The organism is Pseudomonas sp. RIT-562, assembly GCF_026241895.1.
GTDB lineage: Bacteria > Pseudomonadota > Gammaproteobacteria > Pseudomonadales > Pseudomonadaceae > Aquipseudomonas > Aquipseudomonas mandelii_F.
This window is the reverse complement of record NZ_JAPJIV010000025.1, coordinates 56,172-107,217: the sequence shown is the minus strand read 5'-3', so window position 1 is coordinate 107,217 and position 51,046 is coordinate 56,172. Positions and strand designations below refer to the sequence as shown.

Annotated in this window: 49 protein-coding genes, 4 tRNA genes and 1 pseudogene (1 of these 54 running past the window's edge); 41 read left to right on the top strand and 13 right to left on the bottom strand. The window is 60.3% G+C overall.

The features are described 5' to 3' along the window. Positions 1-711, bottom strand: a 711-nt coding sequence (locus ORL50_RS24720) for a HAMP domain-containing protein (protein WP_266018878.1), incomplete at its 3' end; no start/stop codon positions are given. 215 nt (positions 712-926) lie between these two features. Between ORL50_RS24720 and ORL50_RS24715 the strand changes: the two genes are divergently transcribed. The 8 genes from ORL50_RS24715 to ORL50_RS24680 all read left to right on the top strand — a co-directional run bounded on the left by ORL50_RS24715 (position 927) and on the right by ORL50_RS24680 (position 10,407). Beyond that, complete coding sequence (locus tag ORL50_RS24715) at positions 927-1,649, top strand: response regulator transcription factor (protein WP_266018877.1); 723 nt, start codon at positions 927-929, stop codon at positions 1,647-1,649. Beyond that, a complete protein-coding gene (locus ORL50_RS24710; protein ID WP_266018876.1) occupies positions 1,636-3,045 on the top strand; it encodes a sensor histidine kinase in 1,410 nt (469 codons plus the stop codon). Before ORL50_RS24715 ends, ORL50_RS24710 begins: the two co-directional genes overlap by 14 nt. Positions 3,046-3,079: 34 nt before the next feature. Beyond that, a complete protein-coding gene (cysM, locus tag ORL50_RS24705; protein WP_266018875.1) occupies positions 3,080-3,982 on the top strand; it encodes a cysteine synthase CysM in 903 nt (300 codons plus the stop codon). Then, a complete protein-coding gene (gene rlmD / locus ORL50_RS24700) occupies positions 3,982-5,382 on the top strand; it encodes a 23S rRNA (uracil(1939)-C(5))-methyltransferase RlmD (protein WP_266018874.1) in 1,401 nt (466 codons plus the stop codon). The genes cysM and rlmD overlap by 1 nt, the downstream gene beginning before the upstream one ends. A 74-nt stretch (positions 5,383-5,456) precedes the next feature. Then, the gene (relA, locus tag ORL50_RS24695; protein ID WP_266018872.1) at positions 5,457-7,700 is read left to right on the top strand and encodes a GTP diphosphokinase; all 2,244 of its coding nucleotides are present in this window, start codon (positions 5,457-5,459) and stop codon (positions 7,698-7,700) included. A 123-nt stretch (positions 7,701-7,823) separates the two neighbouring features. Continuing rightward, entirely contained in the window at positions 7,824-8,657 is an 834-nt protein-coding gene (gene mazG, locus ORL50_RS24690) for a nucleoside triphosphate pyrophosphohydrolase (RefSeq protein WP_266018871.1), read from the top strand. A gap of 28 nt (positions 8,658-8,685) precedes the next feature. Further along, positions 8,686-9,228 (top strand): DUF2058 domain-containing protein, encoded by a 543-nt coding sequence (locus ORL50_RS24685; protein WP_266018870.1) that lies wholly within the window; start codon positions 8,686-8,688, stop codon positions 9,226-9,228. A gap of 228 nt (positions 9,229-9,456) precedes the next feature. After that, a complete protein-coding gene (locus tag ORL50_RS24680; RefSeq protein WP_266018869.1) occupies positions 9,457-10,407 on the top strand; it encodes a hypothetical protein in 951 nt (316 codons plus the stop codon). A 56-nt stretch (positions 10,408-10,463) separates the two neighbouring features. On the opposite strand, the gene ORL50_RS24675 is transcribed toward ORL50_RS24680, so the two are convergent. From ORL50_RS24675 to ORL50_RS24650, 6 genes are all read right to left on the bottom strand, one after another. Then, a complete protein-coding gene (locus ORL50_RS24675) occupies positions 10,464-10,661 on the bottom strand; it encodes a hypothetical protein (RefSeq protein ID WP_266018868.1) in 198 nt (65 codons plus the stop codon). A 289-nt stretch (positions 10,662-10,950) separates the two neighbouring features. After that, positions 10,951-12,171: a beta-ketoacyl-ACP synthase I gene (gene fabB, locus ORL50_RS24670; protein ID WP_266018867.1), complete on the bottom strand. Its 1,221-nt coding sequence runs from the start codon at positions 12,169-12,171 to the stop codon at positions 10,951-10,953. An 11-nt stretch (positions 12,172-12,182) separates the two neighbouring features. Beyond that, entirely contained in the window at positions 12,183-12,698 is a 516-nt protein-coding gene (gene fabA, locus ORL50_RS24665; RefSeq protein WP_010211704.1) for a 3-hydroxyacyl-[acyl-carrier-protein] dehydratase FabA, read from the bottom strand. 248 nt (positions 12,699-12,946) lie between these two features. Continuing rightward, positions 12,947-14,848: an ATP-binding protein gene (locus tag ORL50_RS24660; RefSeq protein WP_266018865.1), complete on the bottom strand. Its 1,902-nt coding sequence runs from the start codon at positions 14,846-14,848 to the stop codon at positions 12,947-12,949. Next, the gene (locus ORL50_RS24655) at positions 14,845-15,777 is read right to left on the bottom strand and encodes an ABC transporter substrate-binding protein (RefSeq protein WP_266018864.1); all 933 of its coding nucleotides are present in this window, start codon (positions 15,775-15,777) and stop codon (positions 14,845-14,847) included. Before ORL50_RS24655 ends, ORL50_RS24660 begins: the two co-directional genes overlap by 4 nt. A 1-nt stretch (position 15,778) precedes the next feature. After that, the gene (locus ORL50_RS24650) at positions 15,779-17,902 is read right to left on the bottom strand and encodes a TonB-dependent receptor plug domain-containing protein (protein WP_266018863.1); all 2,124 of its coding nucleotides are present in this window, start codon (positions 17,900-17,902) and stop codon (positions 15,779-15,781) included. Between the two features lie 194 nt (positions 17,903-18,096). On the opposite strand from ORL50_RS24650, the gene ORL50_RS24645 reads away from it, so the two are divergent. From ORL50_RS24645 to pyrF, 10 genes are all read left to right on the top strand, one after another. After that, on the top strand, positions 18,097-19,122 hold the full coding sequence (locus ORL50_RS24645; RefSeq protein ID WP_266018862.1) for an NAD(P)H-dependent glycerol-3-phosphate dehydrogenase: 1,026 nt from the start codon (positions 18,097-18,099) through the stop codon (positions 19,120-19,122). 43 nt (positions 19,123-19,165) lie between these two features. Then, positions 19,166-19,513, top strand: a complete 348-nt coding sequence (locus ORL50_RS24640; protein ID WP_266018861.1) for a DUF4389 domain-containing protein — start codon at positions 19,166-19,168, stop codon at positions 19,511-19,513. Then, positions 19,510-19,962: a phosphohistidine phosphatase SixA gene (gene sixA, locus ORL50_RS24635; protein ID WP_266018860.1), complete on the top strand. Its 453-nt coding sequence runs from the start codon at positions 19,510-19,512 to the stop codon at positions 19,960-19,962. The genes ORL50_RS24640 and sixA overlap by 4 nt, the downstream gene beginning before the upstream one ends. Positions 19,963-20,054: 92 nt before the next feature. Further along, a complete protein-coding gene (locus ORL50_RS24630) occupies positions 20,055-21,722 on the top strand; it encodes an AMP-binding protein (protein ID WP_266018859.1) in 1,668 nt (555 codons plus the stop codon). Between the two features lie 32 nt (positions 21,723-21,754). Continuing rightward, positions 21,755-22,198, top strand: coding sequence for a hotdog fold thioesterase (locus ORL50_RS24625; RefSeq protein WP_266018858.1), 444 nt, complete (start codon positions 21,755-21,757; stop codon positions 22,196-22,198). 156 nt (positions 22,199-22,354) lie between these two features. Then, the gene (locus ORL50_RS24620) at positions 22,355-23,161 is read left to right on the top strand and encodes an alpha/beta fold hydrolase (RefSeq protein ID WP_266018856.1); all 807 of its coding nucleotides are present in this window, start codon (positions 22,355-22,357) and stop codon (positions 23,159-23,161) included. After that, on the top strand, positions 23,158-24,012 hold the full coding sequence (locus ORL50_RS24615) for an alpha/beta hydrolase (protein ID WP_266018854.1): 855 nt from the start codon (positions 23,158-23,160) through the stop codon (positions 24,010-24,012). Before ORL50_RS24620 ends, ORL50_RS24615 begins: the two co-directional genes overlap by 4 nt. A 124-nt stretch (positions 24,013-24,136) precedes the next feature. Continuing rightward, entirely contained in the window at positions 24,137-24,955 is an 819-nt protein-coding gene (locus tag ORL50_RS24610) for a DUF4892 domain-containing protein (protein ID WP_266018852.1), read from the top strand. 60 nt (positions 24,956-25,015) lie between these two features. Beyond that, entirely contained in the window at positions 25,016-26,068 is a 1,053-nt protein-coding gene (locus ORL50_RS24605; protein WP_266018850.1) for an AI-2E family transporter, read from the top strand. A 114-nt stretch (positions 26,069-26,182) separates the two neighbouring features. Then, entirely contained in the window at positions 26,183-26,881 is a 699-nt protein-coding gene (pyrF, locus tag ORL50_RS24600) for an orotidine-5'-phosphate decarboxylase (protein ID WP_266018849.1), read from the top strand. Positions 26,882-26,943: 62 nt separating this feature from the next. Here pyrF and ORL50_RS24595 read toward each other — a convergent pair whose 3' ends face one another. Next, positions 26,944-27,948, bottom strand: a complete 1,005-nt coding sequence (locus ORL50_RS24595; RefSeq protein ID WP_266018848.1) for an NADP-dependent oxidoreductase — start codon at positions 27,946-27,948, stop codon at positions 26,944-26,946. 232 nt (positions 27,949-28,180) lie between these two features. Here ORL50_RS24595 and ORL50_RS24590 point away from each other — a divergent pair, with 232 nt between their 5' ends. From ORL50_RS24590 to ORL50_RS29165, 4 genes and pseudogenes are all read left to right on the top strand, one after another. After that, positions 28,181-28,942 (top strand): SDR family oxidoreductase, encoded by a 762-nt coding sequence (locus ORL50_RS24590; protein ID WP_122839112.1) that lies wholly within the window; start codon positions 28,181-28,183, stop codon positions 28,940-28,942. Positions 28,943-29,158: 216 nt separating this feature from the next. Further along, the gene (locus ORL50_RS24585) at positions 29,159-30,547 is read left to right on the top strand and encodes an aminotransferase-like domain-containing protein (protein WP_266018846.1); all 1,389 of its coding nucleotides are present in this window, start codon (positions 29,159-29,161) and stop codon (positions 30,545-30,547) included. A 109-nt stretch (positions 30,548-30,656) separates the two neighbouring features. After that, positions 30,657-31,922, top strand: a pseudogene (locus ORL50_RS29170) (HAMP domain-containing methyl-accepting chemotaxis protein); the annotation flags it as partial. Further along, the gene (locus tag ORL50_RS29165; protein WP_416236044.1) at positions 31,908-32,621 is read left to right on the top strand and encodes a methyl-accepting chemotaxis protein; all 714 of its coding nucleotides are present in this window, start codon (positions 31,908-31,910) and stop codon (positions 32,619-32,621) included. The pseudogene ORL50_RS29170 and the gene ORL50_RS29165, both read left to right, overlap by 15 nt. Before the next feature lie 117 nt (positions 32,622-32,738). Here the strand turns inward: ORL50_RS29165 and ORL50_RS24575 are convergent, their stop codons facing one another. Continuing rightward, positions 32,739-33,497, bottom strand: coding sequence for a hypothetical protein (locus tag ORL50_RS24575; protein WP_266018842.1), 759 nt, complete (start codon positions 33,495-33,497; stop codon positions 32,739-32,741). A 394-nt stretch (positions 33,498-33,891) separates the two neighbouring features. Between ORL50_RS24575 and ORL50_RS24570 the strand changes: the two genes are divergently transcribed. The 4 genes from ORL50_RS24570 (at position 33,892) to ORL50_RS24555 (ending at position 34,304) form a co-directional block, all read left to right on the top strand. Next, a tRNA-Glu gene (locus tag ORL50_RS24570) sits at positions 33,892-33,967 on the top strand. Between the two features lie 2 nt (positions 33,968-33,969). After that, positions 33,970-34,045: transfer RNA gene (locus ORL50_RS24565), tRNA-Gly, on the top strand. Positions 34,046-34,149: 104 nt separating this feature from the next. Continuing rightward, positions 34,150-34,225: transfer RNA gene (locus ORL50_RS24560), tRNA-Glu, on the top strand. A 3-nt stretch (positions 34,226-34,228) separates the two neighbouring features. After that, positions 34,229-34,304 (top strand) — tRNA-Gly (locus tag ORL50_RS24555). Between the two features lie 141 nt (positions 34,305-34,445). On the opposite strand, the gene ORL50_RS24550 is transcribed toward ORL50_RS24555, so the two are convergent. Then, on the bottom strand, positions 34,446-35,072 hold the full coding sequence (locus ORL50_RS24550; protein WP_266018881.1) for an alanyl-tRNA editing protein: 627 nt from the start codon (positions 35,070-35,072) through the stop codon (positions 34,446-34,448). A gap of 89 nt (positions 35,073-35,161) precedes the next feature. On the opposite strand from ORL50_RS24550, the gene ORL50_RS24545 reads away from it, so the two are divergent. Beyond that, the gene (locus ORL50_RS24545) at positions 35,162-36,148 is read left to right on the top strand and encodes a LysR family transcriptional regulator (RefSeq protein ID WP_266018841.1); all 987 of its coding nucleotides are present in this window, start codon (positions 35,162-35,164) and stop codon (positions 36,146-36,148) included. 180 nt (positions 36,149-36,328) lie between these two features. Here ORL50_RS24545 and ORL50_RS24540 read toward each other — a convergent pair whose 3' ends face one another. Together ORL50_RS24540 and ORL50_RS24535 are read right to left on the bottom strand one after the other, a co-directional pair. Next, positions 36,329-36,736 (bottom strand): PA2817 family protein, encoded by a 408-nt coding sequence (locus ORL50_RS24540; RefSeq protein WP_225570854.1) that lies wholly within the window; start codon positions 36,734-36,736, stop codon positions 36,329-36,331. A gap of 74 nt (positions 36,737-36,810) precedes the next feature. Continuing rightward, a complete protein-coding gene (locus tag ORL50_RS24535) occupies positions 36,811-39,258 on the bottom strand; it encodes an acyl-CoA dehydrogenase (RefSeq protein ID WP_266018837.1) in 2,448 nt (815 codons plus the stop codon). Positions 39,259-39,502: 244 nt separating this feature from the next. On the opposite strand from ORL50_RS24535, the gene ORL50_RS24530 reads away from it, so the two are divergent. The 4 genes from ORL50_RS24530 (at position 39,503) to ORL50_RS24515 (ending at position 42,671) form a co-directional block, all read left to right on the top strand. Beyond that, a complete protein-coding gene (locus tag ORL50_RS24530; RefSeq protein ID WP_266018836.1) occupies positions 39,503-40,162 on the top strand; it encodes a transglutaminase-like domain-containing protein in 660 nt (219 codons plus the stop codon). A gap of 43 nt (positions 40,163-40,205) precedes the next feature. Continuing rightward, positions 40,206-40,829 (top strand): glutathione S-transferase family protein, encoded by a 624-nt coding sequence (locus ORL50_RS24525; RefSeq protein WP_266018835.1) that lies wholly within the window; start codon positions 40,206-40,208, stop codon positions 40,827-40,829. 133 nt (positions 40,830-40,962) lie between these two features. Beyond that, positions 40,963-41,895 (top strand): ABC transporter ATP-binding protein, encoded by a 933-nt coding sequence (locus tag ORL50_RS24520; protein ID WP_266018833.1) that lies wholly within the window; start codon positions 40,963-40,965, stop codon positions 41,893-41,895. After that, a complete protein-coding gene (locus ORL50_RS24515; protein ID WP_266018831.1) occupies positions 41,892-42,671 on the top strand; it encodes an ABC transporter permease in 780 nt (259 codons plus the stop codon). The genes ORL50_RS24520 and ORL50_RS24515 overlap by 4 nt, the downstream gene beginning before the upstream one ends. 68 nt (positions 42,672-42,739) lie before the next feature. Here the strand turns inward: ORL50_RS24515 and ORL50_RS24510 are convergent, their stop codons facing one another. Beyond that, positions 42,740-43,255, bottom strand: coding sequence for a DUF2062 domain-containing protein (locus tag ORL50_RS24510; RefSeq protein WP_266018830.1), 516 nt, complete (start codon positions 43,253-43,255; stop codon positions 42,740-42,742). Between the two features lie 134 nt (positions 43,256-43,389). Between ORL50_RS24510 and ORL50_RS24505 the strand changes: the two genes are divergently transcribed. The 10 genes from ORL50_RS24505 to ORL50_RS24460 form a co-directional block, all read left to right on the top strand. Further along, entirely contained in the window at positions 43,390-45,624 is a 2,235-nt protein-coding gene (locus ORL50_RS24505; protein ID WP_266018829.1) for a DNA internalization-related competence protein ComEC/Rec2, read from the top strand. 98 nt (positions 45,625-45,722) lie between these two features. Next, the gene (locus ORL50_RS24500; protein WP_266018827.1) at positions 45,723-46,358 is read left to right on the top strand and encodes a MotA/TolQ/ExbB proton channel family protein; all 636 of its coding nucleotides are present in this window, start codon (positions 45,723-45,725) and stop codon (positions 46,356-46,358) included. Further along, positions 46,355-46,786 (top strand): ExbD/TolR family protein, encoded by a 432-nt coding sequence (locus ORL50_RS24495; RefSeq protein WP_266018826.1) that lies wholly within the window; start codon positions 46,355-46,357, stop codon positions 46,784-46,786. The genes ORL50_RS24500 and ORL50_RS24495 overlap by 4 nt, the downstream gene beginning before the upstream one ends. Continuing rightward, a complete protein-coding gene (lpxK, locus tag ORL50_RS24490; protein WP_266018825.1) occupies positions 46,786-47,796 on the top strand; it encodes a tetraacyldisaccharide 4'-kinase in 1,011 nt (336 codons plus the stop codon). The genes ORL50_RS24495 and lpxK overlap by 1 nt, the downstream gene beginning before the upstream one ends. A gap of 37 nt (positions 47,797-47,833) precedes the next feature. Beyond that, entirely contained in the window at positions 47,834-48,019 is a 186-nt protein-coding gene (locus tag ORL50_RS24485; protein WP_007945752.1) for a Trm112 family protein, read from the top strand. Then, positions 48,016-48,780, top strand: coding sequence for a 3-deoxy-manno-octulosonate cytidylyltransferase (gene kdsB / locus ORL50_RS24480; protein WP_266018820.1), 765 nt, complete (start codon positions 48,016-48,018; stop codon positions 48,778-48,780). The genes ORL50_RS24485 and kdsB overlap by 4 nt, the downstream gene beginning before the upstream one ends. After that, entirely contained in the window at positions 48,780-49,244 is a 465-nt protein-coding gene (locus ORL50_RS24475) for a low molecular weight protein-tyrosine-phosphatase (RefSeq protein ID WP_266018818.1), read from the top strand. Before kdsB ends, ORL50_RS24475 begins: the two co-directional genes overlap by 1 nt. Further along, positions 49,241-50,260, top strand: a complete 1,020-nt coding sequence (murB, locus tag ORL50_RS24470) for a UDP-N-acetylmuramate dehydrogenase (RefSeq protein WP_266018816.1) — start codon at positions 49,241-49,243, stop codon at positions 50,258-50,260. The genes ORL50_RS24475 and murB overlap by 4 nt, the downstream gene beginning before the upstream one ends. Before the next feature lie 247 nt (positions 50,261-50,507). After that, complete coding sequence (locus tag ORL50_RS24465) at positions 50,508-50,978, top strand: (2Fe-2S)-binding protein (protein WP_266018814.1); 471 nt, start codon at positions 50,508-50,510, stop codon at positions 50,976-50,978. Then, positions 50,975-51,046, top strand: partial view of a xanthine dehydrogenase family protein molybdopterin-binding subunit gene (locus ORL50_RS24460; RefSeq protein ID WP_266018812.1) — the start only. It continues 2,250 nt past the right edge of the window; 72 of the gene's 2,322 nt are visible here — the first part of the coding sequence; its start codon is at positions 50,975-50,977; the stop codon falls past the right edge of the window. The genes ORL50_RS24465 and ORL50_RS24460 overlap by 4 nt, the downstream gene beginning before the upstream one ends.

Sequence of the window (51,046 nt, the reverse complement as noted above, 5' to 3'; positions counted from 1 at the left end):
CCCGGCCATGCGGTTGATGCCCGACGCCAGTTCGTCCAACTCCTGGCTGCCAAGCGGTGGCAGGCGGGTTTCGAGGTGCCCGTCCTTGAGTTGCGCCACGGCCTGCTTGATCTGGCCGATAGGGCGGTTGATCGTGCGCCCCATGCGCAAGGCCAGCAGCGCCGCGCCGGCCAGGCCCGCAGCGATCAGCAGCAAGCTGGCAAACAGGCTGCGATAACCGCGCAGCAACATCCCGTTGTGGGACAGTTCAAGTTCGACCCAGCCGAGCAGTCGCTCAGCCTCGTCGGGAATCAGGTCGCCAGCCAGGTTGCGGTGCTTGCCGAATACCGGCAGCAGGTAACGCGTGGCGTCATTGCCGCTGCGCCGCAGCAGTTGCGAGCCGTCGCCCTGGGGCGCTTGATTGAGCATGGTCGGGCCGGCATGGGCCAGCGGCGTGCGGTCGGGAGCGAGGAAGGAGACTGCACGCACGTCCTGTTGCTCCAGCGACTGGGTGGCGATGCGCTCCAGCAGCTCATTGTTGTGGTGACCCATCGCGGGGGCGACCAGTGGCGCCAGCTGCTCGGCGATCATTTCGCCGCGCTGCATCAGCTGGGTCTGCAGGTCGGACTGCTGCATCCAGGTGAAGTAGCCGCCCAGCACCAGTGCCATCAGGCTGGTGGGCAACAGCGTCAGCAGCAATACGCGGCCTTTGATTCCCAGTTTCTTGAGCACGCATCTCTCCTGCATCCAGCGATAGAATGACCTGCGCTTACGTCCGGTACGCGCCACCTGCGCAGTGTAGCGATTTGCTCGCGGCCAATCCGCGAAAAATTGTCCCGGTCATTCGTCGGCCTCTCCAGCCGATTCCGGTCCAGGGTGAACCTTGGGTTGCCCCAGGCGTGGCAATCTTGAATAATCAATCAACTGAGAATTATTTGCAGATACTCATGACTCCCATCTCTAGCGATCACCCGCGCATCCTCTCCATCGAAGACGACCTCGTACTCGGTGCCTATGTGCACGAGCATCTCGGGCGCAGCGGGTTCCAGGTGACCTGGTGCCAAAATGGCCAGGAAGGGCTGGACCTGGCGCGCGAGCAACGCTTCGACGTGGTCCTGATGGATATTCTGCTGCCGGGCCTGGATGGGCTCAAGGCGCTGACCCAGTTGCGCGAGAGCCATTCGACCCCGGTGCTGCTGATGTCGGCGCTTGGGGCAGAGGCCGATCGCATTAGCGGCTTTCGCCTAGGGGCGGATGACTACCTGCCCAAGCCGTTCAGCATGGCGGAGTTGCGGGTGCGTATCGAGGCGATATTGCGCCGGGTGGCACTCGACCGTCGGCCGGCCCCGGTCGCCCCCGCGCCATTGACCGACTGCCTGCGTTTCGACGACGGCTGTTTTGATGTGTTCTACCGGGACCGGGCCGCAGGGCTGACCCGCAGCGAGTACCGCCTGCTGGAAACCCTGAACCGCAACGGCGACGAAGTGTTGAGCAAGGCCTTCCTTTATCAGCAAGTCCTGCAACGCGGTTATGCAGCCCACGACCGCAGCCTGGACATGCACATCAGCCAGATTCGCCGCAAGCTCAAGGCTATCGACTATCTGGAGCGCGAAGTGCGTACCGTCTGGGGCAAAGGCTACGTACTGAGTGCCGCTGATGAAATGGTCTGACGTGCCGGGGCGGCATTCGCTGTTCTGGAAGCTGGCCTTTTTACTGGTGGCGTTCTGCCTGCTAATGATCTGGCTGAGCTGGTCCTGGGGCCGATACATGGAAGAGCGCAATCAGTTCCTCTCCGATGACGCCAGGGGCACCTTGTCGCGCTACGCTGCCGAGGCCGAGCGCGCTTGGCAGCAAGGCCAGCAGGCCGGCGTCGACAGCTGGTTGCAGGGCATGCGCCAGCGCGAAGCGGGTTGGGTCGGCGTCATCAGTGGTGACCTGCAGTCCTTGAGCAGCCAGGAGCTGACGGATCAGGAGATCCAGCACCTGACCTTTCTGCGCGGGCTCGACTGGCCCATTCACAAGAAAGGCCTGCCATGGCTGCGGGTGCCTTTTCCTGGCGACTCGTCCGCCGGCAGCCTGGTGATCGAACTGCCCCAGCGATTTGTGCCTGGCCAGTATCGGCTGTTCTGGCGAGTCATCACCAACGGGGTCATCCCCGGTCTCTTTACTCTGCTGCTATGCGTCGGGTTGTATCGCCTGCTGGTCGTACCGCTGAATAACCTGCGCGAACAGGCCAATGCCTGGCGTGCCGATCAACTGGGTGTGCGGCTGTCGAGCCGCACCATCAACCGCCAGGATGAACTGAGGGAGCTGGGCCGCGCCTTCGATCACATGTCCGAACGTTTGCAGGGTACCGTGGCCTTGCAGCAACAACTGCTGCGCGATCTTTCCCACGAATTGCGCACTCCGCTAAGTCGCCTGCGGGTGGCCAGTGACAGCGAGCAGGATCTGGCGCAATTGCGCGATCGCATCGGTCGGGAAGTCGATGGCATGCAGCGGCTGGTCGAAGACACCCTGCAACTGGCCTGGCTCGACACCGAGCGGGCGCCGTTGCCCGATGAAGCGATCCAGATCCAGGCGCTGTGGGAGATGCTCACGGAAAACGCCTGTTATGAGAGTTGCTGGCCTAGCGAGCAGTTGGTGTGCACCGTGGATGCGTCCTGCTGGGTGCGCGGCAATCTCAACACCCTGGCCCAGGCGGTAGAAAATATCCTGCGCAATGCCATTCGCCATTCGCCCCAGGGCGGGTTAGTCACCTTGGGCGGTCGGCGTGACGGCAACTTCTGGCATCTGTGGCTGGAGGATCAGGGGGGCGGAGTGGCGGAAGCCGATCTGGAGCGGATCTTTTCGCCGTTCACCCGGCTCGACGGCTCCCGCCCGGGCAACGGCGGATTCGGCCTGGGCCTGAGCATTGCGCGCAATGCGGTGCAGCGCCAGGGCGGGAGTATCTGGGCGCAGAATACCGGGACTGGTTTGCGCTTGAATATGCGGTTGGTGGCGCTTATTCCCATAAGCCATAAGCACCGCACTTTGCGTGATATGGCCTTGGCGGGTTTGCCGGTATGATGGGCGCCCCCGCAGTCTGGATTGCGAATACGCCATGACATTGCAGTACCCAACCATCGCCGATTGCGTCGGCAACACCCCGCTGGTTCGTTTGCAGCGCCTGCCTGGCGCCACCAGCAATACCCTCTTGCTCAAGCTTGAAGGGAACAACCCGGCGGGTTCGGTCAAGGACCGGCCTGCGCTGTCGATGATCACCCGTGCCGAATTGCGCGGGCAGATTCAGCCTGGCGATACGCTGATCGAAGCGACTTCGGGTAACACCGGGATTGCGCTGGCCATGGCCGCCGCGATCAAGGGTTACAAAATGATCCTGATCATGCCGGACAACTCCAGTGCCGAACGCAAGGCCGCGATGACCGCCTATGGTGCCGAACTCATCCTGGTGACCCAGGAAGAAGGCATGGAAGGCGCGCGCGATCTCGCCCAGCGCATGGAGGCCGAAGGCCGTGGCAAGGTGCTGGATCAGTTCGCCAACGGCGACAATCCTGAAGCGCACTACACCACCACCGGCCCGGAAATCTGGCGCCAAACCCAAGGGACCATTACCCATTTTGTCAGCTCCATGGGCACCACCGGCACCATCATGGGCGTTTCACGCTACTTGAAAGAGCAGAGTGACAGCGTGCAGATCGTCGGCCTGCAACCCATGGAAGGCTCGGCCATTCCGGGCATCCGCCGCTGGCCGCAGGAATACCTGCCGAAGATCTACCAGGCTGATCGCGTGGATCGCATCGTCGACATGGCGCAAGCCGAAGCCGAGGACGTGACCCGTCGTCTGGCTCGCGAAGAAGGCATCTTCTGCGGCGTGTCCTCGGGCGGTGCGGTGGCAGCGATGCTGCGCCTGTCCAGGGAAGTTGAAAACGCGGTGATCGTCGCGATCATCTGCGACCGTGGCGACCGTTATCTGTCGACCGGCATTTTCGACGCGCCCAACTGATGGCCAAGCACGAGAGAGGCCTGCGCTTCCAGCCAACAGGCGGCAGCAAGGCACCACAGATCCCGACCGGCAAGAAACAGCGCCTGACCATCGAGCGCCTGGCTAACGACGGCCGTGGCATTGCGTTTTTCGAAGGTCGCACCTGGTTTGTCCTGGGCGCGCTGGCGGGAGAGGAAATTGAAGCACGGGTATTGGGCACCCACGGCAAAGTAGTGGAGGCACGTACCGAACGGGTCTTCCAGGCCAGTGAACTGCGTCGTCCGGCGCCATGCCCGCACTTCGGCCGATGTGGTGGCTGCAGCGTGCAACACCTGCCTCACGATGAACAACTTGCGCTGAAACAACGCATGCTCGCCGAGCAATTATCCAAGGTCGCCGGTGTCGAACCTCAGGAGTGGGCAGCGCCGTTGAGCGGTCCGGAGTTCGGTTACCGCCGTCGCGCCCGAGTGGCGGTGCGTTGGGACATGAAAGCGAAGAAACTCGAAGTCGGTTTCCGTGCTGCCGGCAGCCAGGACATCGTCGCAATCAGCGAGTGCCCGGTGCTGGTACAGCCCTTGCAACCGATCATGACGCGTTTGCCGGAAATGCTCCGGCGCTTGAGCAAACCTCAGGCGCTGGGACATGTGGAACTGTTCAGTGGGTCTTCGCTGGCGGTCCTGCTGCGGCACATGGCGCCGTTGTCCGAAGCTGATATGTCCATCCTCGAAGAATTCTGCGCTTTCCATGGCGCCCAGTTGTGGCTGCAGGGGGAGGGCGAACCGCACCCGGTCAACGCGGAGCAATCGCTAGGTTATCGCCTGGAGCGCTGGGACCTGGAACTGGCCTACCGCCCAGGCGATTTTGTCCAGGTGAATGCCGGGGTCAATGAAGCCATGGTCGCCCAGGCGCTGGATTGGCTGAAACCGCAGCCGGATGATCGGGTACTTGATCTGTTCTGCGGCCTGGGCAACTTTGCCCTGCCATTGGCCAAGGTCGTACGCGAAGTGGTGGCGGTGGAAGGTGTGCAGGCCATGGTCGAGCGTGCAGCCGCCAACGCAGCTTGCAACAATCTGCATAACACTCAGTTTTTTCAGGCCGATTTATCCCAGCCTTTGACTGATGCCAAGTGGGCAGTCGAAGGCTTTTGTGCGGTACTCTTGGACCCACCGCGTGACGGTGCCTACGAGGTCGTGCGCAAGCTCAAGGCGCTGGGCGCCGAGCGCTTGGTGTATGTGTCGTGCAACCCGGCAACGCTGGCGCGCGACACGGTCGAATTGATCAAGCAGGGCTACCGGTTAAAACGTGCCGGGATTCTCGATATGTTTCCTCAGACGGCACATGTCGAGGCCATGGCGTTATTTGAAGCGAGCCAGGACGGCTCGTCTGGTCCGACTGACCCGCCCGTAAAGCGCTCGAATTAGCCCCGCGAGCGCATCCGGCAATAAAGGTCAGCGATTTGACGCATTGAATCTGCGTCGTAGGGAAGGTAAGCAAGATGGTACAGGTGAGAGCACACCAGCCGATCAACACCGACGGCAGTATCAATCTCGAGGCTTGGCTCGATCACGCGGTCAGTGTCGATCTGGCACTGGATCGCGAAGCCTTGAAGGAAGCGTGCGAGTTCGCCCGCACGTCTGAGCAACAGGCCAATGCGGCGAAGAACCTGTGGTCCGAAGGCACCTCGAGTTTTCGCACCGGCCTTGAGATCGCCGAGATCCTCGCCGACCTCAAGCTCGATCAGGATTCGCTGGTGGCGGCGGTTCTGTACCGCGGCGTGCGCGAAGGCCAGATCGAACTGCCGGCGGTCAGCCAGCGCTTCGGGCCGGTGGTCGCCAAGCTGATCGACGGCGTGCTGCGCATGGCCGCGATCAGCGCCAGCCTGAGCCCCCGTCAATCCCTGGTGCTGGGCACGCAGGGCCAGGTGGAAAACCTGCGCAAGATGCTCGTGGCGATGGTCGATGACGTCCGAGTGGCGCTGATCAAGCTCGCCGAGCGCACCTGCGCGATCCGTGCGGTAAAAACCGCAGACGACGAAAAGCGCAACCGGGTCGCCCGCGAGGTGTTCGACATCTATGCGCCGCTGGCTCACCGCCTGGGCATCGGCCATATCAAGTGGGAGCTGGAGGACTTGTCCTTCCGTTACCTGGAGCCGGATCAGTACAAGCAGATCGCCAAGTTGCTGCACGAGCGGCGGCTGGATCGCGAGCGGTTCATCGCCGACGTGATGAGCCAGCTCAAGGTCGAACTGCAGGCGACGGGCGTCGATGCCGACATCAGCGGCCGGGCCAAACACATCTATTCGATCTGGCGCAAAATGCAGCGCAAAGGCCTGGAGTTCAGCCAGATCTACGACGTGCGTGCGGTTCGAGTGCTGGTGCCGGAAATGCGCGACTGCTACACCGCGCTGGGCATCGTGCACACTCTGTGGCGGCACATCCCGAAAGAGTTCGACGACTACATCGCCAACCCCAAGGAAAACGGCTACCGCTCGCTGCACACCGCAGTGATAGGCCCCGAGGGCAAGGTGCTGGAAGTGCAGATTCGCACTCACTCGATGCACGAGGAAGCCGAGCTGGGGGTTTGCGCCCACTGGCGCTACAAGGGCACCGACGTCAAGTCCGGCTCAAACCACTACGAAGAGAAAATCTCCTGGCTGCGGCAGGTGCTCGAGTGGCATGAAGAACTCGGTGACATTGGCGGGCTCGCGGAACAGCTGCGCGTCGATATCGAACCGGATCGGGTCTACATCTTTACCCCCGACGGTCACGCCATCGACTTGCCCAAAGGCGCGACGCCGCTGGACTTTGCTTATCGCGTGCACACCGAGATCGGCCACAACTGCCGTGGTGCCAAGATCAACGGGCGCATCGTACCGCTCAACTACAGCCTGCAGACGGGTGAACAGGTCGAGATCATCACCAGCAAGCACGGCACGCCGAGCCGCGACTGGCTGAACCCGAACCTGGGTTACGTGACCACCTCGCGGGCGCGGGCGAAGATCGTCCACTGGTTCAAATTGCAGGCACGCGACCAGAACGTCGCGGCCGGCAAAACCTTGCTCGAGCGTGAACTTAATCGCCTCGGTCTGCCGGCGGTGGATTTCGACAAGCTGGCCGACAAGGCCAACATGAAGACTGCCGAGGACATGTACGCCGCCCTGGGTGCTGGCGACCTGCGCCTGGCGCAGTTGGTCAACCTGGCCCAGCAACTGGTCGAGCCGGAGCGCGGCAACGAGCAGCTGGAGCTGATTCCACGCAAGGCCACCGGCTACAAGCCGGGCAAGCGCGGCGATATCCAGATCCAGGGTGTCGGCAACCTCATGACTCAGATGGCCGGCTGCTGCCAGCCGTTGCCGGGCGATGCCATCGTCGGTTACATCACCCAGGGCCGCGGTGTCAGCATTCACCGCCAGGATTGTGCCTCAGTGCTGCAGCTGAGCGGGCGCGAGCCGGAGCGTATCATCCAAGTCAGCTGGGGCCCGGTGCCGGTGCTCACGTATCCGGTGGATATCATCATCCGCGCCTACGACCGTTCCGGTTTGCTGCGTGATGTGTCCCAGGTGCTGCTCAACGAGCGGATCAACGTGCTGGCGGTCAACACCCGCTCGAACAAGGAGGACAACACTGCGCTGATGTCCCTGACCATCGAGATTCCGGGGCTGGATGCACTGGGTCGGTTGCTGGGGCGGATTTCCCAGTTGCCGAACATCATCGAAACACGGCGTAACCGTACGCCTTGATGCTGGCGTTGTGCTGATACCTGGGGAGCAAACCCTGTGGGAGCAAAGCTTGCTCGCGATGACGGTTTACTCCGCCATCGCGAGCAAGCTTTGCTCCCACAGGTTCGTTGAGTGAGATGAGTAATGTATAAGCTTGAAGATCTGCTGCACCTGATGAACCGCCTGCGCGACCCGCAGTTTGGTTGCCCGTGGGATATCAAGCAAACCTACGCCAGCATCGTTGCGCACACGTTGGAAGAGGCCTACGAAGTGGCCGACGCCATTGAGCAGGGTGATTTCGATCACTTGCAGGGTGAGCTGGGGGATTTATTGTTCCAGGTGGTTTACTACAGCCAGCTGGCGCGGGAAGAAGGGCGCTTTGAATTTGCCGGCGTCATCGACAGCATCACCCGCAAGCTGATTCGCCGTCATCCCCACGTGTTTCCCACTGGCGATCTGTACGCGCCGTTGGATGTCCCGCGCTTGAGCGAGGAACAGGTCAAGCAGCGCTGGGAAGAGATCAAGGCCGAAGAGCGAGCCGAGAAGTCCTCGGCGCCGCTGCAGCTGTCATTGCTCGATGACGTGCCCACCGCTTTGCCGGCGTTGTCCCGTTCGGCCAAATTGCAGAAACGCGCAGCGCAAGTCGGTTTTGATTGGCCCGACGCATTGCCGGTGCTGGACAAGGTTCGCGAAGAACTTGATGAAGTGCTCCAGGCCATGGCTGACAACGATGCTGTTGCGGTGGCCGACGAGGTCGGCGACCTGCTGTTTTCCGTGGTCAATCTGGCGCGTCATCTCAAGGTTGATCCGGAAACCGCGCTGCGCGGCGCCAACGGCAAGTTCGAGCGACGCTTCCGATTTATCGAACAGGCATTGCGCGACACCTACCGTCCCATGGAAGATTGCACCCTCGAAGAGTTGGACGCCTTGTGGGGCGAAGCCAAACGCCAGGAAAAGAATATGCCCAGCTGCGGTTGAGCAGTTGCCTAAGTGAGTATTAAGCACCATGAGCATTTCCCTTCGCGACCAGTTGCTCAAAGCAGGGCTGGTCAACCAGAAGCAGGCCAAACAGGTCGGCAAAGAAAAGCAGAAGCAGCAACGCCTGGCCCATAAAGGCCAGATCGAACTGGATGACTCGCAGCAGAGGGCGGCTCAGGAAGCCAAGGCTGAGAAGGTCAAGCGCGACCAGGAGTTGAACCGCCTGCAGCAGGAAAAAGCCGAAGCCAAGGCGCGTGCGGCCCAGGTCAAGCAATTGATCGAAGCTTCGCGACTGCCGAAGTTGACGACTGAGGACTACTACAACTTTGTCGATGACAAGAAGGTCAAGCGGCTTAGCGTCAACACCTTGATGCGCAACAAGCTCAGCAATGGCTCTTTAGCGATCGTGCACCATGCCGGTGGCTATGAAGTGATCCCCCGTGAAGCGGCCCTGAAGATCCAGGAGCGCGATCCACAGCGCATCGTGCAGCTAAACGTGCAGACTGAAGAAGCGGCGGCTGAGGACGATCCGTACGCGGCCTATCAGATTCCTGATGATCTGATGTGGTAATTGAATAAGTTGAAGTACCTGGCGCTACACATGCGCAATTACTTCCAATGAAAAATCTAGTTGAGCCCGGGCGAGTGTGTAAGTACGCTTTCTCGGGCTCTTCTTCTTTTGTGCGTAATAAGTATTTCAATTAAGTTTGGCGTGTTTGCATTTTGAAGTTTGAATAATTGAAGTGTCTGATATTTCGTCGGAGTGAAGAACCATTAATTTAATTAATCGAGGTTCTTCATGTTTGTGACTATCGCTTCTCTGCAACAACCCACTTTCCATTCCGAGTTTTCCTGGCCTCGCAAGCCGGGGCAGTCCATGACTGCCTATGCCAGCCAGGAGCTTGATCGGCGGGTCCAGTTCGTCAGCGACAGGCTTGAAACAGCCGTTCAGGCCGCGCAGCAGCATTTTGGGCAAAGCAGTTGCCTGTTCTTCACCTTGCCTGAGTTCTTCTGGAATGTACCTTGGAATAGCGTGCGCAGTGAGCAGGAGCTTTTGGAACTCGGCTGGGCCTGCATGGACAGAATGCCAGAATCCATGGAGCGCTTGATGAGTTGGGCACGAGTCGAGAGTCACGGAAAAATAATACTGCTGGCCGGAACTTGCGCCACCTTGGTCAAGGTAGGTGAAGGGCAGGACGGACACTTTGATGTGATCAATTATCTACTTTCGGTAAACAACTTCAACTTCCGCAAAGAGGGTCTTCCAGAGTTGTCAATGTGGCCCAAACGTCATGTGTCTAGTATTGATTTTGGTCCATGTATTAACAGTGAAGCCGGTTATTGGTATTTTCAGATCTCCGAAGACATGATTATCAAGGTCAAGGATCTCAGCTCGGTGGTCGCAGAGCAAAATCTGGCAGCCAGTTATAATCCGGCTTTTTCCAATTCCCTGATTCCGGGCTGCACGTTCAGCCTCAATCTGTGTCTCGATTATGCTGTTCTGCAGGAAGGGGAGCGTGACCAAGAGCTGCGCGCGATCGGTTCGAATATCGATTTCCTGATCGCCTGCGGAATGGCCTTCCGTAAAGGTAAGAGTTATCCATCAAGCGTGCAGGTCGCCGTTAGAAACGACGGAATGGGGAAGGGCCGCTGCGAATTCGCGCGAGTAGAGGCCGGCTCGATTACCCAGGTGTTGCCTTCCATGATCATCGAGGACACCTTGCATCTGGCTTTAATCGAACTCGACTGACTGTCTGTTTCGATGAGGCTGCCTGCCGCAGTTCGTGGCTGGGCAGGCATTCGCGATTACGCCGGCTCAGCTATCGAGGTTTGCGCGTTCTGTTCCAGCTTTTCCAGTTCGGCCTTGTAGCTCTGGGCGTCGGATTCGCAATGGAACATGCCAACCAACAGGTCCTGCTGGTGTACGTCCCAGATACGAATGCCGGCGGCTACACCTTCATGGGACATGTGTGAATCGTCGCGTTCAGTTACTTTCACAGTCATCTGCTTGCTCCAATTTCAGTTACCTGCACCAAGGCATGTGCAGGTCTCCGTTATAAGTTTGGATAGCAGGCTAAGTAAATAGGCAGATTTACGAACGGTTTATTGTGAAAATCGGAACAGTTCTGCAGCCCTTTAAATCCGCGACATTCGGTCGCAGGGAGTTAGGTTTCATGACAAAAGCTTCATGTTGGAACCCATTTCCTACACCGCAAAGTTGGCGCTCAAACCAAAAAAAACGCCCCGAACCAGTCGGGGCGTTTTTATTGTGGCGCAGCAGAGGTGGGGCGTATTACTTGCCCGACCAGCGCTTCAGTACCAGCGTGGCATTGGTGCCACCGAAACCGAAGCTGTTGCTCATCACGGTATTGATGGTGGCGTCTTCGCGAGTCTTGGTCAGGATTGGCATGTCTGCCACTTCCGGATCCAGTTCGTCGATGTTGGCGGAGCCCGCCATGAAGTTGCCTTCCATCATCAGCATGCAGTAGATCGCTTCGTGAACGCCGGCGGCGCCCAGGGAGTGACCCGACAAGCTCTTGGTAGAGCTGATGGCCGGAGCCTTGTCGCCGAATACTTCACGCACACCTTTCATTTCCATGACGTCGCCGACTGGAGTCGAAGTGCCGTGGGTGTTCAGGTAGTCGATTGGTGCGTCAACGGTGGACATGGCCATCTGCATGCAGCGGATGGCGCCTTCGCCGCTTGGAGCGACCATGTCGTAGCCGTCGGAAGTCGCGCCGTAGCCAACGATTTCCGCGTAGATCTTAGCGCCGCGGGCCAGGGCGTGTTCCAGCTCTTCAACCACGACCATGCCGCCACCGCCAGCGATGACAAAACCGTCACGCTTGGCGTCGTAGGCACGGGAAGCCTTGTCCGGAGTTTCGTTGTACTGGCTGGACAGCGCGCCCATGGCGTCGAACAGGAACGACTGGCTCCAGTGTTCTTCTTCGCCGCCGCCAGCGAACACGATGTCCTGCTTGCCCATCTGGATCTGTTCCATGGCGGTACCGATGCAGTGAGCACTGGTGGCGCAGGCAGAAGCGATGGAGTAGTTCAGGCCCTTGATCTTGAACGGCGTGGCCAGGCAAGCGGAAACAGTGCTGCTCATGGTCCGGGTGACACGGTATGGGCCAACGCGTTTCACGCCTTTCTCGCGCAGGATGTCCAGCGCTTCCATCTGGTTCAGCGTGGAGGCGCCACCGGAACCGGCGATCAGGCCGGTACGCGGGTTGGAGACCTGCTCATCGGTCAGACCGGAGTCAGCGATGGCGTCTTTCATGGCCAGGTAGGCGTAGGCCGCCGCGTGGCCAACGAAGCGATAGATCTTGCGATCGATCAGTTCTTCGAGAGGAAGGTCAATGGAGCCGGAAACCTGGCTACGCAGACCCATTTCGGCATATTCCGGGTTGAACCGGATACCAGGGCGACTTGCACGCAGGTTAGCGGAGACGGTCTCTTTGTCATTGCCCAGGCACGAAACGATGCCCAGACCAGTGATAACGACGCGGCGCATGCGGATAACCCTTAGAAGTTGTCAGTGGAGGTAAAAACGCCGACCCGGAGGCCTTCGGCGGTGTAGATCTCGCGGCCGTCGACGCTGACCGAACCATCGGCGATGGCCAGGTTCAGCTTGCCTTTGAGCACACGCTTGATCTGAATGTTATACGTAACTTTCTTCGCGGTCGGCAGGACCTGACCAAAGAACTTCACTTCGCCCGAACCCAGGGCGCGACCGCGGCCCGGAAGGCCTTGCCAGCCAAGGAAGAAGCCGACCAGTTGCCACATGGCGTCAAGGCCCAGGCAGCCTGGCATCACCGGGTCACCTTCGAAGTGACAGGCGAAGAACCACAGGTCCGGAGTGATATCCAGCTCGGCGACCAATTCACCCTTGCCGTACTTGCCACCCTCTTCGCTGATGTGGGTGATGCGATCTACCATCAGCATGTTGGGGGCGGGCAGTTGCGCGTTACCTGGGCCGAACAGCTCACCGCGACTGCAGCGCAGCAGGTCTTCCCGAGTAAAGGCGTTTTGTTTGGTCATGCGAGCTCCTCAATAATCCGATGCGGCAGGTGGGGCAAATCTTCCCGGCCGATCGAAGCGTTTAATGCCTCGAGTCAGCAGCCTACTCATAGACTATTGCGTTGTGGTGAAAGTCACAGCACCAAGGACATGAAAGTACACTTGTGCACTGAAATTATTTTTCAAGCCCCTTTTCGGGCCTGTTCGGGTGCCTAAGACTGCCGCACTTTCGCCTTTCACGCCAGTCGCAGATGGTCGAAAGGCCTGCACTACTGCACCCAACGTTGCAGAATTTGCTGTAGGTCATTGCGTTTGAAGGGCTTGGCCAGGTAATCGTTCATTCCCGCGGTTAAACAGGCTTCGCGGTCACCCTGCAAGGCATTGGCGGTCAGGGCGATGATCGGCAAGTCATTGCAGCCCGGCAGTTTGCGGATCTCCCGGGTGGCCTCATAACCGTCCATGATCGGCAGCCGGCAATCCATCAGGATGGCCTCGAACACCAGGCTTTCGGCACTGCGTACCGCCTGGGCACCATCGACGGCGACGCTGACAGTAAAGCCCAGACTGCGCAACATTGCCTCGATGACGGTCTGATTGACCGGGTTGTCCTCCACCAACAGTACGTTGCGGCCACGACCGTCCCCGAGGTTGGCCGCCATGCGCGGCTCGATCACCGGCAGCGTTTGTTTATACAGCGCCAGTGGGATTTCCAGGGTGAACACCGAGCCCAGGCCTTCTTCACTCTTGGCGCGCAAGGTGCCGCCCATGCGTTCGGCCAGGGTGCGGGCAATCGGCAGGCCGAGCCCGGTGCCGCCGTAGCGTCTGGAAATGGAGCTGTCGGCTTGCTGGAACGCGTTGAACATCAACTCCAGGCTTTCGGCCGAAATGCCGATGCCGCTGTCGCGAACCGTGCAGGTGAACCACAGCAGCTCATGGTCCAGCGACTGCCATTGCGCTTCGATGCTGACGCGACCGTGCTCAGTAAACTTCAACGCATTACCGATCAGGTTCACCAGGATCTGGCGGATGCGCGTGGGGTCGCCTTGAACCTGTAGCGACTTCATGTCCTCGGGAATCGCCAGCGACAACTCGAGCCCGCGCTGCACTGCGCTGTGCTGGAAGGCCTGGGCGCAACTGCTGATCAGGTCCACGAGGCTGAACGGAATGTGCTCAAGCTCCAGCGCAGAACGCTCGATTCGCGAGAAGTCGAGGATGTCGTTGATCACCTTGAGCAGGTGTTCGGTGGACTCCGAGGCAAGCGCTGCGTACTCGACCTGTTCGTCGGTCATCTCGGTGGTTTCCAGCAGCTGCAGCATGCCCAGCACCCCATTCATCGGGGTCCGCAGTTCGTGGCTCATCATCGCCAGGAAGTCGGATTTAGCGTTGTTGGCCTTCTCCGCTTCCTCGCGGGTCTGGATCAACTGCTCCATCGCCTGGTGCTGTTCACGGCTGGCTTGTTCAAGGCCGCTGGCGAGGTTGTTGATGTGCTGGGACAGCGCGCCCAGTTCAGTGTCGTCGACAATGGGCAGGGGCGTCTTGTAATCACCGTCCTGGATGGCCTTGACCGCATTGCCGATGTCGCGGATCGGTTGCGACAGGCTGCCCGCCAGGCGCCGGGCGATCAGGAAGGTAAACAGCAGCGCGAACAACGCCAGGATTGCCGCCTTGAGCAGGATTTCCTGCTGGCGCTGGTTAAACGAGTCATTCGACAGGCCAACGATGACCCGGCCCAGGTAATCCTCGGTGGGGGCAAAGTTGGCGACCCGGCTGTTCTGGAAAAAATCATTGTTCAGCGCGATCCGTTGCAGGCGTACAGGCGCCTGGAACACTTCGACCTGTTGTGAACGATTGTGGGTTTCCGAAGGTTGCTCGACATACACCAAGATGCGGTTGGCGCTGTCCTGGACTTCGAGGAAGCGCACGTTGGGCGTGGCCAGGGTAGCCTTGAGCAAGCCTTCGAGTACCTCATTGTTGCCCGAGATGACCCCGTACTCAGCGGCGGGCGCCAGTTGGTTGGCAATCAGCTGGCCGGTGTGATTGAGCTCCTGACGCAAGTCCTGGATACGCACGAAGGTAAAAAAGCTGATCAACAGCAGCGTCAGCAACAGGGCAGGGCCGAGGCTGATCATTTGCGTGCGGGTGTTGATGTCCCAACGACGATGGAAGGTCACGGGCGGCTTACTCCTTCGGCCAACTGTGTTGCGACAGATGCTTCATCGATCTGTTCAATACCTAATGAACGAGCAACCTGCGGGTTATTCAGGACTTTGAACAAGTAGGGGTAGTGTGTACGCGGCCAGGTGACTGGCGAACGATCGAGCAACCGGTCGAGAACTGTTAGCCAGTCGTCCTGGTCGCTGTAGGTACTGGCAAGGCTGCCGGCCTTGACGAAGGCGGCATTGGGGCCGACCAGCGCCATTTGCCGCGCGTAGCTGCTAATCAGCAGGTTTTTTGCCGTCTTGGGGTTGTACAGGCCCGGGTCGTCGAGGCCCAGCAGTACATCGCTATTTTTCAGCAGGCTTTGCAGGGGGCGGCTGTCGTTGGTGTCGTCCCAGTGTTCGGCGACGATCTCCAGGTGCAGCGGGGCAGCCGCCTGGCGCAGTTCCTTGAGGAGAAATTCGCTGTGCTGGTCGTACAGTACGCCGATACGTCTGGCCTGGGGCAACAGGCTGCGGATCAGGCGCAACTGGCGATCAAGTGGCGGATCGCTCCACAGCAGACTCAGGTGCGGGGGCAGGGCTGCGCCCAGGCGTTGCCGCGCCTGCAGGCGGCTGATGCGCAGCACGAGTGTCGGCGGGCCCTGGGCGTCTTGCAGGCGCCAGTCGAGGCTCGCCGGGTCGAGCAGGATCAGCCGGGTGTTGCCTGGCAGTTGGCCCGGTGCTGGCAGATTGGCCAGGGGTTCGAAACGCACGCGGTCGCCCGGGCGCCGCTCGCTCAGCGCCGCCGTGAAGGCGCGCATGCCGGGGCTGTCATCGACGCCGGTGAGCAGAATGTCGGCCGCACTTAGCCGTGGCGGATTCAGCAGGCTGACTATCGCCAGGCACAAGCCGGCCAACAGGCGGCCAATGGTCGGCGTCTTCCCTGACAAACGGCGCAGCATTCTAGAACTCCAGCTCCGCACTGAAGTACATCACCCGGCGCTGGTCATATTGATTGTCGATGAACGTGGTGGGTTGATTGTCCAGGCGCTGCTGCAGCACACCGGCCAGCTCCAGGCTGGCCTTGCCCCAGTGGATGCGCTTGGCGATCCGGCTGTCGACACGTTCGAAGCGGTAGCCGTTGAGCGCATCGTCGCCGTAGTAGAACAGGGCGCTGTTCCAGCCATGTCCCCAATCCCGCAGCCAGCCAGCGGAGCCACTGTTGCGCGCAGTTTGCAGTTCGTCCTCCGGGTTACTGCCGTGCGCATCGACGTAGGCATAAGTCAGGCGCAGGCGATCGGCGTGATTGATGTTCCAGTCCAGCTGGGTTTCGGCGCCGGTGAAACGCGCCTTGTTGGAGTTACTGGCAATGTATTGATTGTTGCGTAATGGCTCGCTGATCATCCCGCTGATTTCGTCGTGGAACACTTTCACGTCCACCGCCAGCCCGAGCTCGATGAAATAGCCGTTGTAGCCGAGTTCCCGGGAGCGCATGTGCTCCTGTTCGAGGTCGCCGGGGCCGCGGGTCCTGACGAAATACCGCGCACTGGATTGCCCGTACGCGCTGGGATGCAGTTTGGTCACCCGGTAGCTCCAGTCGACGTTGTTCTCGAACATGTCCGGCGAGCGGATGGCTTCCGAGTACACCGCCCGCAGGCCATGGCGCGGATTGATCAGGTAGTTGACCGCCAGCCGCGGCGTCAGGGAGCTGCCAATCAACCGGGTGTCTTCGAACATGGCGCCGCCCTGCAGCAACCAGTGCTCGGTGGCGCGCCACTCCAGCTGGCCGAACGTGCGCCAGGTGGTGTCGTCGAGGGTGCCATTGAAGTAGGTCTCGGAATCGGCCCGGTCGTAACGATAGTTCAGGCCGCTGACCAGGCGCAGGTTGTCGGACAGGCTCAGGGTGTCCTGCAATTCCAGGTCGAAGCGCGATTCCCGGGTACTCTGGTCGATGTCGCCGCACAAGGTTCGGCGGGCGCCGTTGTTCCATTGCTCCAGCACCCGATTGCCGAGTTCGCGCTCTGTGGCCAGGCCCGGCGGCGCGCCGGTGGTGGTAAAGCGCTCAATATTGCGCGCCAGCCTTTCGGTGTAGTTGGGGTTGAGCTGCCACAGGCGAGTCAGTTCCGGGCTGAACGAGACTTCGGCATCGCAGGCGCGCCAGGTCTGCTGGCGGTCCCAGTGCTGGGCCGTGCCCTGGATATACAGACTGTGATCGGGGTCGATGTCGAAGTTCCAGCGCAGGGACCCCGCGTAGGTCTTGGCAACCACGTCGGAATCGTCCCCAGCATCGGTAATTCCCGAAAACACCGGTCTGTAGGTGTACGGGCGTTGGTTGCTGCCGTCTTTGGCATTGAGTTGCCAGTCAATGCTCTGTCGTTCGTCAAGCGTCTGGCTGACGGCGAGGTTGATGCGATTGAGGCGACGGCTGTCGTGGTAGTTGGCACCGTTGCGATCGGAGTCAAAACCATCGTCTTGCAACCCGGACAGCGATAGGCGCAGATCGCCGCCGTCCCAGCCCATGCCTTGGCTGGCGTAATAATCATTGATGCCGCGCTGGCCGCGGACAATCTTCATGCGGGTGCCATGGCTGTCGGCCGGGCGGCGGGTAATGATGTTGACCACCGCCATTAGCGCATTCGCGCCGTAGCTGACGGTGTTTGGCCCGCGAAACACCTCGATGCGCTCAATGTCGTCCATGGGCACCGGAATATCGCTCCAGTCCACCGTGGACAAGCCTGCGCGATAGACTGAGCGACCATCGATCAGCACCTGCATGCGCCGTGCCTCGCTGGCACTGGTGCCGTGATAGTTCACCGCCGCCTGGTTACCGCTGATGTAGCCGACCATCATCCCCGGGACCAGGCGCAGCAGTTCGCTGATGTCCCGGGCGCCACTGGCGGTGATCAGTTGGCTGTCGATCACCGTCATGCTGCCGGGCACTGCCGCCGGCGACTGCTTCAGTCGAGTCGCTGTCAGGACTTGCGGCAATGGCTCGCCGTCGAGAAACAGATCGTCTGCCAGCAATGGCGAGCTGAAAATCAGTGCCAGGACCAGCGGCGAACGCGATGACGTAGAGCCAAATGACACAACACATCCTTGATCGTGGTGAATGGGCGCGCATGTTAACTGAGCCAAGCGACTTTTCCATGCACGATGCCAGCATTCCCCAGGATTTATTCCGCATGTTGCTGCGCGACAGGTTATTGACTTGAGGGCTGGCCGCGACCGGGACGCTCCGTATAATGCCGGCATCGCCACTGGTATGGATTAACGGATTACATATGACTGAACAGCGCCCAATCGCGGTCCTGGGAGGCGGAAGTTTTGGTACCGCCGTGGCCAATCTCCTGGCTGAAAACGGGCATCAGGTCCGACAGTGGATGCGAGATCCGGAACAGGCCGAGGCCATCCGGGTCAATCGCGAGAACCCGCGTTACCTTAAAGGCATCAAGATTCTGCCGGCCGTGGAGCCGGTCACCGACTTGCAGGCCACGTTGGATGCCTGTGATCTGTGCTTCGTCGCACTGCCCTCCAGCGCATTGCGCTCGGTGCTGGTGCCGCACGCCGAACGCCTGAGCGGCAAGCTGCTGGTGAGCCTGACCAAAGGCATCGAAGCCCAGACCTTCAAATTGATGAGCGAGATCCTTGAGGAAATCGCCCCGCAAGCACGCATTGGCGTGCTCTCCGGGCCGAATCTGGCCCGGGAGATCGCCGAGCACGCGCTCACCGCCACGGTGGTCGCCAGTGAAGATGAGGAGTTGTGCCAGCGTGTGCAGGCGGCCTTGCATGGTCGTACCTTCCGCGTTTACGCCAGCGCCGACCGCTACGGCGTGGAGCTGGGTGGGGCGTTGAAGAACGTCTACGCGATCATCGCCGGCATGGCGGTAGCGCTGGGTATGGGCGAAAACACCAAGAGCATGCTGATCACCCGGGCCCTGGCGGAAATGACTCGCTTTGCCGTGAATCAGGGTGCAAATCCGATGACTTTCCTGGGGTTGGCAGGCGTTGGCGACCTGATCGTCACCTGTTCTTCGCCAAAAAGCCGAAATTACCAAGTGGGTTTTGCTCTCGGGCAGGGCTTGAGCCTGGAAGATGCGGTGACGCGCCTGGGTGAGGTCGCCGAAGGCGTAAACACCCTCAAGGTGCTCAAGGCCAAGGCTCAGGAGGTGGGTGTGTATATGCCGCTGGTCGCCGGACTGCACGCGATCCTGTTCGAAGGGCGCACGCTTGAGCAGGTGATCGGGCTGCTGATGCGTGGCGAACCGAAAACCGATGTCGACTTCATCTCCACCAGCGGTTTCAACTGAATTTATCTGCACAAGTCCAATCTACTGAGTCAGGGAGCGAGACATGAACGAACCGAAAGAAGAAGCCAAATACGAGTCCATTCTGCTGCGCGTGCTGTGGATGATCGTTTACGTGCTGGTCTGGCAAGTGGCGCAATTCATTCTTGGCGCGGTGGTGCTGGTTCAGTTGATCTATCGTTTGATCTACGGCGCCCCGAGCGCCAGCCTGATGAATTTCGGCGACAGCCTGAGCCAGTTCCTGGCGCAGATCGGTCGTTTCGGCAGCTTCCACAGCGACCAGAAACCTTGGCCGTTCGCCGATTGGCCGACGCCGCGCGCACCTGAAGGTGAAGTGCCGCACGCAGTGCCGCCAGCCCCGCATCCGGCCCGAGATGAGGAACCGAAGCTATGAAACTCTGGGTATTGCGTCATGGTGAAGCTGAGCCGCACGGTTCGCGACCTGATTCCGAGCGGGAATTGACCAATAAGGGTCGTGAAGAAGTATTGCGCAGTGCGGCCGAGCTGATGGGGCAGCCGTTGACGGCGATTTACGCCAGTCCCTTCAAGCGTGCGCAGCAGACGGCAGAAGTTGTGCGCGAAGCCCTAAATTTCAAACCGGAGATTCGCACTGTCGAATGGCTCACTCCCGACTACCGCCCGCAAGCCGTAGCGGAGCAGTTGGTGTCTGTCGATTATGCGCTGCTGGTCAGCCATAACCCGCTGGTGGGCAATCTGCTCGGGTACTTGCAGAATGGTCATGTGCAGGATCCTGAGGCCGTGCGAACCGCCGGACTGGCCGAGCTGGAGGGCGATTTACCGCTGGCGGGAGCGATGAAGCTCAACAGTATCAAGCATCCGTGATTCCCTAGCGATCGCAGCCTCTGCAAATAGTCAACCAAGCAACCGCTTGGTTGACTACGCTTGCTCCAGACCAATAAAAAGGAGCGAGTCGCATGTCTGGCGCTTTTCGATTGCCTCTGGACGTCTTCTACGAGCGTGAAGCCCGCCACCCCCGCCAGCGCTATCTGGTGCAACCCACGGGTGGAGGTCAGGTCGAAACACTGACCTGGGCCGACGTCGGCCATCAGGCACGCTGTGCCGCACACTGGTTACGCGCGCGAGCGTTACCCCAAGGCAGTCACATCGCCCTGATCTCGAAAAACTGCGCGCACTGGATCATCGCCGACCTGGCGATCTGGATGGCCGGGCATGTGTCTGTTCCGCTGTACCCTAATCTTACTGCCGAATCCGTCAACCAGGTGCTCGAGCACTCGGAAGCGGCGCTGGCCTTCATCGGCAAACTCGATGACTGGCCAGGCATGTCCCGGGGCGTTCCCCGCGGCCTGCCGACTATATGCCTGCCTTTGCATCCTCCGGGGACCTTTGATTTCAGCTGGGCCGACCTGCAAGCCAGCTCACCGATTCAGGACGATCCCAAGCCCGCTGCGGACCAGCTGGCGACCATCATCTATACCTCCGGCACTACGGGCATGCCCAAGGGCGTGATGCACAGTTTCGCCAACCTGGGATTTGCCACTACCCGTGGCACGCAGTTGTTCGGCCTCAACGAGTCGGATCGCCTGCTGTCCTACCTGCCGTTGTGTCACGTGGCGGAGCGGATGTTCGTCGAACTTGCTTCGATTTACACCGGACAAACCGTGTTCTTTGCCGAGAGCCTCGACACTTTTCTGATTGATCTGCAGCGCGCACGACCCACTGCCTTGTTTGGCGTGCCCAGAATCTGGACCAAATTCCAGATGGGCGTGTACAGCAAGATCCCGGCCAAGCGCCTGGATTTCCTGCTCGGCTTGCCGATCATCGGCAAGCGCGTGGGGCACAAGGTGCTCGCCGGGCTTGGGCTGGATGAGTTGCGTGTGGCGTTATCCGGCGCAGCGCCGGTGCCGCAGACCTTACTGCTGTGGTACCGCAAGCTTGGGCTGGACGTGCTGGAGGTCTACGGCATGACCGAAAGCTGTGGTTACTCGCACATCTGCCTGCCCGGTCAACAAAAAACCGGCTGGATCGGCAAACCTTGCCCCGATGTCGAGGTGCGTATCGAACCCTCCGGGGAAGTGCTGGTACGCAGTGGCGCGACCATGCTCGGCTACTTCAAGGAACCGCAGAAAACCGCTGATACCCTCACCGCCGATGGCTTCCTGCGCACGGGCGACAAAGGTGAGGAAGACGCCGAGGGCAACCTGCGCCTGACTGGCCGCTTGAAGGAAATCTTCAAGACCAGCAAAGGCAAATACGTGGCCCCGGCACCCATCGAGAATCGCCTGGCGGTGCACTCGCGGATCGAGCAGGTGTGCGTGGTGGGCGATGGCTTGAGCGCGCCACTGGGCTTGTGCGTGCTGTCCGCAGTCGGCCAGCAGGATGCGCAGGGGCACGGCCGCGCGGGCCTGCATGCGAGCCTGGAAAAACTCCTGGAGGAGGTCAACGGCGCATTGGATAAACACGAACGCTTGCGCCGCCTGATAGTGGTGAGGGACAGCTGGGCGGTGGAAAACGGTTTCCTCACACCCACCCTGAAGATCAAGCGCAACGTGATAGAAGCCGCTTACGGTACCCGGTTCGAAGAATGGAGCGAGCGCAACGAGAGCGTGCTGTGGCAGGATTGAGGGACGAATAAAATCAACAAAGGATGTCAGCGATGAGCCTGTGGCGCACCACCCCGAACATTGAGCAGTTGAACGCCATCCAGAAAAACACCATCGGTGAAGTGCTGGATATTCGTTTCGAAGCCTTCGACGACGAATCCCTGACGGCGAGCATGGTCATCGATCAGCGTACCCACCAACCCTATGGCCTGCTGCACGGTGGGGCCTCGGTGGTGCTGGCCGAGTCCGTGGGGTCGATGGCCAGTTACCTGTGTATCGACGCCAGCAAGTTCTACTGCGTGGGCCTGGAAATCAACGCCAACCACCTGCGCGGCCTGCGTAGTGGGCGGGTGACGGCGGTGGCCAAGCCGATTCACATCGGCCGCACCACCCACGTCTGGGACATCCGCTTGACCAGTGACGAGGGCAAGGCCAGCTGCGTGTCGCGCCTGACCATGGCGGTGGTCCCGCTGGGCGAAAATCCGCCCGCGCGTTAAACCACGAGTCAACCCTTGTAGCCGCTGCCGAACGTGGCAGCTGCCACAAGGTCATGCCGTGGCCGGACTGTCATCATTCCTGTCAGTTACGGTCATTGCCGCAGGGCACTGTCTTGCAGACAATCAATGCCTGTTCTCGCTCATGGATTTGCCGGTATGTCGCAACAGATATTCTTCGCCCACGCCAACGGTTTCCCCTCCGGCACCTATGGCAAATTGTTTGCGGCGCTGGCGCCTGAGTTTCAGGTGACGCATCTGGAGCAGCACGCCCACGATCCGCGCTTTCCGGCCGACGACAATTGGTACAACCTGGTGGATGAGCTGATCCACCATCTGCAACAGCAACCGGAACCGGTATGGGGCGTCGGCCATTCGTTCGGCGGGGTGCTGCACCTGCACGCGGCGCTGCGCTGTCCGGAGCTGTATCGCGGGGTGGTCATGCTCGATTCGCCGGTGTTGAACCGAGCTGATCAATGGGTCATTCGCGCTGCCAAGCGTTTTGGTTTGATCGATCGCCTGACACCGGCCGGTCGCACCCTGGGCCGCCGCGAAGAATTCTCCGACCTGGACAGCGCTCGTCGCTATTTTTCAGGCAAAAGCCTGTTTCGCAGCTTCGATCCGGAGTGCCTGGACGCCTACCTGCATCACGGATTGCACAAGGTTGGCGACACTTTAAGATTGCGCTTCAATCCCGCCACGGAAATCAGCATCTACCGCGGCGTACCCCATACCAGTCCTGGCCGCACACGACAGTTGAAGGTGCCGCTGGCGGTGGTTCGCGGGCACAACAGCCGGGTGGTCATGCGCTATCACGCCAGTGCAGTGGGGCGCATGCCGCTGGGTGAGTCCCTGACCATGCCGGGCGGCCACATGTTCCCGCTGGAACGCCCACAGGATACTGCCACGCTGCTGAAGAACCTGTTCAGCCGTTGGCAAGGTCGTCAGCAGCAGGACTGCGCATGAATCACCCCGTCGAAGAAGTTCGCCTGACCCTGCCACACATCGAACTGGCGGCGCACCTGTTCGGGCCTGAGGACGGCATGCCGGTCATTGCCTTGCATGGCTGGCTGGACAACGCCAACAGCTTTGCCCGACTGGCGCCCAAGCTCCATAACTTGCGCATCATCGCCCTGGACATGGCTGGCCATGGTCACTCCGGGCATCGGCCCAGCGGTGCCGGCTACGCGATGTGGGACTACGCCCATGACGTGCTGCAAGTGGCCGAACAACTGGGCTTGCAGCGATTTGCCCTGCTGGGGCATTCGATGGGGGCGATTGCTTCATTGATCATCGCCGGCTCGCTGCCGGAGCGCGTCACGCACCTGGCGCTGATCGACGGCATCATTCCACCGACGGACAAGGCGGAAAACGCCGCGGAGCGGATGGGCATGGCCTTGCAGGCGCAACTGGATCTGCGGGAGAAACGCAAACCGGTGTATGCCACGCTCGACCGAGCGATCGAAGCGCGCATGAAAGGCCTGGTGGCGGTCAGTCGCGAGGCTGCCGAGTTGCTGGCCCAGCGCGGGCTGATGCCGGTGCCGGGCGGTTACACGTGGCGCACTGACAACCGCCTGACCTTGCCCTCGCCATTGCGCCTGACCACGGAACAGGCGATGGCCTTTGTGCAGCGGGTCAGTTGCCCGGCCAAACTGGTGGTCGCGGCCGACGGCATGCTCGCCAAGCACGAGGAGTTGCTGGAACGTCTACCCTTCAGCCGGGAACAACTGCCAGGTGGCCATCATTTACACCTGAACGACGAGGCCGGCGCGGATCTTGTCGCAGACTGTTTCAATCGGTTCTTCACCGTTCCTTGACTTGCGCCGGGCAACTGTCGAGGCTGGGCGGCTTGAAATGGGAGACAACCATGAAAGATCTCTACACCGCTGCGACCCCGAATGGCCAACAGGTGGTCAAGTGTGCCCAGGGCATGCCGATCCGATGAGTCTTTCCACGCGCTCACTCAGTCTTATCGCGCTGTGCTGCTTCAGTGCCCAGTCGTTTGCTGCCGATATACCCGGCAGCCAGGACCTGCAGATTCTGCCGCGGATGGGCGACTCGCAAATCGTCGACTATCGTCCCGCCGTGGAAATGGAACGGATTTATCCGCTGGGGTCGATCCGCAAGATCAGCGGGCAGTTACGCTTCGACGGACAGGTCACCGCGCGCGGGCAAACCACGTCCGTGACCTACGAACTGCCACCGGAACACTCTTCCACGGACGCCTTCACGGCGGCTCGCGAGGCCTTGCAGAAACAGGGTGCCGAGTTGTTGTTCTGGTGCCAGGCGCGGGACTGCGGCGAGAGCAGCCTGTGGGCCAATGAAGTGTTTGGCAACGCAAAGCTGTACGGCGCCGATGATCAGCAGGCCTATCTGCTGTTGCGCCTGGCAGCACCCCAGGACAACACCCTGGTGGCGCTCTACAGCATTACGCGAGGCAATCGTAAGGCTTATCTGCATGCCGAGCAGTTTGAAGCCTCGGCTCCCCTGGGTGAATTGCTGCCCACCTCCGCCACGTTGTTGCGACAGCTCAAGAGCACCGGTGAACTCGACTTCCCGAAACTGAGCGCCGCTCCCGACGATACCTGGTTGCGCCTGCTGTCCCGCGCCTTGAACCTGGATACCGGCCTGCGCATCAGTGTCTCCGGGCCAAACGCCGAAGCCTGGCGCCAGGCATTGGTGAAGCAGGGCGTGCGTGCGGCACGGATGGAAACCGGTGGCAACGAAGGCTCTGGCCTGCACGTCGAGCTATTGCGATAAGCTGCACCCGGCGAGCGCCGGGTGCGCGTTCGCCGACTCTTTCCTGACGACGAGACATACATGATCAACAATGATCGGCTGTTGGTGCAGATCCTGCTCCTGGTGCTGTTTGGCGCGAGCTTATGGGTGATGGCGCCGTTCTGGTCGGCGTTGTTCTGGGGGGCAGTACTGGCGTTTGCCAGTTGGCCATTGATGCGCCTGCTGACCCGCTGGCTCAACGGTCGTGAATCCCTGGCCGCCGCCGTGCTGACCCTGGGCTGGATGTTGCTGGTGGCGGTGCCGCTGGTATGGCTGGGTTTCAACCTGGCCGATCACGTACGCGATGCCACGGCGTTCATCAAGGATGTGCAGGTCGACGGCCTTCCCGAGGCGCCTACCTGGCTGGGTTCCATTCCACTGGTTGGCGAGCGCCTGGTAGGCATCTGGAACAGCATCGACCAGCAGGGCGCGGCAATGATGGTAGCCGTCAAGCCGTACCTGGGGCAGGTTGGCAACTGGTTGCTGGCGCGCAGTGCACAGATTGGCGGCGGCATTCTCGAACTGACCTTGAGCATCGTCTTCGTATTCTTTTTCTATCGCGATGGGCCGCGCCTGGCGGCGTTCGTCCATGGCTTGCTCGAACGCCTGATCGGCGACCGCGCCGGTTATTACATCGAGCTCGTGGCCGGAACGGTGCAGCGTGTAGTGAACGGCGTGATCGGCACGGCAGCGGCGCAGGCGGTGCTGGCGCTGGTCGGTTTCCTGATTGCCGGCGTTCCCGGTGCTCTGGTGCTGGGCATCGTCACGTTCCTGCTCAGCCTGATTCCCATGGGCCCGCCGCTGGTGTGGATTCCGGCGACGGCCTGGCTGGCATGGAAAGGTGACTACGGGATGGCGGTATTCCTCGGGATCTGGGGCACGTTCATCATCAGTGGCGTCGACAACGTGCTCAAGCCTTACCTGATCAGCCGTGGCGGCAATCTGCCCCTGGTGATTGTGTTGCTGGGCGTATTTGGCGGCTTGATCGCGTTTGGCTTCATTGGCTTGTTCATCGGCCCGACTTTGCTGGCCGTGGCGTACAGCCTGTTGACTGACTGGAGCAAGAGTCACGCGCGTATTGAGGACCGGCGTTGAGGGAAGGGCTAGTATTGCCTGATCAGTCGGGACGATTTACCGATCATCGGGTCCCGCAGTGCCGCTGGTTCCGCTACAATGCGCGCCGATTTCGTCCTGCCTGAGAGCCCGCCCATGTCCGTCTGCCAGACTCCTATCATCGTCGCCCTGGATTTCCCCACCCGTGACGCCGCACTGAAGCTGGCCGATCAACTGGACCCGAGCCTGTGCCGGGTCAAAGTGGGCAAGGAGCTGTTCACCAGCTGCGCGTCGGAAATTGTCGGCACCCTGCGTGACAAGGGTTTCGAAGTCTTCCTCGACCTCAAGTTCCATGACATCCCCAACACCACCGCAATGGCGGTGAAAGCCGCAGCGGAAATGGGTGTGTGGATGGTCAACGTGCATTGCTCCGGAGGCCTGCGCATGATGGCAGCCTGCCGCGAAGTGCTCGATCAGCGCACAGGCCCCAAGCCGCTGTTGATTGGCGTAACCGTGCTGACCAGCATGGAGCGTGAGGATCTGGCCGGTATCGGTCTCGACATCGAACCGCAGGAGCAGGTGCTGCGCCTGGCTGCATTGGCGCAGAAAGCCGGGATGGATGGTCTGGTGTGCTCGGCGCTGGAAGCCCAGGCGCTGAAATCGGCACATCCTTCGTTGCAACTGGTGACCCCTGGTATTCGTCCGGCGGGCAGCGCCCAGGACGATCAACGTCGCATCCTGACTCCGCGCCAGGCGCTGGATGCTGGTTCGGATTACCTGGTTATCGGTCGACCGATCAGTCAGGCGGCAGATCCGGCGAAGGCGCTGGCTGCGGTGGTGGCAGAGCTGGCGTAATGGCCTGAGTCTGTGGGAGCAAGGCTTGCTCCCACAGCAATTGCGGTCGTGGAAGAGGTGTTTTACACCTTCAACACCAGCTTGCCGAAGTTTTCCCCGCTGAACAGCTTCATCAGCGTCTCCGGGAACGTCTCCAGTCCTTCGACGATATCTTCCTTGCTCTTGAGCTGCCCCTTGGCCATCCAGCCTGCCATCTCTTGTCCGGCAGCGGCGAACTGTGCCGCGTAGTCCATTACCACGAAGCCTTCCATGCGGGCGCGGTTGACCAATAGCGACAGGTAGTTGGCGGGGCCCTTGACCGCCTCCTTGTTGTTGTACTGGCTGATGGCGCCGCAAATAACCACCCGGGCCTTCATGGCCAAGCGGCCCAGCACGGCGTCGAGAATATCGCCGCCCACGTTATCGAAATACACGTCGACCCCTTTTGGACATTCGCGTTTCAGGCCGGCGTGCACGTCTTCGTTCTTGTAGTCGATGGCACCGTCGAAACCCAGTTCATCGATCAGGAACTTGCACTTGTCCGCGCCGCCAGCGATGCCGATCACTCGGCAGCCTTTGAGCTTGGCAATCTGCCCGGCAATGCTGCCCACGGCGCCCGCAGCACCGGAGAGCACCACGGTGTCACCTTCTTTTGGCGCGCCGACGTCGAGCAGCGCGAAGTAGGCGGTCATGCCGGTCATGCCCAGTGCTGACAAATAACGCGGCAGCGGCGCCAGTTTCGGATCGACCTTGTAGAAGCCCCGCGGCTCGCCGAGGAAATAGTCCTGCACGCCAAGAGCGCCGTTGACGTAATCGCCGACAGCAAAGCCCGGATTATTCGAGGCGACGACTTTGCCTACGCCCAATGCGCGCATGACTTCGCCGATACCTACGGGCGGAATGTAGGACTTGCCCTCGTTCATCCAACCACGCATGGCCGGGTCCAGGGACAGGTATTCGTTTTTTACCAGGATCTGCCCTGCGCCCGGCTCACCGACCGGTACTTCCTGATAGGTGAAAGTCTCGCGGGTCGCCGGGCCCACCGGACGTTTGGCGAGCAGGAACTGGCGATTGGTCTGGTTAGTCATGACAGGCGCTCAAGAGGGATGAAGCCTTGTTGATAGCCGTTAGTGATCCAGGCTGCAAGTTTGGCTGATGCCGCGAATGCAGTTCGATCCAGAGCAGTGATAGTCACTCCCGGTGTTTCATCACTGCCACTCATGGGCAGCCAACCGGCCTTCTGATAGTGCTGCCGCAGTGCAGCCACCTGTGACTAGACTGGCCGCACGTACTTTCCCAGCTTCTTTGGAGGACATGGCAATGAGCATGACGTTTTCTGGTCAAGTGGCAGTAGTGACTGGCGCTGGCAATGGTATCGGCCGCGCCACTGCCCAGGCGTTCGCCGCTGAAGGCTTGAAAGTGGTAGTCGCCGACCTGGATACGGCAAGCGGCGAAGGTACCGTGGCACTGATTCGTACCCTGGGCGGTGAAGCGACCTTCGTGCGCTGCGACGTCACCCAGGAGAGCGAAGTGAAACATCTGATGGACGAGGTGGTGAATACCTACGGACGTCTGGACTACGCCTTCAACAACGCTGGCATTGAAATCGAGAAGGGCAAGCTGGCGGACGGCACGCTCGACGAGTTCGACGCAATCATGGGCGTCAACGTCAAAGGCGTGTGGCTGTGCATGAAGTACCAGTTACCCCTGCTGCTGGCACAGGGCGGTGGCGCCATAGTTAATACGGCTTCCGTGGCGGGTCTGGGGGCTGCGCCGAAAATGAGTATCTATGCGGCCTCCAAACACGCGGTGATCGGCCTGACCAAGTCAGCGGCGATCGAGTATGCGAAAAAGAAAATCCGAGTCAATGCGGTATGCCCGGCGGTTATCGACACTGACATGTTCCGCCGCGCTTATGAGGCGGATCCGAAGAAGGGCGAGTTCGCCAATGCGATGCATCCAGTCGGTCGCATCGGCAAAGTCGAAGAGATCGCCAGCGCAGTGTTGTATCTGTGCAGTGACGGCGCCGCATTTACCACCGGACACTCGTTGGCAGTGGACGGCGGCGTTACCGCGTTCTAACCCCCCACACGATGCGCAACAGGTGCGTAGGAGCTGTGTAGGAGCTGTCGAGTGCAACGAGGCTGCGATCTTTCCCGGGCCGCAGCCCCCCCTCTAAAGAAAACCAAAACTGTATCACCAAGTGAACTCCCCCCGTTCCAGCCCCCCCGTTACCCATCCATTCAGGACCACCATGCTCTACTGCCTTGCGTAAAAACGAACAGGAGGCAGCAGCTCATGGAATTGAGAATAGATCGACAGGCCTTGGTCCCGGTCGTACAACAAATCGTCGACTCGCTAGTGCGCTGGCTCAGGCATGGCGACGTAGCTCCCGGTACCCGGTTACCGCCGGTACGGGATATCGCGCGCATCAATCTGCTCAGTCAGGCCTGTGTGGTGGAAGCCTGCGAGCGCCTGGTGGCGAAGGGACTGCTGGACTCGCGTCGTGGTTCAGCTTTTTTCGTGGCTTCGAAACCCCAGCCACACCGGCAGGAGGTGTTGCCCAAGGGGGAAGGGGCCGACGAGCAGCGGTGCGCTCAACAGGATCCTTGGGAATTGGGTGGCGGCGGGTTGCCAGAGAGCTGGCGCGAAACCGATGACCTGGCTTTCGCGATCCGTCAGGTCAGCCATACCGACATGGCGAGCCTGTTCAACTACAGCGCGCCGCTCGGCCTGCCGACCTTGCGCCAGCAGATCATCAAACGCCTGATCCGGCTGGATATCCAGGCGCAGGAACATGAGGTAATGACCACGGCCGGTGCCACCCAGGCGCTTGACCTCATAGTGCGCACCTTACTCAAGCCGGGAGACAGCGTCGTAGTGGAGAGTCCGGGTTACAGCGCGTTGTTCGATCTCCTGCGTTTGCACGGCATCAGCATGATCGAGATACCGCGGAACCTGAACGGCCCTGATATCGCAGCGCTCGAGGCGGTCTTGCTCAAGCTGCGTCCCCGTGCGCTGTTCATCAACAGCCACCATCAAAATCCAACGGGCAGCAGCCTTGGACGACTGGTGGCGCAACGGCTATTACAGCTGGCCTATGCCCATGGCGTGCTGGTCATTGAAGACGATGTCTACGCCGATTTACAGACCGGCCCCGGGGTCCGATTGGCCGCCCTGGATACCAGGCGCAGTGTGGTATACGTCGGCAGCTACTCAAAAACCCTCAGCAGCTCACTCAGGGTCGGCTTTATCGCAGCGCCCGTGGCGGTCATTTCCAAGCTGGTGCACGTCAAGATGATCAGCAGCAAGGGCGCATCACCGTTCGCCGAATCGGTGCTGGCCTGCCTGTTGGCCAGCGGTGCCTATGGTCAACTGGTACAGCGCCAGCGCCAGCGGCTCAATGCCGACCGCAGGCTGACGCTGCAAATGCTTGAAGACGCCGATTGGGAAGTGTTCTGCAAGCCCTCCGGCGGCCTGTTCGTCTGGGCACGCTCGCGCAAACAGGATCGCACGCAGATTCTCGCCCATGCCCTGCGTTGCGGTATCCAGTTGTCCTCTTCGACTGCGTTCAGCCCCAGTGATGTGATCACCGACTGGCTGCGCATCAATGTCGCCTATGCTTGTGATCCGCAGGCCCGCAGGTTTTTCCGCGCAACTTCGCCGGATCGACCTCAAACGTTCTGAAAACGACGAGGGCGTAGCTTTTTGCCATTATTCCGACGCCAGCGTCTTGTGTTGCTCGGGGCCCGTTGCGAATCTGCTTGAATAGACTCATTCAGGGGTACCCATCGCAATGAATTCGGCCGTGCAAGGACGTTTTGCCAACCTCGGTATGGCAAAAAAAATGGGCGTGGGGTTTGCCTTGGTGCTCTTGCTGACGGCGCTGATTGCCGTGATCGGAGTGTGGTCATTGCAGGCCATCAGCCAGCGCTTCAATGACCTCAAGCAGATGTCGTCGCTCAATAGTGGCTTGCTCAAGGTGCGCTTGCTTGAGCAGGAATATGCCTTGCGTGGGGACGCCAAGACCGTCGAGGCCTTGCACGCAGGTGTCGATGATCTGATTGTCCTGGCGAACGGGCTCAAGCAGGCCTCTGCAGCGAATGTCCCGGTGATGAGTGATGTGGAGCAGTCTCTGCTGGCTTATCGAGCTGCCTTTGATGAGTTCGTCTCGCTCAGCCAGACCAAGGACCTGGCGTTGGAAATGGCCAACTGGTCAGTCTCAAGCGTTGCCAACAACCTGGATGTCCTGCAAGCCGGGCTTGCCGATGATGGGGCCTATACCCTGAAAGAGTCTCAGGGCAAGGATGGCGCGCAGTTCATCGAGCAAGCCGGGCAGGTCAGCCAGGTCTCGCGGTTGATGCTCCAGGCCATGAACGAGGCGCGAGTGCGCCTGGACCTGAGTCGCAAGGGTGACGACAGTGCGGGCCAGGGCAAGATCGAGCAGGCCGACCAGGCGCTGTCCCAGGCTGAACAGCTCAAGTCCACAGTCGTGGATGACGGCTACAAGACCGTACTCAACGAAGTGACTGGCCACATTGCCGGCTTCAGCGAAAAACTTGCGGAGTACACCGGGCTGCTGGCCCAGGAAAAGACCGTCTATGGGCAGCTGCACCAGCGCGCCGCCCAGGTGGTGGATCGTGTGGATCAGGCTTATGTAGCCGAAGATCTGTCCATGCAGGCAGAGTTGAAAAAGAATGCCCTGCTGATCATCGGTTCCTCCGCGCTGGCACTCCTGGTCGGCTTGATTGCTGCCTGGGTCATTACCCGTTTGATCGTGGCGCCCCTGCGCAGTGTGATGCATGTTGCCCAGCGAATTGCATCGGGTGATCTGAGCGCGACGGTCGAGGTGACGCGGCGCGACGAAATCGGTCAGCTGATGCTCGCCATGCAGCAGATGGGCGCCGGACTGAGCAATATCGTCAGCGGTTTGCAGGCCGGCATCGAACAGTTGGCCAGTTCGGCGCAATCGTTATCGGCAGGTACCGAACAGACCAATCTTGAGGTCAGCAGCCAAAAGGAGGAAACCGAGCAGGTGGCTACCGCGATGAACCAGATGACTGCCACCGTGCATGACGTCGCGCGTAACGCAGAGGAGGCGGCCCAAGCGGCTCAAACCGCTGATAGCAAGGTCGAGAGCGGACAGCAAGTGGTGCGCCAGAGCATGGCGCGGATCGAACTGCTGGCCGATTCTGCGACTTCGGCCAGCTCCAGCATCGAGAGCTTGAGCGCCGAGATCCAGAATATCGGTACGGTGCTGGGAGTGATCAAGAGCGTGGCCGAGCAGACCAATCTGCTGGCGCTGAACGCGGCGATTGAAGCCGCGCGCGCTGGTGAGCAGGGTAGGGGCTTTGCGGTAGTCGCGGATGAGGTTCGAGCCCTGGCCAAGCGCACCCAGCAATCGACCGAGGAGATAGAACGCCTGGTGAGCGCATTGCGGTCTGCAGCGCAGGCCTCGGTGCAACAGATCCAGAGCAGTGGTGAGTTGGTCAAGTTGGCGGTCAGCGATGCACTGCAGACCGAAAGTGCCTTGGGCAGCATTGCTGCGGCGGTGTCATTGATTCAGCAGATGAACCAGCAAATTGCTGCCGCCGCCGAAGAGCAGAGCTCGGTGGCCGAGGAGATCAATCGTAGCGTGACGAGCATTCGCGCCAGTGCCGATCAGTCTTCGCTGGCGATGCAGGGGAATGCTGCGTCCAGCATTCAGCTGGCGCAGTTGGGGATTGAGTTGAAAGGGATGGTGGGGCATTTCAAATTGTAGGAGCGAGCTTGGTCCGGGCGGCGTTGCGACGATGGTCGAAAACGATAACGCGGGGAATCTGACACCCTGCGGCGCCCGGTCGTTTTTCGCGAGCAAGCTCGCTCCTACAGCAGGCAATCAGTCGTAGATGACTTTTTTCTTCCAGTCCGCATCGGCCTCGACGTCCTTGAGGCCTTCGGTCAACTGGTTCACTTCGTCTTCGGCAGGCGCTGTCTTGTCCATCACTTGGGCGTTGGCGCGAGCCAAGAGTTTCTCCAGGTATTGCAGTTGTTCGGCGTAAAGCTGTGGTTCCTGCTGCTTACGCAGGTATTGCACGCCGCGCTCGAATGCCAGTCGCGCCTGGCCAGGTTGATTTTGTTGCAGCGAATGCTGGCCTAGGTTGTTGAAGAACTCGATATGCAACAGCACCAGGATATGGCGAACTTCACGTATCCAGCGCTTGGCTTCATTGGTTGGCAGGAAGCCGTCCTGGGCTGCGCGGGTGATTTGACCGTGCAGGGCTTCAAGCAGGAAACGCACATCCTTGGCCTTGGCTTCAGTCTGGATCGGCGCAGGTGGGTTATTCACCGGAATTGATTCGCCTTGCTCGACCAGCGCTGTCAGCTCGGCGATACGGCCCTTCATCTCGACGTTGGATTTTTCCAGGTTGAGCAGACGCTGGCACACATTCAGTTCCAGGCGCGTCAACAGCAGCTTGAGGGCCGGTGTCATCAGCTGTCCCGGAAACGTCTCGGTGATCTCGCCGCAACGACGCAAGCGGTCGTTCAGCTCTATCTTGGTGCGGGCCTTCTCCAGCTTGTTGTTTTCCACCACATTGTTCATGTAGCCAATGGCGATCAATAGTGCGATCCCGGCTACGACGAGCAGGGTGATCATGAGTGGCGTCACCGGTAAGACCTCTTTATGGGATTCGCGAGCGAGTGTAGTGGCTTGGCATTGGACCGCATAGCGCTGCACGACGGGTTGAATCGGACAGTGTTCAGTCTGTATCGGCCGCCATGCGCCTTATATAAGTAATCGCTGATCTGGATGCACATGGCCATCATTCGTGGCGCCGATCGACTATAACGCCTTGGCAGGCGTCAGAATATAGGCGTCAGACACCGGGCGGCGGAAAAGCTTGAAACGCGCCTGAATCCAGGTCGAAGTCATTGATTTAAATAAATTTATATCTGGGGGTTGACGACCTCTCAATCCATCCATAGAATGCGCGCCACTTACAGCGTAAAGCACACAGCGAAACGCGGTAGGGAGTGAATGTTGTACGTGTGTCCCCTTCGTCTAGTGGCCTAGGACACCGCCCTTTCACGGCGGTAACAGGGGTTCGAGTCCCCTAGGGGACGCCAATGCGGGAATAGCTCAGTTGGTAGAGCACGACCTTGCCAAGGTCGGGGTCGCGAGTTCGAGTCTCGTTTCCCGCTCCATTTTTAAACAGTGTTGCTTTCGGGCGGCACTGAGTGAAACCAGAACCAAGTCTTCGGATGCGGATCTGGGCACCGAAACACACACCATGTGTTCCGGGCAGCGTGTCCCCTTCGTCTAGTGGCCTAGGACACCGCCCTTTCACGGCGGTAACAGGGGTTCGAGTCCCCTAGGGGACGCCATTTGCGGGAATAGCTCAGTTGGTAGAGCACGACCTTGCCAAGGTCGGGGTCGCGAGTTCGAGTCTCGTTTCCCGCTCCATATTTAACGAAAACGCCGCTCATTGAGCGGCGTTTTTGTTTGTGCGCGATTTGTTTACCCAGACTTTTTATCCGCCAAGCAAAAGGCCCGCCAGACAGACTGAGCGGGCCTTTTGCGTGTTTAATCGTTTAAATCGACGGGTCAGTCAACGCTGTAGTGCACTGATAACAAGCCTTTCTTCGATGAGGCGGAGGCGATGGTGACCGAGCCCAGCTCCTTCAGGCTGCGGACATGCGTGCCACCACAGCCATAAGCGGGCAATTCGCCAAAGCTGATTTCCCGTGCGCCTTCGCGCAGCGAAGTCAGGCGGGGCAGGTCGTCGGTAATCCATTGATCGAGGCCGATCTGCACAGTTTGTGCGTCAATCTCTTGCGCAGACTCAGTCGGCTTGAATTGCACCCGGCCTTCACCCGGCCAATGATGCGCCTTGATCGGCATCCAGCCCCTTGCCTGAACGAAATGACCGATCAAATGGCCGGCAGAATGCATGCGGGTATTAAATTGGCGGCGCTGCTCGTCCACTCGAATCCGGGTCATGCCCGGGATGACGGGGCGGTCGACGAAATGGATGATTCGGTCTGGATCCTGTACCACACGCAGCACCTGGCTTTCGTCGATCCAGCCGGTGTCGAAGGGTTGCCCACCCCCCTGGGGGTGAAACAGTGTGGCCCGCAGGACGACCGCGAACTCATTCTCGTGTGCAGTGCAGTCCAGGACTTCCACGTTGGCATTGAGCTCATCACTGTGGAAAAAGAGGCGAAGCGTCATGGTGCCGGATCCGAATAAATACTGTTTTTTATTATAGGTAGCAGGGAAAAGCGTGATAATCCGGTCAAACATCAAAGGACTGTTGCGCTGTGAGCATAAATCTTCCACTGCCCTTGCTGGGCGAAATGGCGATTTTCGTCAAGGTTGTCGAGACTGGCAGCTTTTCTGAAGCGGCTCGCCAACTGGGGTCGTCACCCTCGGCTGTCAGTCGCAGCATCTCACGCCTGGAAAAAGCGCTGGCTACTCGCCTGTTGCAACGCACCACACGCAAGCTGCGCTTGAGTGACGGTGGCGAGGAGGTGTTCAAGCGTTGTCAGGAGATGGTCAGTGCGGCCAAGTCAGTCATGGAAATCAGCGGCCAGTTCACGGATGAGGCCGAAGGGCTGATACGGATCAGCGTGCCCAAGGCGGTAGGGCGATTTGTGATTCATCCGCACATGCCGGAATTTTTGCGCCGCTTCCCCAAAGTGGACGTCGAGTTGCTGCTGGAGGATCGGCAGGTGGATCTGATCGATGACCATGTCGACCTGGCCATTCGAATCACTGATCGCCCTCCCGCCGGGCTGGTGGGGCGCCAGTTGCTGACCATCGATCATATGTTGTGCGCAACGCCGCAGTACCTGGCCGAACATGGTATCCCGACTCATCCCCACGACTTGCTCAATCACAGCTGCATTTACCTGGGAGAAACCCCGAGCGATGCGCGCTGGAAATTCAAGCAAGGTACCAAGTCGATCACGGTAGGCGTGCGTGGAAGGTATGCGGCCAACCACACCGGCGTCCGCCTTGGCGCGGTGCTGCAGCACATCGGGATTGGCAGCCTGCCTTATTTCACTGCGCGTCATGCCTTGGAGCAGGGAGTGATCGTGCAGGTGTTGCCGGACTGGACTTTCCTGGCGTCCTATCACGGAGGCGCCTGGTTGTTGCACTCACCGACTCGATACATGCCGCCGAAGTTGCGGGTGTTTATCGATTATCTGGTGGCGTGCCTGGAGAAAGAGCCGACGTTGGGCAAGCCCGGCCGGGGGGTTGATATGGCGGCATATGAGTCGCCCGAAAGTGAAGGGTTGCCCTGAGAGGCCCCATCGCGGGCAAGCCTTCCACAGGTCTTGGTTGCAACCCTGAGGGCTGAAGGCTTGCTCAAAGTGGTCCGGTTTGACCGGTGGGAGCAAGGCTTGCCCGCGATGGCGTCAGCAGCCACCACAAAAAAGGCCCGCATGTTGATCAATGCGGGCCTTTTGAGTTTCTGATCGTGATCAGTGCTTGCTGTCGTCGTTGGACATCGACAGCAACTGCTTTTCCTGATTCCAGTCGAACGGTTCATCGTTCTGTTCGGCTTCGAAGCGACGTTCTTCGAGTGCCTGGTACAAATCGATTTCGTCGTCGGGCATGTAGTGCAGGCAATCACCGGCGAAGTACCACAGCAGGTCGCGCGGGACCAGGTGGGCGATTTGCGGGTAGCGGGTGATGACCTGGCAGAGGATGTCCTGGCCCAGGTATTGGCTTTCGATCGGGTCAACCGGCAACAATGCACGCAGTTCGTCGAAACGCTCCAGAAACAGCGCGTGGCTTTCTTCGGGGACCTGCTCGGCCTCACCCACGGCGACCAGGATGCTGCGCAAGTGGTCCAGCAGGACGAGATGATCGGCAACGATGTTGGACACGAGATAAGTCCTCAAGAGCAAAACGGGCGCGGGAGTATAAAGCTCCTGCGCCCGTTTTTACAGGTTGAACGGAATCAGCGGACCTTTCCGTCGGCCAGCGTCAGCTCTTCCTTGTCGAAGTCATCGACATCGATCACCTTGCGTCGCGCTGCCTCGGCATCACGCAAGGTCAGCGCTTCTACTGGCTGCAACACGCCGGCTTCAAGTGCCGCGTCGATCGCATGTTCCCCTGCAGCGGGTTTGACCTGGCCACTCTTGAGCGCCACATGCAGCTTTTTCTGCAGAGGCTGGGCGGCGTTCAACAGGTTGCACGCATGTTGCAGCGCACCAACCGCGTCATCAGCCGCCTGTGGGCGGTAGCACCCACCGAGCAACTCTTCGAGCGTCGGATCGCCTTTGGCGCGACCGATAACTGCGGCAACCTCGGCACCGAGTTTGTCCGAAGGACCTTTGTGACGGCGTCCGAATGGGAACACGATCACCCGTAGCAGGCAGCCCAATACTTTGTTCGGGAAGTTGGTGAGCAATTCATCCAGGGCCTTTTCCGACTGGCCGAGGCTTTCTTCCATCGCCCAGTTAAACAGGGGCGCCATGTGCTCCGGCGAATCCAGATCGTGATAACGCTTGAGTGCAGCGGAGGCCAGGTACATGTTGCTCAGTACGTCACCCAGCCGCGCCGACAAGCGTTCGCGACGTTTCAGTTCGCCGCCCAGCAGCATCATGCTGAGGTCTGCGAGCATGGCGAACGCGGCGGCCTGACGGTTGAGCGCACGGAAATAACCTTGGCTCAGGGAATTGCCTGGCGCCCGCTCGAAGTGACCAAAGCCGAGGTTCAGCACCAGCGTGCTGGCGGCGTTGCTCACGGCAAATCCGATGTGCTTGAGCAGCAGCGCGTCGAATTCGACCAGGGCCTGATCCTTGTCCTCGCGACCGGCCAGGGCCATTTCCTTGAGCACGAACGGATGGCAGCGAATCGCGCCCTGGCCGAAGATCATCAGGTTGCGCGAAAGGATGTTGGCGCCTTCCACGGTGATGAAGATCGGCGCGCCGTTCCAGCTGCGTCCCAGGTAATTGTTCGGGCCCATGATGATGGCCTTGCCGCCGTGCACATCCATGGCGTGGCTGATGCACTCGCGACCGCGTTCGGTCAGGTGGTACTTGAGGATCGCCGACAGCACCGATGGTTTCTCGCCCAGGTCCACCGCATTGGCGGTGAGCATTCGCGCAGCATCCATCATCCAGGCATTGCCGCCGATGCGCGCCATGGCTTCCTGGATACCCTCGAATGCCGAAAGTGGCACGTTGAACTGTTCGCGCACCTGGGCGTACTGGCCGGTCACCAGGCTGGTGAACTTGGCCGCGCCGGTGCCGACTGCCGGCAGGGAAATCGAACGGCCGACGGACAGGCAGTTCATCAACATCATCCAGCCCTTGCCGAGCATTTCCTGGCCACCAATCAGGTAATCCAGGGGAATGAATACGTCCTTGCCGGAATTGGGACCGTTCATGAACGCGGCACCCAGTGGCAGATGGCGTCGTCCGATCTCGACACCCGGGGTGTCGGTTGGAATCAATGCCAAGCTGATACCCAGGTCTTCCTTGTCACCCAGCAGGTGGTCCGGGTCATAGGCCTTGAATGCCAGGCCAAGCAGCGTGGCAACGGGGCCCAGAGTGATGTAGCGCTTTTCCCAGTTCAGGCGCAGGCCCAGGGTTTCCTGGCCTTCCCATTCACCTTTGCAGATGATCCCGGTGTCGGGCATCGCGCCTGCATCGGAACCGGCTAGCGGGCCCGTGAGGGCGAAGCACGGAATATCGTCGCCCCGCGCCAGGCGTGGCAGGTAATGATTGCGTTGTTCGTCAGTTCCGTAATGCAGCAGCAGCTCGGCAGGACCGAGGGAGTTGGGGACCATTACGGTGGAAGCGAGGTCGCCGCTGCGGGTCGCTAGTTTCATCGCGACCTGGGAGTGTGCATAGGCGGAGAAGCCTTTGCCACCGAATTCCTTGGGAATGATCAGGGCAAAGAAGCCGTTGTCCTTGATGTGGGCCCAGGCTTGCGGTGGCAGGTCCATGTCCTGGCCGATCTGCCAGTCGCTGACCATGGCGCACAGCTCTTCGGTCGGGCCATCGATAAAGGCCTGTTCCTCTTCGCTCAATTGCACTTTGGGATAGGCCAGCAGTTTGTCCCAGTCCGGACGACCGCTGAACAGTTCACCATCCCACCACACCGTGCCGGCGTCGATGGCATCGCGTTCGGTCTGCGACATCGGCGGCAGGGTTTTCTGGAACCAGCTGAACAGTGGCGCGCTGAAAAATTTGCGGCGCAGGTCTGGCAGCAGCAACGGCGCTGCCACGGCAGCGATCAACACCCATAGCAGCAGCAATAACCAACCGGGGGCGTGACTGAAGGCGCCCATTGCCACCACAAAAACGGCAACGATGCACAAGGCGGGTAGTGGGGCGGTGCGGCGGTGCGCCAGGTAGGCAATGCCGACGATCAGAACCAGTATCCACAACAACAGCATATTTAATCCTCCGTGAACCAGGGCAAAACCAACCCTCAGAGCTTAGACGGCATCCGTAGCAGGGTGATCAGGGCAAGGTGTTGAATTGTGAGAAACCTTGTAGAAGTTTTGCAGGCACGGTTGGCAACGAGCTGCGCAATTCGTTCGCTGCCCGCGCGACAATGCGCCCATGTTTGGCCGAAATGCCGTTATCTCTGTGCTTATCCTGTCGCTAGACTCGGGCCTTACCCAGGAGATTGATCTCATGCACGAGTATTTAAGTCCCGGCCGCTTCATCGATAGTGACCACCCGTCAGTAGTGGAGTTCGCTGAAAAACATCGTGGTGCCAGTCGCGACCCGCTTGAGCAGGCGATTAATCTGTACTACGCGGTGCGCGAAGCCGTGCGCTACAACCCCTATACCTTCAGTCGCGATCCGCAGACCCTGCGTGGCAGCTACGCGTTGGCGGCAGGGGAGAGCTACTGCGTGCCGAAGGCCACATTGCTGGCAGGTGCGGCACGGCATTGTGGAATCCCGGCTCGGATCGGCCTGGCTGATGTGCGTAATCACCTGTCGACCCCGCGTCTGCTCGAATTGCTCAGGAGCGACGTGTTCGCCATGCACGGTTATACCGAACTGTTCCTGAACGGACGCTGGGTCAAGGCCACGCCGGCGTTCAATCAAGGTTTGTGCGAGTTGTTCAATGTCGCGCCACTGGAGTTCGACGGAATCAACGACAGCGTCTTCCACCCGTACAACCGCGATGGCGAGCAGTTGATGGAGTACCTGGTCGACCATGGCCAGTTCACTGATGTGCCTGAAACGTTCTTTTTCGAGCACCTGGAGAAATGCTATCCACACCTGTTCGGTGAGCGGTCGCCGGTGCTGCTGGGAGACATGCAGACCGATTTGAGTCGCGCCTGATCCGGCGTATGCTGCCTGCGCATTCATCCATAAGGAGGCAGTCATGCTGAAGATCTGGGGTCGGAAAAATTCGTCGAATGTCAGGAAGCCGTTGTGGGCGGCCGAGGAGCTGGGCCTCGCTTATGAGGCTATAGATGCAGGCGGCGCCTTCGGCGTGGTGGATACCCCCGAGTACCGCGCGATGAACCCCAATGGTCGAGTCCCGGTGATTGATGACGACGGCTTTGTGTTGTGGGAATCCAACGCCATCGTGCGCTATCTGCTGGCCCGACACGCCAGCGACAGCACCTGGTATCCGGCAGATCCGCAAGCCCGCGCCAGCGCCGACAAGTGGATGGACTGGACTACCTCGAACTTCGCCGGACCGTTCCGCACTGTGTTCTGGGGCGTGCTACGCACTCCAGCGGAGCAACAGGACTGGCCGGCCATCCACGCCGCGATCAAGGAGTGCGACGCGCTGCTGGCGCTGGTCGATCAGGCGTTGACCACGCAACCCTACCTGTCTGGCAATGAAATTGGCATGGGCGACATTCCCCTCGGCAGTTTTATTTATGCCTGGTTCGAGATGCCAATCGAACGCGCCCACCAGCCCCATCTGCAGGCCTGGTATGCACGGCTCAAGCAGCGTCCCGCGTATCAGAAGGCCGTCATGACCGCGTTGACTTAATACTCACTATCGACACGCTTGACTGTACTTGTGTGGCGGGGACAAGCACCATTGCGCTTATGCGCCGCGGTTGTGTTCGTCACCGCCCGCCCTTATCTATCCTTTCCTCTCCCTTCTTGGTGCGTAATCCGATATGAGTTCCGCTCTGTCCATCCGGCAGCTAACCAAAACCTACGGCAACGGTTTCCAGGCCCTGAGTGGTATCGATCTGGATGTCGCCGAAGGTGATTTTTTCGCCTTGCTCGGCCCTAACGGTGCGGGCAAGTCCACGACCATCGGCATTCTCTCGACCCTGGTGAACAAGACCAGCGGCACGGTGAACATTTTTGGTCATGACCTGGACAAGAACCCGGCGGCGCTGAAGCGTTCCATCGGCGTCGTGCCCCAGGAATTCAACTTCAACCAGTTCGAGAAGACTTTCGACATCGTTGTGACCCAGGCCGGTTATTACGGCATCCCGCCGAAAATCGCCAAGGAGCGCGCCGAACAGTACCTGACCCAGCTGGGCTTGTGGGACAAGCGCGACACGCCATCGCGTTCCCTGTCTGGCGGGATGAAGCGCCGGCTGATGATCGCCCGCGCGCTGGTTCACGAGCCGCGCCTGTTGATCCTCGACGAACCGACGGCAGGGGTGGACATCGAATTGCGTCGCTCGATGTGGACGTTCCTCACCGAGCTGAACCAGAAAGGCATCACCATCATCCTCACGACCCATTATCTGGAAGAGGCTGAGCAGCTTTGCCGCAACATCGGCATCATCGACCACGGCACCATCGTTGAGAACACCAGCATGAAACAGCTGCTGGGCCAGTTGCATGTTGAGACCTTCCTGCTCGATCTCAAGAACACCTTGAGTGCTGCCCCGCAGCTGCTCGGTTATCCGACCAAGTTGCTCGACGGTCATACCCTTGAAGTCCAGGTCGACAAGGCCATGGGCATCACCGCGCTGTTTACCCAGCTTGCTCAACAGAACATTGAAGTGTTGAGCCTGCGCAACAAAACCAACCGTCTTGAGGAGTTGTTCGTGTCCCTGGTGGAGAAAAATCTGTCGAAGGTGGCGGTATGAGTTCCGAGCTGCAGCCCAACCTGGTTGCCCTGAACACCATCGTTTACCGCGAGGTCAAGCGCTTCACCCGGATCTGGCCACAGACATTGCTGCCGCCAGCGATCACCATGGTGCTGTACTTTGTAATCTTCGGTAACCTGATTGGTCGGCAGATCGGTGATATGGGTGGCTTCACCTATATGGAATACATCGTGCCGGGCCTGATCATGATGTCGGTGATCACCAACTCCTACGGCAACGTGGTGTCGAGTTTCTTCGGCAGCAAGTTCCAGCGCTCCATCGAGGAGTTGATGGTGTCGCCGGTGTCGCCGCACACGATCCTGATTGGCTACACCTTGGGCGGAGTACTGCGCGGCTTGATGGTGGGGGTGATCGTGACGCTGTTGTCGCTGTTCTTTACCCAATTGCAGGTGCATCACCTGGGCGTAACCATCCTGGTGGTGGTGCTGACGGCGACGATTTTCTCGCTGCTGGGCTTCATCAATGCGGTGTTTGCGCGCAACTTCGATGACATCTCGATCATCCCGACCTTTGTGCTGACGCCTCTGACGTATCTGGGTGGGGTGTTCTACTCGATCTCGCTGCTGCCGCCATTCTGGCAAACCGTGTCCCTGGCGAACCCGGTGTTGCACATGGTCAACGCGTTCCGCTACGGCATCCTGGGGGTTTCGGATATCCGTATCAGCGTGGCGATTACCTTCATGCTGGTGGCAACCGTGGCGCTGTATATCGGTTGTGCGCGGTTGCTGGTCAGTGGCCGGGGCATGCGTACGTAAAGGACGACCGAGTCGTCCCCAAACACCGCATAAACAAACGGCCTCCCATGCGGAGGCCGTTTTGCATTCTACTGCCGGCTTTTCTTGCGCCGCCGCCACTGGCGCGCCACCCACCAGCGCCAGTACATCATCGTCAGGCAATAAGCCAAGACCCCCAGCACCAGCCCCGTGACCACCGAGCCCAGCAGGAATGGCTGCCACATCGTCGACAGCTCGCCGCTGATCCACTCCCAGGTCAGTTCGTCCGGCAAGTGGCGGGCGGGGATGTCCATCATCCAGGCGCCAGTCTGATAAGTGCAGAAGAACACGACCGGCATGGTGATCGGGTTGGTCAGCCAGACCAGGCTGACGGCGATCGGAATGTTGCCACGCACCATGATCGCCAACGCGGCGGCCACCAGCATCTGCAGGGGAATGGGCAGGAAGGCGGCGAACAACCCCACAGCCATCGCCCGGGCGACGGAGTGGCGATTGAGGTGCCACAGGTTCGGGTCATGCAGCAGGGTGCCCAGGAAGCGTAAGGACTTGTGTTCCCTGATGCTCGTCGGATCTGGCATGTAACGTTTGAATAAGCGCCGGGGCATAAGGCTTCTCGGTCGGTTAAGGCGGCAAGTATGTCTGGATTCCATGAACCGCCTATTCAGACTTTGTGACAATTAATAACGACGGCCGTGCGATCGAACGGCTATGCCTAGGGGGGACTCTCAAGGACGAGCGTATGCGCACAGGGATGATGGCGCTGGCGCTGGGTTTGCTGACCCTGCGTTTTTTACCGGCATTACCGCCGGTCTGGTTACTGATATTGATGCCGATAGCGGGCTTGATGGTGCTGCCGTTCCGCACTTATCCGCTGGCTTTTTTTCTGTTCGGCTTCAGCTGGGCCTGTGTCCAGGCGCAATGGGCGCTGGATGATCGGCTGCCGATCCAGCTTGAGGGTGAAACCCGTTGGGTAGAGGGCAGGGTCACCGGATTGCCGCAGAACAGCGAAGGTGTGGTGCGTTTCGAGCTGTCCGACAGCCATTCGAGGCGCACGAAGCTTCCCAAGCGCATGCGCCTGGCCTGGTACGACGGCCCCCCGGTGAACAGCGGAGAACGCTGGCGCCTGGCGGTCAAGTTGAAACGGCCGGCCGGGCTGCTTAATCCTCACGCTTTCGATTACGACGCCTGGCTGCTCGCGCAACGTATCGGCGCCACCGGCACGGTGAAGGCTGGCGAAAAGCTGGCGGATGCCCGTGGAGCCTGGCGCGACAGCCTGCGTCAGCGCCTGCTGGCGGTGGATGCGCAGGGACGCAGCGGTGCGCTGGCGGCATTGGTCCTGGGCGACGGAAGTGGGCTGAGCCGCGAAGACTGGCGAGTGTTGCAAGACACCGGCACCGTGCACTTGCTGGTAATTTCCGGGCAGCACATTGGCTTGCTGGCTGGCGTGGTGTATCTGCTGATCGCGGGGCTGGCCCGGTATGGCTTATGGCCTGCACGTTTACCCTGGCTGCCCTGGGCCTGTGGTCTGGCGTTCGCGGCGGCCCTGGGTTACGGATTGCTCGCCGGCTTCGACGTCCCGGTGCGGCGCGCCTGCGCGATGATCGGCCTGGTCCTGCTGTGGCGCCTGCGCTTTCGTCATCTCGGCGCCTGGTGGCCGCTGCTCCTGGCACTCAATGGGGTTCTGCTGATGGACCCGCTGACGAGCCTGCAACCCGGTTTCTGGCTGTCGTTTGCGGCGGTGGCGGTGTTGATCTTTACCTTCAGCGGCCGGCTTGGCCCATCGCCCTGGTGGCAGACCTGGACTCGCGCGCAATGGTTGATCGCGATCGGTTTGTGTCCGCTGTTGCTCATCCTCGGCCTGCCGGTCAGCATTAGCGGGCCGCTGGTCAATCTGGTCGCAGTGCCCTGGATCAGCCTTTTGGTACTGCCGCCCGCGTTGCTCGGCACGTTGTTGCTGCCGCTTCCTTATGTTGGCGAGGGATTGCTCTGGCTCGCCGGAGGCCTGATCGACTGGCTGTTCATGGGGTTGGCGCTTGTGGCGGGGGAGTTGCCTGCCTGGATGCCGATGGCGATTCCATTATGGACCTGGGCATTGGCGGCCACCGGGGCCTTGCTGCTGCTGATGCCGGCGGGGGTGCCCATGCGCTGGCTGGGCTGGCCGATGCTGCTGTTACTGGCCTTGCCACCCCGACCCATGCTCGCCGAAGGCATTGCCGGGGTCTGGCTCCTGGATGTCGGTCAGGGCCTGGCGATCCTGGTGCGCACGCGTCATCACAGTCTGCTGTATGACGCCGGGCCACGTTTTGGGGGCATGGACATGGGCGCCCGGGTGGTGCTGCCGGCGTTGCACAAGCTCGGAGTGCAACAGCTCGACATGCTGCTGATCAGCCATGCTCACGCCGATCATTCGGGAGGCGCCAAGACCGTGGTTGAAGGATTACCGGTCAGGAGCATCGTCGGCGGTGAACCCTTTCCCTTGCCTCAAGGTTTGCACGCAGATGCCTGCGAAAGCGGCAGGCAGTGGAATTGGGACGGAGTGAGTTTCCGGCTTTGGCATTGGGCGTCGGCTCAGGACAGCAACTCCAGGTCCTGTGTGCTGCAAGTCGAGGCCGGGGGGGAGCGATTGCTGCTCACCGGTGATATCGAGCACGCCGCTGAGCAGGCTTTTCTAGCCAGCCCGCTGGCCGTCGCCACTGATTGGCTGCAATCCCCGCACCATGGCAGTCGCACCTCATCCTCGATGCCGTTGCTCAACGCGCTTCAGCCCAAGGGCGCACTGATCTCCCGGGGCAATGGCAATTCGTTTGGCCATCCGCATCCGACCGTAATCGCGCGCTACCGAAAGCTGGAGATGGGGATCTATGACAGTGCCGAGCAAGGTGCCGTTCATCTGCAACTGGGGACATTCCAGAAGCCGGCGACGATGCGTCAACAACGGCGCTTCTGGCGCGATCCGGCACCGCTGGCAGAATGACGTGATTGCCGCCGGCCCCGACCGGTTGCGCCATGGTGGTCTTCGGTGTGCGGACCCCCTATGGTAGAGTGGCGCACTTTTTCGAGGGGACTGTCACTGTGTGGGAATTGGTCAAATCCGGCGGCTGGATGATGCTGCCGATCATTCTGAGTTCCATCGCGGCCATGGCGATCGTCGCCGAGCGCCTGTGGACCCTGCGTGCCAGTCGTGTGACCCCGGAGCACTTGCTCGGCCAGGTCTGGGTCTGGATCAAGGACAAGCAGCTGAACAAGGAAAAGCTCAAGGAATTGCGCGCCAATTCCCCTCTGGGCGAAATCCTGGCTGCGGGCCTGGCGAACTCCCGGCATGGTCGCGAGATCATGAAAGAGTGCATTGAGGAGGCTGCGGCCCGGGTCATTCACGAACTCGAACGTTACATCAACGCCCTGGGCACGATCGCCGCCATGGCGCCGTTGCTCGGGTTGCTCGGCACGGTACTGGGCATGATCGATATCTTCAGTGCATTCATGGGTACGGGCATGAGCACCAACGCGGCCGTGCTTGCCGGTGGTATCTCCAAAGCGCTGATCACCACGGCTGCAGGCCTGATGGTCGGTATTCCTGCGGTGTTCTTCCACCGTTTCCTGCAACGCCGGATCGATGAGCTGGTTGTTGGTATGGAGCAGGAAGCGATCAAGCTGGTCGAGGTCGTACAGGGCGACCGGGATGTTGACCTGGCAGAGGGCAGAGCGTGAAATTCCGCCGCAAACCTCGGGAAACGGTCGATATAAACCTCGCGTCGCTGATCGACGTGGTGTTTATCCTGCTGCTGTTTTTTGTCGTGACCACTACTTTTACCCGTGAAACCCAGTTGCGCGTCGACCTGCCGGAAGCAGTCAGCGGTACCCCTGACGACGATAAGCAGGCCAAGCACCTGGACGTGGCAATCAATGCCGAAGGCGCGTTTTCGGTGAATAACCAGGTCTTGCCCAAGAATGACCTGGCAACCCTGATGGATGCCCTGCAAAAAGAATCCAATGGCGACACCAGCCTGCCGTTGTCCATCAGCGCCGACGGCAAGACCCAGCATCAGTCGGTCATCACCGCCATGGATGCGGCCGGCAAGCTCGGTTTCAGCCATCTGCGCATGACCACTGTCGAGGCGGCGCCGCCCGCACCCTGATGGCTATGTCCGATCGCTTGCTCGCCGCGTGGTACCAGGGGCATCCGGCCCTGAAGCTGCTGCAACCGCTGGAGTGGCTCTATCGTCGCGTGGTCATGAACAAGCGCAAGCGGTTCCTGGCGGGCGAGGGCGAGATCTACCAGCCGCCGGTGCCACTGGTGGTGGTCGGAAACATCACCGTCGGCGGCACCGGCAAGACTCCGCTGATTTTGTGGATGATCCAGCACTGCCAGCGCAGCGGCCTTCGCGTCGGGGTGGTGAGTCGCGGATACGGCGCCAAGCCGCCGCAGCTGCCATGGCGGGTCGCGGCGGATCAGGGCGCCGAGATCGCTGGCGATGAGCCTTTGCTGATAGTCCAGCGCACCGGCGTGCCATTGATGATCGACCCGGACCGCAGTCGCGCGGTCCAGGCCTTGCTTGCGAGTGAGCCACTGGACCTGATCCTGTCGGACGATGGCATGCAGCATTATCGACTGGCCCGTGACCTCGAGCTGGTGCTGATCGACGCGGCCCGTGGCCTGGGCAACCAGCGTTGCCTGCCCGCCGGGCCGTTGCGTGAACCGCTCGAGCGACTTCAGAGTGTCGATGCGGTGCTTTACAACGGCGCTGCAGACGACCGTCACGACGGTTTTGCGTTCCAGTTGCAGCCTACGGCCCTGGTCAATCTGCGCAGCGGTGAGCGGCGGCCAATCGACCATTTTCCGCCCGGTCAGGCACTGCATGCCGTGGCTGGCATCGGTAATCCACAGCGTTTCTTCACGACCCTTGAAACGCTACACTGGAAGCCTGTGCCGCACGCGTTCGCCGACCACGCGGAGTACAGCGTGCAGGCTATGAATTTCACTCCGTCATTGCCATTGGTGATGACCGAAAAGGACGCGGTGAAGTGCCGTGCCTTTGCCGCCGCCGATTGGTGGTACCTGGCGGTCGATGCTGCGCCATCCCCGGCCTTTGTGGCCTGGTTCGATACGCAGCTGATGCGCCTGGTGCCGGATCGTCTGTTGCCTTAACACCTGTCTTGAAACCGTTTTTATCCAGGGAATGCTCATGGACACCAAATTGCTCGATATCCTTGCTTGCCCGGTCTGCAAAGGCCCGCTCAAGCTCAGCGCTGACAAGACCGAGCTGATCAGCAAGGGCGCCGGCCTCGCGTACCCGATTCGCGACGGCATCCCGGTGATGCTGGAAACCGAAGCGCGCACCCTGACCACCGACGAGCGCCTGGATAAATGACCGCAGCCTTTACCGTCGTCATCCCGTCGCGTTACGCCTCCACCCGCTTGCCCGGCAAGCCGTTGTTGCTGATCGCCGGCAAGCCGATGATTCAGCACGTCTGGGAACAAGCGAGCAAGAGCAGCGCCGAGCGCGTGGTGGTTGCCACTGATGACCCGCGTATCGTCGAGGCTTGCACAAGTTTTGGCGCCGAAGTGGTGCTGACCCGCGAAGATCACAACTCCGGGACTGATCGCCTGGCGGAAGTGGCGAGCAAACTGGGCTTGGCGCCCGACGCCATCGTGGTCAACGTGCAAGGTGACGAGCCACTGATTCCTCCGAGCGTGATCGATCAGGTCGCAGCCAACCTGGCGGCCCACACCGAAGCACGCATGGCCACCCTGGCCGAGCCGATCGAGGATGTCGAAACCCTGTTCAACCCCAATGTGGTCAAGGTGGTCAGCGACCTCAACGGCCTGGCGCTGACCTTCAGCCGCGCGACTTTGCCGTGGGCCCGTGATGCGTTCGCCAAGAGCCGCGAGGAGCTGCCGCAAGGTGTGCCGTATCGCCGCCACATTGGCATCTACGCATACCGCGCCGGTTTCCTTCAAGACTTCGTCAGCTGGGGCCCTTGCTGGCTGGAAAACACCGAATCCCTGGAACAGCTGCGTGCCCTGTGGCACGGCGTGCGCATCCATGTCGCCGACGCGTTGATCGCGCCGCCAACCGGCGTCGATACCGCAGAAGACCTGGAGCGGGTTCGTCGCCTGCTGGAGGCCTGATGCGGGTTCTGTTCGTCTGCCTGGGCAACATCTGCCGTTCGCCGACCGCCGAAGGCGTGTTGCGTCACAAACTGCGTGAAGCAGGGCTTGAAGGACAGGTTGAGGTTGCCTCCGCCGGCACTGGCGACTGGCACGTCGGCAAGGCCCCGGATAAACGCAGCCAGGCGGCCGCGCGCCTGCGCGGCTACGATTTGTCTGCCCAGCGTGCGCAACAGGTTAGCCGCGCCGATTTCGCCATGTATGACCTGATCCTGGCGATGGATAACAGCAACCTGCGCAACCTCAAGGCGCTGCAACCAGCGAAGGGCCGGGCCGAGCTCGACCTGTTCCTGCGCCGCTACCAGAGCGAACTCGATGAAGTCCCAGACCCGTATTATGACGGTGACCAGGGCTTCGAGCAGGTCCTGGACCTAATCGAGCGCGCCAGCGATTTGCTGGTAGTCGAATTGAAGGGGCGGTTATGAGTCTGCAGGTGCAAGCCGGGGTATCACTCAAACCATTCAACAGCTTCGGGGTGGATGTGCAGGCCCGCCTGTTTGCCGAAGCCCACAGCGATGCCGACGTACGCCAAGCCCTGGCCTATGCCGCTGAGCACGATGTGCCGTTGCTGGTAATCGGTGGCGGCAGCAACTTGCTGCTGACGGCGGATATCCAGGCGCTGGTACTGCGCATGGCCACCCGCGGGATTCGCATCCTCAGCGATAACGGCCAGCAGGTGCTGATCGAAGCCGAGGCCGGGGAGCCTTGGCATCCTTTTGTGCAACATACCCTGGCCCTCGGCATGTCCGGCCTGGAAAACCTCAGCCTGATTCCGGGGACTGTCGGCGCGGCACCGATGCAGAACATCGGCGCCTATGGGGTGGAGATCAAGGATGTATTCGCCGGCCTGACCGCACTTGATCGCCACTCCGGCGAACTGCGCGACTTCAGCCTGGCCGAGTGCAACTTCGCTTACCGTGACAGCCTGTTCAAGCAGGAGCCCGGGCGCTGGTTGATTCTGCGGGTGCGCTTCAACCTGAACCGCAACGAACAGCTGCATCTGGAATACGGCCCGGTGCGTCAGCGCCTGACCGAACAGGGCATCGAACATCCGACCGCCAGCGATGTCAGCCAGGCGATCTGCAGCATCCGCAGTGAAAAACTGCCGGACCCTGCAGTGTTGGGCAATGCCGGCAGTTTCTTCAAAAACCCACTGGTGCCGGCGGCACTGGTCACCCGACTCAAGGCTGAATTCCCCGACCTGGTGGCCTACGCGCAACCGGACGGCCAGATGAAGCTGGCGGCTGGATGGCTGATCGAGCGCGCAGGCTGGAAGGGTTTCCGCGAAGCCGATGCCGGCGTGCACAAATTGCAGGCGCTGGTGCTGGTCAACTATGGCGCCGCCACCGGTCTGCAGTTGCTGGAGCTGGCGCAGCGGATCCAGCAAGACATTTGGCAACGATTCCAGGTGGAGCTGGAAATGGAGCCTAATCGGTATTGAGGCTACGCTTTCAGCACTGCCTTGGAGGCCCTGCACATTTGCCGATGTGCAGGGCTTTTTTGTTAATCCTGGGTTAACTTAGCCGCCTAACGATACAACTATTTGTTCCACCTAAGGCCCGATGCAGACGTCGCCGTCGGCATAAGAGAGCCTCCTTAGCCTGAGTCGATCTGCGTGATGCCAACCGCCAGCCTGTGGCGGCAGATTGCTCGACCCCATAACCGTCTTTAGATATGCGGGCGTGCCCATGATTACCCTAAAACTCAACGGTCAAGACCATCAACTCGACGTCACCGAGGACATGCCGCTGCTCTGGGCAATCCGCGACGTGGCCGGTTACACCGGCACCAAATTCGGCTGTGGCATGGGCCTATGTGGCGCCTGCACCATTCATATCGATGGCGCGCCGGCACGCAGCTGCATTACGCCGATCGGCTCGGTCATCGGGCAGGACGTCAGCACCATCGACAATCTGCACAGCGATGCGGTTGGGCAAATAGTCCAGCAAGCCTGGCTCGACACGGCGGTGGCCCAGTGCGGTTTCTGCCAGGGCGGGCAAATCATGTCGGCGACGGCACTGCTCAAGGTCAATCCCAACCCCAGCGACGAGCAGATCGAAGAAGCGATGGTGGGCAACATTTGCCGGTGCGGCACCTACAACCGCATCAAGACCGCCATCCGCCAAGCCTCCACTCACCTGAAGGAGGCCAAGGCATGAGCGGGCTACCGAACGATTTTGCACTGAGTAACCTCAGTCGCCGTGGTTTTCTCAAGGGCGTTGGCGCT

Coding starts and splice junctions, on each gene's coding strand:
- ORL50_RS24715 (WP_266018877.1), top strand. CDS start 927: ATGACTCCCATCTCTAGCGATCACCCGCGCATCCTCTCCATCGAAGAC.
- ORL50_RS24710 (WP_266018876.1), top strand. CDS start 1,636: ATGAAATGGTCTGACGTGCCGGGGCGGCATTCGCTGTTCTGGAAGCTG.
- cysM (WP_266018875.1), top strand. CDS start 3,080: ATGACATTGCAGTACCCAACCATCGCCGATTGCGTCGGCAACACCCCG.
- rlmD (WP_266018874.1), top strand. CDS start 3,982: ATGGCCAAGCACGAGAGAGGCCTGCGCTTCCAGCCAACAGGCGGCAGC.
- relA (WP_266018872.1), top strand. CDS start 5,457: ATGGTACAGGTGAGAGCACACCAGCCGATCAACACCGACGGCAGTATC.
- mazG (WP_266018871.1), top strand. CDS start 7,824: ATGTATAAGCTTGAAGATCTGCTGCACCTGATGAACCGCCTGCGCGAC.
- ORL50_RS24685 (WP_266018870.1), top strand. CDS start 8,686: ATGAGCATTTCCCTTCGCGACCAGTTGCTCAAAGCAGGGCTGGTCAAC.
- ORL50_RS24680 (WP_266018869.1), top strand. CDS start 9,457: ATGTTTGTGACTATCGCTTCTCTGCAACAACCCACTTTCCATTCCGAG.
- ORL50_RS24675 (WP_266018868.1), bottom strand. CDS start 10,661: ATGACTGTGAAAGTAACTGAACGCGACGATTCACACATGTCCCATGAA.
- fabB (WP_266018867.1), bottom strand. CDS start 12,171: ATGCGCCGCGTCGTTATCACTGGTCTGGGCATCGTTTCGTGCCTGGGC.
- fabA (WP_010211704.1), bottom strand. CDS start 12,698: ATGACCAAACAAAACGCCTTTACTCGGGAAGACCTGCTGCGCTGCAGT.
- ORL50_RS24655 (WP_266018864.1), bottom strand. CDS start 15,777: ATGCTGCGCCGTTTGTCAGGGAAGACGCCGACCATTGGCCGCCTGTTG.
- ORL50_RS24645 (WP_266018862.1), top strand. CDS start 18,097: ATGACTGAACAGCGCCCAATCGCGGTCCTGGGAGGCGGAAGTTTTGGT.
- ORL50_RS24640 (WP_266018861.1), top strand. CDS start 19,166: ATGAACGAACCGAAAGAAGAAGCCAAATACGAGTCCATTCTGCTGCGC.
- sixA (WP_266018860.1), top strand. CDS start 19,510: ATGAAACTCTGGGTATTGCGTCATGGTGAAGCTGAGCCGCACGGTTCG.
- ORL50_RS24630 (WP_266018859.1), top strand. CDS start 20,055: ATGTCTGGCGCTTTTCGATTGCCTCTGGACGTCTTCTACGAGCGTGAA.
- ORL50_RS24625 (WP_266018858.1), top strand. CDS start 21,755: ATGAGCCTGTGGCGCACCACCCCGAACATTGAGCAGTTGAACGCCATC.
- ORL50_RS24620 (WP_266018856.1), top strand. CDS start 22,355: ATGTCGCAACAGATATTCTTCGCCCACGCCAACGGTTTCCCCTCCGGC.
- ORL50_RS24615 (WP_266018854.1), top strand. CDS start 23,158: ATGAATCACCCCGTCGAAGAAGTTCGCCTGACCCTGCCACACATCGAA.
- ORL50_RS24610 (WP_266018852.1), top strand. CDS start 24,137: ATGAGTCTTTCCACGCGCTCACTCAGTCTTATCGCGCTGTGCTGCTTC.
- ORL50_RS24605 (WP_266018850.1), top strand. CDS start 25,016: ATGATCAACAATGATCGGCTGTTGGTGCAGATCCTGCTCCTGGTGCTG.
- pyrF (WP_266018849.1), top strand. CDS start 26,183: ATGTCCGTCTGCCAGACTCCTATCATCGTCGCCCTGGATTTCCCCACC.
- ORL50_RS24595 (WP_266018848.1), bottom strand. CDS start 27,948: ATGACTAACCAGACCAATCGCCAGTTCCTGCTCGCCAAACGTCCGGTG.
- ORL50_RS24590 (WP_122839112.1), top strand. CDS start 28,181: ATGAGCATGACGTTTTCTGGTCAAGTGGCAGTAGTGACTGGCGCTGGC.
- ORL50_RS24585 (WP_266018846.1), top strand. CDS start 29,159: ATGGAATTGAGAATAGATCGACAGGCCTTGGTCCCGGTCGTACAACAA.
- ORL50_RS29165 (WP_416236044.1), top strand. CDS start 31,908: ATGAACCAGATGACTGCCACCGTGCATGACGTCGCGCGTAACGCAGAG.
- ORL50_RS24575 (WP_266018842.1), bottom strand. CDS start 33,497: ATGATCACCCTGCTCGTCGTAGCCGGGATCGCACTATTGATCGCCATT.
- ORL50_RS24550 (WP_266018881.1), bottom strand. CDS start 35,072: ATGACGCTTCGCCTCTTTTTCCACAGTGATGAGCTCAATGCCAACGTG.
- ORL50_RS24535 (WP_266018837.1), bottom strand. CDS start 39,258: ATGCTGTTGTTGTGGATACTGGTTCTGATCGTCGGCATTGCCTACCTG.
- ORL50_RS24530 (WP_266018836.1), top strand. CDS start 39,503: ATGCACGAGTATTTAAGTCCCGGCCGCTTCATCGATAGTGACCACCCG.
- ORL50_RS24525 (WP_266018835.1), top strand. CDS start 40,206: ATGCTGAAGATCTGGGGTCGGAAAAATTCGTCGAATGTCAGGAAGCCG.
- ORL50_RS24520 (WP_266018833.1), top strand. CDS start 40,963: ATGAGTTCCGCTCTGTCCATCCGGCAGCTAACCAAAACCTACGGCAAC.
- ORL50_RS24515 (WP_266018831.1), top strand. CDS start 41,892: ATGAGTTCCGAGCTGCAGCCCAACCTGGTTGCCCTGAACACCATCGTT.
- ORL50_RS24510 (WP_266018830.1), bottom strand. CDS start 43,255: ATGCCCCGGCGCTTATTCAAACGTTACATGCCAGATCCGACGAGCATC.
- ORL50_RS24505 (WP_266018829.1), top strand. CDS start 43,390: ATGCGCACAGGGATGATGGCGCTGGCGCTGGGTTTGCTGACCCTGCGT.
- lpxK (WP_266018825.1), top strand. CDS start 46,786: ATGGCTATGTCCGATCGCTTGCTCGCCGCGTGGTACCAGGGGCATCCG.
- ORL50_RS24485 (WP_007945752.1), top strand. CDS start 47,834: ATGGACACCAAATTGCTCGATATCCTTGCTTGCCCGGTCTGCAAAGGC.
- kdsB (WP_266018820.1), top strand. CDS start 48,016: ATGACCGCAGCCTTTACCGTCGTCATCCCGTCGCGTTACGCCTCCACC.
- ORL50_RS24475 (WP_266018818.1), top strand. CDS start 48,780: ATGCGGGTTCTGTTCGTCTGCCTGGGCAACATCTGCCGTTCGCCGACC.
- murB (WP_266018816.1), top strand. CDS start 49,241: ATGAGTCTGCAGGTGCAAGCCGGGGTATCACTCAAACCATTCAACAGC.
- ORL50_RS24465 (WP_266018814.1), top strand. CDS start 50,508: ATGATTACCCTAAAACTCAACGGTCAAGACCATCAACTCGACGTCACC.